Genomic DNA, 57,671 nt, shown 5'->3' on the forward strand with positions numbered 1-57,671 from the left:
GATGGATGCTGGCAGTAGCTGCTATGGGACCTGAAATTAAACGTAAAATAAACGAGTACTATCAGCAAGGCATACACGAATATATCATCTTCGGACATAGCCAGGGTGGCGCCATCTCTTTTCTGCTGCGCTCTTATTTTGAGTACACGGATGGACTTCCAAAAGATATTGTGTTCAAAACGTACGCCAGTGCAGCGCCAAAGCCTGGCAACCTGTACTATGCATACGACTATGATTTCATTACCCGTGGAGGCTGGGGATTGCGGGTAGTCAATGCACGCGACTGGGTGCCTGAAACACCGTTCTCACTGCAAACAACCAGGGATTTCAATGCGGTAAGTCCTTTCGCAAATATTAAAGGCTCTCTGAAAGATCAGAAATGGGCCATACGCGCCGTACTCAATTACATGTATGGTCGCCTGGATCGTCCTACCAAACGCTCTTCCAGGCGTATGCAGCGGGTATTGGGCAAGTTCGCCTACAAGCGTGTCAGAAAGGTACTACCGGAGTATCAGCAACCGGATTTTGTAACCAGTCACAATTATACCCCGGCAGGCACGCCCATCATCTTATACCCGGTAAAGGGCTATGATGAACTGTTTCCGTTTGATGGAAAAAACATTTTCATCCACCATATGTTCGAACCTTACCGATGGGAACTGGAACAGATTTATAAGATAAACGCCAACTAATCATTGCTGCCTTTCTCACCGGTAAACCAGTGCTCCTTATCTCTGAACAATACATTGAAAGTAGTCAGGGAGCCGTAGATGCGGGTAATATACTGCTGCATATTTACCTTCTCTTCATCTGTGAGCACTTTATGGCTGTTGATGTTTTGTTCCAGCACACGCAACCGGTCACGCAGCATGACTATTTTATGGAAGAAGGTATCAATAGGCAGCTCCTTTGCTTTCAGGGTGGGATCACCCGGTTGCAACACCAGGTTGCCCCCCTTCCAGCGATCGCCCAGTGGCACCACTTCTGTAATGCCTCCCCACAAACGCAGGATCTTCAATATAGATGTTTCCACCTCTGAAGCGGTTTCCACTTCGGAGGTGGTATTCTCCGCCACCAGTACCTCAAAGAGTGGATCCGTCTTGTCGATCATCTTAATACCATGATCCATGAAGGTAACGCGGTATTGGGCGTATTTCACCGCTACAATTACCCCGGGGCCAAAATGTGCGTGCTGTACCCTTGAGCCAACGCCGAGTGTGAGTTCTTCCATTATTTTTTCCTCAAACATAAAAAATTCCGGCAAAGGAATAAACTAACATTTGTTAAGGTCCATCCGCTTTTAAGCATTTACTTTTGCCGCGACTAAATACTACAGCTATGACACCTTCAACCAGACTAATGTGTGGACTCATTCTCATCACCATTCCTACCATTCAATTCGGCGGATATTTCCTGTTAAAGATCCTCAGTGGAAAAATGAATCAGTTGGCACTTACGCCATTTCAACGATCCATGTTCCGGGCCGGTCATGCACATGCCGGTGTGCTGGTCATATTATCCCTGGTTTGCCAGTTGCTCACAGACGCAGTTACGTTAGATAATGCACTTACATGGGCAGTAAGAATAAGTATTCCATTTGGTACTATACTGATTAGTGGTGGATTTTTTGCGGCAGCTGCAGGCAAGGAAAGAACGCAGCCGAATCAATGGATTGGGATATTATATGCAGGTGTATTCCTGTTGGGTGCAGGCGTACTTACATTAGGGATAGGGTTGTTGTAAAAAAACGTGTGATGATCCTTTTCACAGATCATCACACGCATCAAATATTATTCTTTTACCTTGTTCAGGAAGTAGGATAATTTAAATAACAGTTCGTCCTGTAAACCAGCGCGCAGCTTGGCTTCTTCATCTGTAATTCCTAAGCGGCGCAGGCGTTGATAATATACATAGGAACCACCAATCAGTTCGAGGCACTCTTGTATTTTACGTTTCACTTCTGCTTCTTTGGTGCGTTTTTCAAATTCTTTTTTAGTAAGAATTTTATCAACGAAGTAGAAGTTGTCTTTATCTTCTACCCACTTATTCCCTTCTCTGTGCTGGGGTTTGTATACTTCCAGGTAACAGTTATCCAGTTTCAATACATCGCCGAATTCTGCGCGTATATCTATCACCGTTGGTTTCTCTGCTGCCGGATTGGCCAGGCGTTTTTTAATATGATTGCTGATTTCAACACCCAGTTCATCGCTGCTCATCAGGATCTGGTTCAGTTCTGAAAATTCCAGGCTGATGGTGATGCGGGCATATCCTCTTCCACTTTTTATTTTACCAAATAAGCTGGGGGTAGTTTGTTCATCAAAGATGATGTCTTCTACCTGCACTTTGGTAATCGTTTTATAGTTGGGTGTATAACCATCTTCCAGTGGAGTAGCGCGCTTGTTTACCAGGCGGGAAGGCTCCTGCCGGCGGGTAAACTGTATGAACTCATCGATGAAGCGCAGCTCCTGCTTTTTCAGCTTGGCGTAAACTTCATGTGTAGTATGGTTATGTATTTTACTTAACAGCATCAGATCACTCCAGCTGTCGAAATGCTGCATTTTTTTCAGTTCATCCAAAATATCTCCTGCAGCCATGTTACGGCGATAGAAGATTTCTCCTACAAGAAATAATGCGTACTCCTGGGCCGGGTATCCCAGTTCAGGCAGTACATCATAAGGGCTGCGTTTCTGTTCGCGGCCACTTTCCAAAAGATCAATATCTGACATAACTGGCGCCAAAAGGTACTTACGTGCGGCAGCACGCAGTTTCTTGCTCACATAATCCACCAATTGGTCACTTACGTGCCCATGATGCACAAAATCATGCAGTATCTGCACAAAACGCCGGGATGTAGGCAATCCAAATTGTGAAAGAATATCATTTTCCATGTCCAGCACGTCCTCAAAACCAGGCTCCTCCTTTCCAGGCTTCACCCGTTGATCCATTTGCTGGTAACGCTGATAGTACTCCTGCAACTTCAGTTTAAGCTGATCCATAATGTATATACAATTAAATATTAAATACTTCTATAAACAAAACAATAGTGGCACAGTAATGCTAAAAAATTTCCTGTCTGGTTAACATATCCAGGCTTGACGACATCAGGAAACCCGAAAACAGGGGCTTCAACGATGCCATAAAAACAACATTCAGTTGGTTATCAACTACTTATAAAAATGGGAATGGAATGGGAAAGTGCGCAAAGATACACCTTTTCCTGAAGTGAGCAAAAGAGAGTGGAAATTATGAAAAATAGGAAGAAAGGCTGTGCCTGCATTCACTTTAGGCCGGAATCTATAGTGCAGATATTGTTCAATTTTGTGGATACATTTTTTATCTCTGTGGAAAGGATTTCAGGTACCTGGAAAATGATTCTGCAATACATAAATTCATTCCCCTAAAAATATAAATGCTGATCTGTCAAGGGTATTTTCATCTGTCCCATCTCCTATTGCAGGCCCCTTTTATCTCTCCTGCTTTCCACTTCATTCATTTATAAATTTCTCTTCATGTGTAATTCCTTGAAATTTTTTTATTCAAAGTATTTGGAATTTAAAAATAGTTTCGCTTATCTTTGCACTCCCAACAACGAAATACGGTGGTTGTAGCTCAGTTGGTTAGAGCATCAGATTGTGGTTCTGAGGGTCGAGGGTTCGAAACCCTTCAATCACCCAACCGTTAAAAAAGGCTTCTGTAAAAAGAAGCCTTTTTTGTTTTTATACCTCTCGTAAATCAATGCTGACAGTAACCTGGGACCAGGTTGAAAACTTCGAGGATAGTGTGAATTTTAAGCATAAAACACCCATCATTATAGTCAATACTCATTATGTTGACACCGTCGAGCACATGCTTCACACCCGCTATGTACATATAGAAGCAGTGCAGCAGAGGTGGACTTGAGGTGGACTTGATGCGGAGATGATGAAGATAGGCCGGAGGTCGGAACCGGCCATAGCAGCGGCGCTAAAGACAATTCGGGGGGATTTGAGAATGGCAAACAAAAAATGATACTTCTTCCGAAGGAAAAATATTATCTGAAAAAATATGGAGAAAAATTTCTTTAGTAGAAAAAGATTCTCTTATATTKGCACTCCGAAAAACGGGGTAACCGTTAGGAAATGGTGGTTGTAGCTCAGTTGGTTAGAGCATCAGATTGTGGTTCTGAGGGTCGAGGGTTCGAAACCCTTCAATCACCCAAAAAAATGAAAAGGCTTCTGTAAAAGGAAGCCTTTTTTGTTTTAAATTCTTTAGACGTATTATTCCCAATTGTTCTTCCTAAAAAACCAACCACTTCATGAGACCCCTAACAGAAATAGAAAAAGAGCCCAGATGGCTGTTATAAGACTTCGGGCTGAAAGCCTACAGCAAGGCAAGACATTCATGATGTATGATAAAAATCTTCCAGCAGGAAAATACTACATGGAGTATCCCGATGGCAAAATGAAGATCGTTACTGCTTCACATAAACTCAAAGAATTTATCGTTGAAAAGGAATTGCGCCAGAGTGAGGCTGACTTAATCAGAGATAAGCTTAATGCTCAATATGTATAGTTAATTCTACCCTTAACTATACATATTGATTATTCAAATGGAGCAAAAAAACAATCAGCAGGAAGAAACTTTTATCCCCCCATAAAATCCGTCCCTAATAATTCGCCAATGAAATAAAAGCTGGCAAACAAAACCATCTTATTATCGCCATTTACTTCAATCGGTTTACGGGTATAGATAATAATTACATTAAAAATAATTAATTCATCAGCACCCACTTTGTTTTTTAATTATTTGTTTTGCCTATTGATTTTCTACATTTGTGCAAACCTGAAAATTAATAACACATAATGATATTTTTCCTTCCCCTCATCGCTGCTGTCATTGGTTGGTTACTCAACAGTCTCGCTGTAACCCTCCTTTTCCGTCCATATAAACCCGTTAAACTAGGCTTCCTCACCCTGCAAGGCTTATTCCCTAAAAGACAAGCCCAACTGGCTAATAGTCTCGGTGCGCTGGTAGGTAAACAATTATTTTCTTTTGACGATATCAAAACCAAACTCACCGATCCGGAGAAGATCAGAAATATTATTCCGTTAGTAGAAGCACACCTCGATACTTTTCTACGGGAAAAACTACCTAAAGCCATGCCGGTACTTTCCATGTTCATTGGCGACAGTATCGTGAACCAGATTAAAACCCATCTCGTTGCAGAACTCGACACCCTGTTTCCATTATTGATCAGCCAATACCTCGATAATGTACAACAGGACCTGGACCTGGAAAAAATAGTATCACAAAAAATTGCAGGTATCTCCACAGATAAACTGGAAGCCATCACCCATGGTCTACTGCAAAAAGAACTGCAAAGCTTCAAAATGCTGGGTGCTATCAGCGGTTTAATTACCGGATTAATTTGCCTGGGCATCTCCCTGTTATAACCTTTATATACCCGGGTTACAAACGATAAAAGACAACTCTGTTAACTACTGTTAAGACCTCTTAGCGGTCATTTTTGTGATTTCCTGCGGACAATCATTCCGCTCATCACAATCTCAAACCATTCATACCTGTACCCCGATACATTTGTCCTTATCTGAGAAGAAAGTCCGGATAAAAACCGATAAGGATGAAAAAATGCTATGCAGTAATTGCTGGTATACTCTTGTGGCAGGTAAACGCCTTTGCACAGGCGCCTAAAGCAACAGCCCCCCAGCAGGGACAAGGACAACAGGGAAGACCCAACATGCCGCAGATTGGTCACTTGTACGGTAAACTGGTCGATGCCAAAACCGGGAAACCAATCGAATACGGCTCCGTTACCATATTAAAGCAACGGGACTCCTCCCTCGTAACCGGGATGCTCACTAAATCAAATGGCGACTTCAGCCTGGAAAACCTCCCCTTTGGCCCAATGATCCTGCGCGTTAATTTCATGGGTTATACCAGCCTGCAGAAGAAGGTGATGATCACCGCTCAAACACTGGAACAGGACCTGGGTAACATAAAAATGGCGCAGAATGTAAAAACACTGCAAAGCGTGGAAGTTACCGGGCAAAAGAGCGCCTTTGCCATGGGCATAGATAAAAAAGTATTTAACGTAGACCGCAACCTTACCAGTGTTGGTGGTACCGCACAGGATGTACTAAAAAATGTACCCTCCGTAAATGTTGACCTGGACGGTAATGTAACCGTACGTAATGCATCTCCCAATATTTTTGTAGATGGTAAACCTTCTACCCTCACCCTGGATCAGATTCCGGCAGATGCCATCGAAAGTATTGAACTCGTCACCAATCCATCTGCTAAATATGACGCAGAAGGAATGTCAGGAATACTAAATATTGTGCTGAAGAAAAACCGCAAAGCCGGTTTCAATGGCGCAGTAAACATTGGCGCAGGTACGGGCAACAAATACAACGGCGGTGGTAATATCAATATACGCCAGGGAAAATTCAACGTATTTGCCAACTACAATATCAACTCCAATCACAACTGGGCCGATGGTACTACCAACCGCAGCAACTACCGCAGCGGTGCAGTAACAGATACCAACTACCTCTTCCAGAACAGCAACAGCACCAGTAAACCACTATTTCAGTTCGGACGTTTTGGATTGGATTATATGCTCGATAACCGCAACACCATTTCGGTGGCACAAAATATCGTTGCAGGAGATTTCAAAAATAACGAAGACCTCTCCAGCACCTTCTCCGATAAAAATCATGTGGTTACCGGTATCAGTGATCGTTTAAACAATAACAACTTCAACTTCCGGAACTACAYGACTACACTGAGTTTTAAACATACTTTTGCGCAACCCAATAAAGAATGGACAGCAGACATCAACTATAACAAGAGTTCCAACAGCCGTAGCGGCGACTATCTCACACAGGCAAAAAATGCCATGGGAGATCCACTGGGACAAGCACTGCTGCAAAACAACACTACTTCCGGTAAAACAACTTTCATGACTTTCCAAACGGATTACACCAATCCCATCGGAAAAAATGGTAAGCTGGAACTGGGAGCCAAAGCCACTTTGCGTGACTACACCAGTTTGTACGATGTATTTGATAAAGATACTATCACCGGTAAATTTATCAACAACCCACTGCTATCCAACAACTATAAATACAACGAAGAAATATATGCAGGCTACGCCAATTTTGCCAGTACCATCGGCAACTTCGGCTACCAGGCAGGTTTACGCGTAGAGCAATATGTATATGCAGGAGAAAATGAAGGCACGAAATACAAACCTACCAAAGCCGTACCTGGATTCTATCCCAGCTTATTCCTGTCGGAAAAATTAAAACACGATCAGGAACTGCAACTGAACTATTCACGCCGCGTAAACAGACCTAACTTCTTTCAGCTGATTCCTTACCGCGATTACAGCGATCCGCAAAATCAACGCGAAGGGAATCCTAACCTGAAACCGGAATATACCAATAGCTTTGAATTTTCTTACGTAAAAAACTGGGCCAACAGTAACTTCCTTGGCAGCATCTATTTCAGGAATACCAATAATATGATTTCTACCATCAGCACGCCTATTGGTGCAGATACGCTGCTAACACAGTACATCAACGCCAACAGAAGTAACTCTTACGGTGCCGAGCTGACCTTAAAAAATCAGATCTTAAAAGGATGGGATCTTACCAGCAACGTGAACCTGTATCAAACAGATATGAAGGTGAATGCCAATGGTCAGAATTTTGATAACAATGGATTTAGCTGGTTTGCTAAAATAAATTCAGAAACAAAGTTACCTGCTAACTTTACCGTACAGGTAAATGCCACTTATCAGGCACCTACTATTGCGCTTCCTTCATCCGGAGGCGGTGGTGGTGGCGGAGGTCGCGGCGGCGGAGGCGGTGGTGGTGGATTTAACCAGATTCCATCTTCCGCACAAGGTACTATCAAAGGCTTTAGTACCGTTGACGTTGCAGTGAAAAAAGACTTCCTGAAAAATAAAGCGGCCTCATTGACACTCAGCTTATCCGACATCTTCAATACCCGTCAGTATGAGCTAAACCAGGTGTCTCCGGGCTTCGCACAGGATTATATCCGCAAACGCGAATCACGTGTACTCAAACTGAACTTCAGCTACCGCTTCGGTAAGTTTGATGCATCCTTATTCAAAAAGAAAAAGAAAGATCAGGGAAGTGACCAGCAGATGGGGGATCCCATGCAGAGCTTCTAGAACATATTAAAGAAGGTGAATGCAAACCACAGGCCGGTTAGTAGTGCAACTGCATTGCTGCCGGCCATGTTTTTTTAGCTACCACTCATCATATTTCGTTAACGTTTAAGCTTATGCCTATTACTTTTACGGTGTTGTTGTATCACTTATAAAGTTGCTAAATCCACGCATGCGAAATTTTCTATCACTCATGTTCGTGCTGTTTGTTATATCGTATAACGTCAACGCACAAACGACAATTCCGGCTGCATTGAAAGTTACCGGCAAAGTAGCAGATATTGTTACCGGGAAACCCATTGAATACGCATCTGTAGTATTGCTCAAACAGGCAGATTCTACGATGGTGACTGGTGCATATACCACGCCCACCGGCAATTTCACACTCAATAATATTGTTCCTGGTATATATGTTTTACGTATCACCTTCATGGGTTACGAAAAAATGGAGAAAGCCATCCGTGTAGTGGAAGGAAAAAATACACTCGCCGGAACCCTGCGCCTGCAATCTGCCGGCAAAGTATTGAATGCCGTGGAAATCAAAGCAGAAAAACCAGCTTTCTCCATGCAGATAGACCGGCAGGTATTTGATGCAGGCAACATGATTAATGCAGAAGGGGGCACGGGAACGGATATATTAAAAAATATCCCCAGCGTAGATGTAGACATAGATGATAACATTACCCTCAGAGGTAAAAGCGTGACCATTTATGTAGATGGCAAACCCTCTCCTTTCGGAGATGCCAAAACCGCGCTGCAAATGATCCCGGCAGAAAGTATTGATCGTGTGGAAGTCATCAATAACCCCTCTGCTAAATTCGAAGCGAACGGCAGCGGCGGTATTATCAACATCGTACTGAAAAAAGATAAAGCCTTTGGCTATAACGTCATGTTCAATGCAGGTGGCGCCACCCGCGGCGAAGCCAACGGAAGCGTAAATGCCAGTCTGCGTATGAGACGTTTTAATTTCTTCGGCAACTATAACGGTCGCTACGAACACGTAAACGGCAGCGGCCTCAGCTCACGCCAAAACCTGGTAGCTGACAGCAGTAATACTTCCTTCTTTTCCCAGGCCAGTAAAAACGTTAACAATAACAGCAACAATGGCGGACGCTTTGGCTTCGATTATTTTATGGACGATCATAATACCTTTACGATCTCCCAGGGATTAAATTTCAGCAAGAGCGATAATGAGGATAACATCTACCTCAATTACATGGATGAAAAAAGAGAAACATTGCGTTTCGGAAACCGGGATAACAACAGTGATAACCACAACAATAACAATAACACCAATCTTAACTACAAACATACTTTTGCGAAAGAAAACCAGGAGCTGACGGCTTATGTCAGCTACAGCGGCAATAAAAGCAACAATACCAGCAGCTATAACACACAATATCAGTACAAAGGAGTAGATACCCTGCCCAATGCGGATAAACAAAGCAATAACAGCAACAATGGTAACCGCTTCTGGAATATGCAGTCGGACTACACTTCTCCCATTGGGAAAAAAGGTAAGCTGGAAACCGGCGTAAAAGCCACTATGCGGCATATCGACAATAACTATATCGCCTCCCTGTACGACTGGACGGAGAAAAATTACGTAGTAAGCCCCACGTTGTCTAATCAGTATAATTATGAAGAAGACATTTACGGCGCATACATCAACTTTGCAAACGCCATTGGCAACCTGGGTTACCAGGTAGGGGTACGTGCAGAACAATCTTACCTGAAAGGCTATTCTGTAACCAGGGACACCACCGTGAATAACCGCTTCTTTAACCTGTTTCCCAGCGTATTCCTAAAGTATAATTTACCAAAGAATCAAAACCAAAGCCTGGTATTCAACTACTCTACCCGTATAGACCGGCCCAATTTTGATCAACTGCTACCGTATATCAATAACTCCGATCCGCAAAACATCCGGACGGGAAACCCGGAACTACAGCCCGCGCTGTCTCATAAATTTGAAGTCAGCTACTCGGTGTATTATCCTAAATCAAATAATTACCTGAGCACAAGTACCTACTATGCGCAAACCAATGACAACATTGACCGTATCAGTACGCTGGACACCATTTCAGGTGTAACCACCACCAAACCTATGAACCTGGCCACCCAGCAGAATATAGGCGGTAACGTGTCCTACAGCTTAAACCTGACTAAATGGTGGAAGGTATGGGCCAACCTGAACCTGGAATATAATAAGCTCACCAGCATTACCGTCAATAACGAAAACTTCAGCTACGGACTAAACGGTAATACCCAGTTTCGTATACCCGGCAGGTTTAGTATTGAATTAGGCGGCCATTTCCGTTCTCCGAGGATACAGCCGCAAGGCACCTTCAAGGCCATGAATGGTATGGATCTGGGTATCCGCAAAGAGTTCATGAAGACAAAAGCGCTGGTGGTGGCACTGAATATTTCTGACATATTGAATTCGCAGCAATTCAGCTCACATTACGAAACAGCTACTTTTATACAGGACTACGACCGCAAAAGGGCCACCCGCTTTATCCGACTGAATGTGCGGTACCGGTTTGGCAAAATGGATCCTAACCTGTTCAAGAAAAAGAAACATACATCCGAAGAAGAGGACAAAAAGGAAGAAGATAAACCGAAAGAAGGCACAGGCAGACTTTAATGAAAAAGGAGGCGTCTCATATTGAGGCGCTWTTTTTTGCAGGCATATTGATACGGCGCGCATATGTTACCACCCTATTACAATAGCCATACTTTTCTGTTTGCCCCCTTACCCGGATAACTCAACCCTTTTTTGCTTTTACTAAAATATTTTAAACTATTTTGTCGGGCAATCATATATACAGGTGGATATGGCTTCCCGTGGTAATTACGATGAAAATACAATGCTGAAGCTGTTAGCACAGGGCAGTGAGTATGCTTTTACGGAGCTTTTTAGTCGCTACCGTACAAAAGTATATTCCGTGGCATTCCGGTTCCTGCGATCGCAGGCTGCCGCCGAAGAAGTGGTACAGGATGTATTCCTCAAGTGCTGGCTGAAACGTGCAAGTCTTTCCGACATAAAGAACCTGGATGCCTATCTCAAAGTGGTAACAAGAAACCTGGTACTTAACCGGTTTCGCAAGTTGGCCAATGAAGCCGCTGCGCACGAAGAACTGGGGCGCAGGGATATAATGGTAAACGACACTGACCACCGCGTACAGGAACACCAATACCAGGAAATTATCCGGGCCGCCCTGGAACAATTGTCGCCACAGCAACGGGAAGTATACCGGCTCGCCAAAGAAGAAGGGCTAAGTCATGAGGACATCGCCAACCGCATGCAAATCTCTGCAGTTACCGTGAAATCCCATATGGCCAGGGCGTTACAGTCTATCCGCCGCTACCTGAACGGCAGCATTAGCGTCCTCCTGCTAATGTCCCTGATTAAATAACAATAAAAAATATATCCTTCTACCCTCCACCATTGGAATTTACCAGGTGTCTATTATTATGTAAGTTTTGGAAAGATACCTGTAAGTTCCTGTAAAGTTATCGTAATCGTTATGTCGAACAACCCTGGATTCAATGAATTAATGGATAAATACCTTGCCGGAAAAGCCAGCAGGGAAGAGTGGGATGAATTGAGGGGAATGATTAACAAAGGCAGCTTTGATGAAGTAATAAAAGACCGGATAGATGCGGAATGGGATAGCGGCATAATGGAACCCGATGTTTCATTTGAACGTTATCATGAAATGATCGGCAATATTATGTCTGCCGAATCACATATCGCCAGCATCATTCCGCTTAAACCGAATCGCCGCCGTGGTATGCGCAGGCTCGCGATAGCTGCTGTGATAACTGGTTTACTGGCACTGCCTTTCGCGGGCTGGTGGTGGCAAACCCGTGAGAAAAAGTCACCGGTGGCTGTTGCATTACCGGCCGCCAAAGTAGCAGCAGAAGAAGAAGTGGTAGAAGTACAATCGAAATTTGTAAGACTGCCTGATGGAAGTACCGTGTTACTGGCGGATAACAGCCGCCTGGAATATAACCGCGACTTTAAAGGTGATAAAAGAGAAGTAAGACTGTGGGGAGAAGCCTATTTTGATATTAAAGAAGTGGTAGGTAAACCCTTTATCGTGAAAACGGGTAAACTCAGTACACAGGTGTTGGGAACTGCTTTTAATGTAAAAACATCGGCTGACCAACAACGTGTAGTGGTAACAGTTACCAGGGGAAAAGTGAAAGTAGCAGATGAAAAAAACAGCTACGGCGTATTGGTGGCGGATCAACAGCTATCCGTAAATATGCTTACCAGTACTGTGACGCGGGCGCAGGTGAAAAGTATGGAAGTGGTGAAATGGAAAGATGAATTCCTCGTCCTGGATGATGTGAGTATGGAAGAAGCAGCTGTTATGATTGGAGATAAGTATCATGTGAAAATATTATTTGCCAATGAGTCATTAAAACATTGCCGCATCGCAGGATCATTTTTTCATAATCAGCCTTTGGAGAAAGTGCTGACGATTATTTGCAGTGTGGCAAATGCCGGGTACACCATTTATCCGAATGATAAGGTAGTACTGAACGGCGAAGGATGTGCCAACCAATAAATAAACGCTTATAGACGGTCATTAGTCAACAAACGGAATATAACATCGGTGAAGATCTTCACCCGGTACGGCGCGTTGTGCACCGCGCATAGTTGCCATTTTTTTTAATAGTAATTATCTAAAAATCAACCATCAGAATTATGGATCTAATCTCCGTGAGGGATCGCTATGTCCCTATGCGAATCAACCAACCATACATTAAGAAAAAGGGCAAAACAGGTTTTATTATGAAGATCATTTTCTTGTATTTTTTTCTGCTGGCATTATCCGTTCAGCTCCTGCCAGCCTCACCGCTGTCGGCACAGGAACTGGGAAAGAAAACAATTACACTTGGCCTGAGAGATGAAACACTCCACAGTGCCATTAAAAAAATTGAGCAGGCCAGCGGGTTTCTTTTTGCTTATCCGCCAACTGCTGTAGCAAAATACAAACATATTACACTGCCCACTGCCAGCCGCTCTGTAAGTGCTACCCTGAATGCCGTACTGGAAAATACCAACCTGGCTTACCGGGAGGTAGACAGCAGCGTGGTATTGTTTGTAAAACCTGCTACTAATCCGGGTATCACCGACAACGTGGAGGCGGAGCTACAACAACAAACTATTATAACCGGCCGTATCCTCGATGAAAAAAGTGGCGACCAGATAGTGGGCGCCACTATTATTGAAAAGGGAAACAAAATACTCAATGGCACCACTTCTAACGAAGTAGGTGCTTTTAGATTACCGGTGACCCTTTCCGCTGGTAAAGCCATATTACAGATCACCTACGTAGGTTACGAATCGAAAGAAGTGGAAGTGCGCAAATCTGCCAATCTCACCATTAAACTCAGCACCAGTTCCAAATCACTGAATGCGGTAGTAGTCACCGGTTTGTTTTCCAGACCAGCAGAAAACTTCACGGGTGCAGCCACTTCCTATACCAAAGAAGAACTGACCAAGGTATCCGGTAACAGTGTACTCAGTGCACTCAGTGCCCTCGACCCTTCTTTCCAGATGCCTCAAAACATCAATGCCGGCTCTAATCCCAACACATTGCCCAATGTAGTGGTAAGAGGCGGCAACAGCCTGGGAAGTCTGAATGGAACCAACCAGAGCAATGTATACGACTTCACCACCAGCCCCAATACACCACTGTTCATCATGGATGGTTTCGAGGTATCACTGCAACGGGTAAACGATTTTGATATGAATCGTATCGCCAAAGTAACTATTTTAAAAGATGCTGCCGCCACTTCCATTTACGGCTCCCGTGCAGCCAACGGCGTTATTGTGATTGAAACTATCCGGCCGCGTGAAGGCCGTTTACGTGTAACCTATACCGGTAGTGTTGTGGCAGAGTTACCTGACCTGAAAGGATATGACCTGGTTAACTCAAAAGAAAAGCTGCAACTGGAAAAAGAGGCTGGATTGTACAATGGTTACCCTAACCCGGTTTGGCAGGAAAGAAAAGATTTTCTATACAACTACCGCCTGGCGGAAGTTGCCAAAGGTATCAATACCGACTGGCTCAATGTTCCCCTGCGTAATGGTATTGGCAGCACACATAACCTCTATGTGGAAGGTGGCTCCGAATCAATATTGTATGGGCTCAACGGCACTTATAATACCACAGAAGGTGTCATGAAAGGCTCCAGCCGACAGAATATTTCCGGTAACACCTATTTATCCTATCGCTATAAAAATTTCTTATTCAGGAACGACCTCACCCTCAATTTTAACAAGTCTGTTAACTCACCCTATGGTTCATTTTATACCTATACCAAACTAAATCCTTACTGGTCGCCTTACGATGCAGACGGACGTCCAAAGTACTACCTGGAAGATATCCGGTTTTACGACGGTGCACGCCTGGCTTCACAACTGAACCCTGTTTATAACGTATCATTACACACCATTGATCAGGCGACCCAGCAAAATATTACCAATAACTTTTTTGCACAATGGCAGGCAAAAGAATGGCTGCGATTTACCGCCCGTTTTGCTTACCAGCGCACTACCACCGGCGGAGATAACTTCCTGCCGGCACAGCATACCTCATTCGACAGTATCCCCATAGAACGCTATTATGAAAAAGGATCCTATACCAAAGGCTATGGCCTGAGAAACACCATTGACGGTTCTTTTATGGCAGACCTGAATAAATCCTTCGGAGCACATATGTTCTTTGGTTCACTGGGTACTACCATCCGGCAGGATAAACTGACTTCAGAATCATATACCATCAATGGTTTCCCCAACGATAAACTGGACCAGGTATCACTCGGAAATGGTTATAAAACCGGTGCCCGCCCATTAGGCCTGGAAGGACTTACCCGCCTGTTGGGATATTTCGCCAACCTAAGCTATGCGTACGATAACCGCTACCTGCTGGATGTATCCTACCGTTTGGATGGGTCCTCACAATTCGGCGCCAACAAGCGTTTTGCTTCCTTCTGGAGCGTAGGCGGCGGCTGGAATCTTCATAACGAAAGCTTCCTGAAAAACAGTGCGGCTATTAACCGCCTGAAATTACGCTACTCATATGGCTACACCGGCTCCTCAAATTTTGCCAGCTACCTTGGACTTACTACCAGCAAGTATTACACCGACCAGGACTATTTATATCACCTCGGTACTTCCCTGCTGGGCTTTGGCAACCCCAATCTTGCCTGGCAGCAAACCGCAAAAAGTAATGTTGGTATGGATGGTACTTTCTTCAAACGACTGGATATAACCGCCAACTATTTCCAGGAGAAAACAAAAGGATCCGTAGTATCCATCACTACTGCTCCGTCTACCGGCTTCTCTATGTACATGGATAATATGGGTGATGTGGTAAGTAAAGGATACGAAGTAAACCTGCGTTATACCATTTTCTCGAATCCCCGTAACCGCGACAGTTGGTCAGTGTTTGCCAACGGTTTCCATGTGCAGAATAAGATTGAGAAAATTTCCAACACCCTGGAACAACTCAACAAAAAGAATACAGACTCACTCAGCACTGCACCGTTGGCTAGGTTTGCGGAAGGCCGCAGTACTACCGCTATATGGGCAGTACCATCACTGGGCATCGACCCTTCTTCCGGAAGGGAAATTTACCGCACCCGCAACGGCACTACCACAACAGTGTACGATCCGTTGGACCAGGTAATTGTAGGCGATACCCGCGCCACCCTGGAAGGAACCTTCGGAACCAACTTTGAAAAAAGAGGCTTCGGGGTAAACCTTTACTTCCGCTACAGGTTCGGTGGCTATACTTATAACCAAACACTGGTCGACAGAGTAGAAAGCGCAAATATGAATCTCAATGTGGATCGCCGCGTATTTGAAGAACGCTGGAAAAAGCCGGGGGATGTTACTTTTTACAAAGGCATTGTAGATAACAACGGATATACCATTACATCTACTACCTACGCCACCTCACGCTTTGTACAAAAAGATGATTGGCTGAGCCTCGAAAGTGCTTCGCTGTACTATCGTTTAAGCGACGCGCAGAACGCACGGTTACGCCTGCACGATACCAAGGTGACACTCTTTACCAATCAACTGTTCTGGTGGTCAGGTATTAAGCGGGAAAGAGGTTTGGACTATCCTTTCAGCCGCAGCTTCACTTTACAGTTACAAACTACTTTTTAATCTTAAAGGGATCTGAACATGAAACATCTACGCAATATACTTTTCCTGGTAGCTTCCTCGGCCACACTCACACTTACTTCCTGCAAGAAATGGCTGGATGTAAGGCCCAAAACAGAGATCAAGGAATCAGAACAATTTTCTACGGAACAGGGATTTAAAGATGCCTTGTACGGCAGCTATCAGAAAGCAGCCGATGGACAACTGTACGGTGCCAACCTCACCTTCAGCTTCCTGGAAGTGCTGTCGCAGGGATACGACAACACCACGAAAATAGATCACGACTTTTTCTACGCGGCTACCTATCAATATAACAATGCCGGCATAACAGCCATCATCAATAATATCTGGGGGAGTATGTATGCCACCATTGCGCAAACAAATTATATACTGAAGAACATTGATGACAAAAAATCCATCTTTGCTGCCGATAATTATAATATCATCAAAGGGGAAGCACTGGCGCTGAGAGCATTCCTTCATTTCGACCTGCTGCGCTTATATGCGCCCTCGCCAAAGTCAGATGCCAATGCTACCGCCATTCCTTACATGACCGCCTTTACCGTAACACCACAGGCACGTTTGAAAGTAAGCGAGGTGATAGCGCTTTGTGAAAAAGACCTGAAAGAAGCAGAAACATTATTGAAAGTATATCCGCAAATGACCAATCCCGGTGGCAACGATGACTTCCTCGCCTTTCGCAAAAACCGGATGAACTACTGGGCAGTAAAAGCATTATTGGCAAGGCTCTATCTCTATAACAACGATAAAGTACATGCACTTCCTTACGCGAAAGAAGTAATCGCCAGCAATAACTTTCGTTTCATCACATCTGCTGAACTGACTGCCAATGCGAAAGATCTCGACAGGACCTTTACACCGGAACACATATTTGCGATCTATGTTTCCAAACTGAAGGATCCGGTGACCAGCTATTTCATGATGGCTACCGGCGACAAGATCTACAAGAAATTTACCGTTACAGAAGAACGCAGAAAAGCAGTGTTCGAAACCTCGTCAGGCGGAAGCACCGACATCCGCTTTGTGAGCAACAGCCTGTGGAGTGTAAGCAATGGAATTATTTTCCCCGGTAAGCTCTGGCAGATAGATGAAAACAGGGAAGAACTGAAGAAAAGAATCCCTGTAATATCGCTCTCTGAGATGTATTACATCGCAGCCGAAAGTGAACCTGCTCCTGCAGAAGGACTCAAATGGCTGAATAAGATCAGGTCTGCCCGTAACATTGCAGAACTGCCGGCTGGCCTGGATGCAACTACTTTGCAGAATGAAATATTTAAAGAGTATCGTAAGGATTTTATCTGCCTGGGACAACTCTTCTTCTATTACAAACGGTTAAACCTGGCTAAAATTGAAGGCTCCCTGAATGGTACCATCAATAACACGCAGTATGTACTGCCATTGCCTAACCAGGAAATAGAGTTTGGAAAGTAATCATATCTGCATCTTCATAAATCATCAAACATGAAAAATATTTCCAGGCTGATAGCAACAGCCATATTATATCTGCTGGTAAGTGCATGTGGTAAAGAAGAGCGGCTGATGTATAAAGAAGCCCCTGCTATCTATTTCTCAAGGGATTTTGTAATGCCCGATAGCATCAATTATACTTTCGTGGTTAAGCCTGATACTGTATTGAAAGATACGGTGTACCTCAATATCCGGATCAGCGGACTGGCTACAAACGCAGACAGAAAATTTAATCTCGTGATCGCAGACAGCTCCACTGCTGTAAAAGGAAAACATTTTGATATAGGCCCCACCGTTATAAAGGCTGGTCAATATGCGATTAAGTTTCCGGTATACCTGTTCCGCACCGCAGACATGAAAGACAAGGTGTTCTCTATTTATTTTCGTATAGCCTCCTCCGATGATTTTGCTGCAGGATTCGGCAACAGTCTGAATTACCAGGTAAGGATAACGGATAAGTTGCTGAAGCCGGCCGACTGGAGCGACTTCTTTTACGGCGCCTATTCATTGACCAAACACCAGTTTATGGTATCAAGACTGGGCACTACTGCCATCACGATGGGCACCGGCGCACAGTTCTCTGAGATCATGTCTATTCTGCAGAAAATGCGGGTGGAACTGGTGAAGTATGAAAATGAGAATGGTCCGCTGATAGACGAAAATGGCAACCGGGTAACCTTTCCAGCCATTTAACCTGTTACTTTTTTTCTTTATCCTAAAAGTTGCAATATGAAATTGTCGATATATAACTGGTCAGGTGTTTTACTGCTGCTGATGCTCACGCTGTCCGGCTGCCTGAAAGACAACAGCAATAAAGACGTTAAACCCATCAATGAAATTACGATCTCCGATACTACGGCGGTAGCTGCTGTACTGCAGTTTGATACCTTAACAGTGAAACCGGATATCAAGGAATCTATTCCTGTGGGTGACAAAGGACTGGTGTATGAATGGAGTATCCATCAGAACGATTCTGAAGATGCGTACCCGGTGTACATCCTGGACAGCACCCGTTATCTGCATCAGTCGATCCGCGTAAAGCCCGGCATCTACCGGCTTATTTACAAAGTAACGGTAAAGGCTTCCGGCGTGTCWTATTTTAAATTTTTCAACCTCAAGGTGATCAACCGTTTCAGCGAAGGATGGCTGGTGATGGAAGACCTGTCCGGTAAAACGGATATGACGATTATCCTGGGAACAGATACTTCTTTCCATCATATTTTCACGGAGCTGAATAAAGACTATACACTGAACAATCCGTTGCAGGTAGCTACTACCAACCATTACGGCGACAAATCCGTGTGGATGTTTGGCGCGGATAACGCCATAGAACTGGAGTATACCCAAATGACAAAGCTCACGGATTATACCAGGTGGTTCTGGGAAACACCGGCTGTATTTCATCCGCAAAAGTTCAGGCAAATTAACACTGGTGTATATATCCTGATTAACAACGGGCTTTTGCATGCACGTTTTGCCGGAGGTTTTCCGGGAGATGTAAAATACCTGAATACACTTCCTTTCCCGGGCGGCAAAGGCGATGATTATTATTTCTCTTCCTATACCGGTGTTGGTCCGCAGCCTTATACGGATGAAAAAACGCCGTATACGGCTTTCTTCTATGATACAAAAAGTAAAGGCTTTGTGTATCTCTCAGGTGCCTCCCTGATCCCTTCATTGGTGGCTTTCAGCGCTCCGCAGGCGGGTAGTTATTTCGACATGCGCAATATTGGGCTGGATCTGTTGGCCATGGATCAGGGCAATGCTTCTTATCTGAATAATGCCATTTTTAAAGATAACGGCAATATTTATTTATACCAGATAGATGCCAACCGCTCAGATCCCGCTATTGCTAAAAAACTGATCACGGGTGATGCCCCTGAACTGGCAACTTTCTCCAAAATGACCAGTTCCAGGAAATTACAGCAGATCTATTTCCTGGTGAATAATAATATCCATCTGTATGATATTCCTTCCGGTAAAGCCCGCGTAATCAAAGCGGTTCCGGCCGGAGAGCAGGTAACGTACCTGCAGTGTACCGGCAACGATGTAATGGTAGGCACCTGGAATGGTACAGAGGGAAAACTGTACCGCTATAAGATTAGCCCGTTGGGTGATTTCCAGGACGTAAAAGTATTTACCGGATTCGGCAAAATTGTAAGCATGACCTATAAAGCAGCATAACATCAAAACCCACTATTAATATGAAAAAATCAATCGCCCTGCTGGCTGCCGTTACTGGTATGCTTTCTGTACAGGCACAAAACGGAAAGGGCTATACGATTAATGGCGTGATCCATGGCCAGGATACCGGCAAGATATATCTGAATACGTTTATGCTCCCCGATCATAAGCCGGATTCCACCATGCTGAAAGATGGTAAGTTTACTTTTAAAGGTAAAGTGAGTTCCCCGCAGCTATATGCCATATGGCTGGAGCACCAGCATGGTGGCGGATCTTTGTTCCTGGAAAACAGCAACATTACGTTTATTGCCGGGAAGGATTCCATGTCGGCCGCAAAAATTACCGGCTCTTCAGCAGATCCACTCTATAGAGTATGGGATGCCCAATGGGAAGCCATCCGCCAGAAGGCCGGTAAATTATATGGTCGTGCCGACGCAGCAGAGAAAAATAAAGATAGCGTGGAGCGTAAAGCTGTCACTGCAGCATTCGCTGATTTAGATAAGGAACTGGATAGCACCGTTACTGCTTTTATAAAAAAGTCTCCCGCCTCCCCTGCATCGGCAGCTGTTGTGCTGGAAAGGTATATCATGTATTCCTACCCTGAAAAGGCCGCAGCGGCCTGGCAACTGCTCGCTGAGCCGGCAAAAAAAACAGACTATGGGCTGGCTATCAAAGCGGCGCTCGATAAGCACGCCAAAATGAGTGTAGGCGCCCGTCCTGTCATGTCTCTTCCGGATACTACCGGTAAACTCGTAAAGCTATCTGACTATAAAGGCAAAGTAGTACTGGTAGATTTCTGGGCCAGCTGGTGTGGTCCCTGCCGTGCTGAAAATCCCAATGTAGTAAAAGCGTATCAGCGTTTCCACGACAAAGGCTTCGATATCCTGGGCGTATCACTGGACACTGATAAAAAAGCCTGGCTGAAGGCGGTGGGTAAAGACGGCCTGACCTGGACACATGTTTCTGATCTGAAAGGATGGAAAAGCAATCCGATATTGGAGTTTGGCATTTCCGGCATCCCTACCAACTTTATCATGGATGGTACCGGGAAAATAATTGCGCAAAACCTGCGTGGAGAGGACCTGGAAAAGAAACTGGAAGAAGTATTTAAAAAATAATGGCTTAAAAAGGAAGAGGCGGTATAAAAGTGGTTTTAAACTTTTTATACCGCCTCTTCTATTATCGTTCTATATCATTTACTTCTTTCCGGCCAGCATGGGCACAAACGAGAAATTGTCGAACAGCTCCTGCTCGTTCTCGGTGTCACTGACCTTGGTAATCCGCAACATACGCTGTACATCCTGTCCGCCCACCGGAATCACCATCTTACCTCCCACTYTCATCTGCTGCAGTAGCTTTTCGGGAATATGCGGCGCCGCGGCAGTTACCAGCACCTTGTCAAAAGGGGCATAGGTAGACAAGCCTTCGTAACCATCTCCATAAAATAAACGGAGATTGGGGTACTGGGACTTAAAGGGAAACAGTTTTACCTGGTCAAAGAGCTTACGTTGCCGTTCTATGCTAAAAACACTGGCTTTCAGCTCCGCCAGCACACAGGCCTGGTAACCACTGCCCGTGCCTATTTCCAGCACTTTCTCATAGGGCTTGATTTCCAGCAACTGGCTCTGATAGGCCACCGTATAAGGTTGTGAAATAGTTTGTCCTTCCCCGATAGGAAAGGCCCTGTCGTCGTAGGCTATACTCTCAAAAGCCGTATCAAGGAAAAAATGCCGGGGAATATTGCCAATAGCCGCCAGTACATTTTCATCTGTAATACCTTTCTGACGGATACTATCAACTAACTGTTTGCGTAATCCTTTTTGTTTATAAGTATCTTCATACCGCCTCATGGCCGCAAAATTAACCATTACGGGCGATTTTCAATGTATTTTGGAATCTGTAATTTCCAACATTCGTTTTTTTATTTTTACTTTACAATCCATTTTAGCATTTACGGCTTACAAAAAAAGAACCATGGATATAAATATTGAAAACAAAGTATCGCAATGGCTCAACGGGAATTATGACGCGGAAACCGTTGCCACACTGAAGAAAATGCAGGAAGGCAACCCCGATGAACTCAACGACGCCTTTTACCGCAACCTCGAATTTGGCACCGGTGGCCTCCGGGGGATCATGGGTGTAGGTACCAACCGCATGAATAAATATACCCTTGGCATGGCTACGCAGGGTTTTGCCAATTACCTTAAAAAAACCTTTACCGGCGAAATTAAGGTGGCCATAGCACATGATAGCCGCAATAATGCCCGCTTCTTTGCGGAAACCGTTGCCAACGTTTTTGCTGCCAACGAAATCAAAGTGTTTCTTTTTGAAAGCCTGCGTCCTACGCCGGAACTATCTTTCACCATCCGTCACCTGCAATGTCATGGCGGTGTGGTACTCACAGCGTCTCATAACCCGAAGGAATATAATGGTTACAAAGCCTACTGGAACGATGGCGCCCAACTGGTGCCTCCCCACGATGGTAATGTGATCCGTGAAGTAGAAAATATCGCCTCCCCTGATGAAGTGAAGTGGACTGGCGGTGAAGCCAATATCACCCTCATCGGCAAAGAAGTGGATGAAGCCTACCAGAAAGAACTGGTCAGTCTCTCTATCAACCCGGACATCATCCGCCAGCAACATGATCTTAAAATAGTATATACCCCCATTCATGGTACTGGTATTACCCAGGTGCCTGCGGTACTGCAACAGTATGGTTTTACCAACATAAACATCGTACAGGAGCAAGCTACCCCGGATGGCAACTTCCCGACCGTAGTATATCCTAACCCTGAAGAGTCCGAAGCCATGAGCCTGGGCCTCAAAAAGGCGAAGGAACTGGATGCCGATATCCTCCTGGGTACCGATCCGGATGCGGATCGTGTAGGCATTGCCGTGAAAGACCTGAAAGGCGAATGGATCCTGTTAAACGGTAACCAAACCGGTGTACTGTTATTTAACTACATCGTGGAAGCCCGCAAACGCAAAGGCCTCGCTAAACCAAACGATTACATCGCCAAAACCGTAGTTACTTCCGATCTGATCGATGTATTTGCTGCCAAAAACAATATCACCTGCTACAATGTACTGACCGGCTTCAAATGGATCGCCGACCTGATCCGCCGCAAAGAACCACAGGAAAACTTCATCTGTGGCGGGGAAGAATCATATGGTTATATGATCGGCAACAATATCCGGGATAAAGATGCCATCTCCTCTGTAGCCATGATTTGCGAAATGGCAGCCTATGCACGCAGCCACGGCAAAACATTGTTCGAAGAACTGATCGACATCTACGTACGCTACGGCTATTACAAAGAAAGCCTGATCTCTATTACCAAAAAGGGAATGAGAGGGGCTGAGGAAATCGCCGAAATGATGCGCGGATACCGCGAAAATCCACCAGTGACCATCAATGGTTCTCCGGTAGTAACGCTCTACGATTACCAGCTGCAACAGATCAGGGACATCAAAACCGGTGATATTAAGGCACTGGACCTCCCTAAATCCAACGTACTACAGTTTTTACTGGCAGACGGCAGCAAAATTTCTGCCCGCCCTTCCGGTACAGAACCTAAGATTAAATTCTATTTCAGCGTAAATGCGCCACTAAACAGTGCAGCAGACTATGATAAAGTAACCGCGGAACTGGATCAGAAAATAAATGGCATTATTCAGGACATGGACCTGAAATAATAGAATTACGAATTGGGAATTACGAATTACGGATTTGTAAGTAGATAAATGCAGAAGATCTTCACGTATATCTACCCACAAATCCGTAATTCGTAATTCCCAATTCGTAATTCCCACTAACCCGCATGAAAAGACCACTGCTTATCCTGATCCTGATGCTGCCCTTCCTGTGCAGCAAGGCACAAAAAAAAGTGCCTTTTTTTTCTATTCCGGATACCACTGTTAACTCCCATGTATGGCTGCTGAGCGGCACTACCATGGCATTATATGGTGCAAGTCTTGCTGCCCTCAATACGGCCTGGTACAAAGGTTATCCCAGGTCAGGGTTTCATTATTTCAATGATATGGGGGAATGGAACCAGATGGACAAGGCTGGACATATTTTCAGTGCTTATTTCATTGGAAAATATAGCCGTGAAATGTGGCGCTGGTCGGGACTTCCCCGTAAAAAACAAATCTGGATAGGTGGCCTTAGCGGTTTCGCTTATCAATCCGTTATTGAAGTACTGGATGGCTATTCTTCCGAATGGGGATTTTCCTGGGGAGATATGGGGGCTAATGCGATAGGCTCCGCCCTGTTGATCAGCCAGGAACTGGCGTGGGATGAACAACGCATTCAATTAAAGTTTTCTGCACATCCGCAGCATTATGACGACCCGGTGCTGCAGGAGAAAGCCGATCAGCTTTTCGGCACCACCTATTGGGAAAGAACACTGAAAAATTATAACGGTCAAACCTATTGGCTGTCTGTAAACCTTTACGCCTTTCATAAAGACAGCTGGATTCCAAAATGGCTGAATATTGCAGTGGGCTATGGCGCGCAGGGCATGATCGGCGGCAGGGATAACACCTGGACAGATTCCCATGGCATCCACCAGGACTACAGTGAACTACAGCGTATACGGCAGTTTTATTTGTCTCCGGATGTAGACTTTACCAAAATCCCTACCCGGAAAAAGGGCATCAAAGTCCTGTTCCAGGTATTAAATATGATCAAATTTCCAGCTCCCACTTTAGAAATCAATTCGCAGGGGCATATGAAAGTACATGCTATCTATTTTTAAGATGGCTTATTCGAAATAGGCGGAAATAATCTCCTCACCGTTCATCTCCACCAACACCATATCCTGTAAAGTAGTTGCCAGTGAATAACCTACAAAGTCAACGGACAGTGGGAAGGATTTATGCTTGCGGTCTACCAGCACAGCGGTCTGGATTTTTTTTGGGAGAAATTTCAGCAGTGGTTTCAGGGCATACAACATAGTGCGGCCGGAGTTGGCCACATCATCCACCACTACGATTACTTTATTGTTGAAGTCAATTTCTTCAGACACCACTACTTCACCCGGATTTTGTTTATCCAGGTGCAGTTCTATAATATGGGTTTTCAGGGGAGATATCTGTTCCAGTATAGCCGCGATCTTATGGGCGATGATCACACCACGATCCCAGATGCCTGCTAAAATGATATCCGTACCATCGCTGTTCAGTTCATAAATTTCGTAAGCGATACGTTCAATTTTCTTTTGAATGATATCCTGCGTTAGAATGATATTCCTGTTTTCCATGGTTGCAAAAATAAGCAATTCGTCATTAGCAGTTAGCCATTGATAAAAAAATCAAATACACTAAATGCTAACAGCTAATGGCTGACAGCTAAAAAAGACATAAATTAGGGAGTCAAATCTGAGATAATGCGAATTGTACAAGAATTATTATTTGTTATCCTCTTTGGGGCAGCGGTATATCTTTTTGCCCGTAAGGCAGGACAGATAAGGAAAAACATACTGCTGGGAAGAGATGAAGACCTGAGTGACCATCCTGACCTTAGATGGAAAAATCTCCTGTTGCTGGCATTTGGGCAAAAAAAGATGTTCCGTAATCCGCTGGTGGCGGTACTTCACTTTTTTGTGTACGCCGGCTTTCTGATCATCAACCTGGAAATCCTGGAGATCATCCTCGACGGTATTCTGGGCACACATCGTTTATTCGTTCCCGTATTAGGCAGTTTATATCCTGTATTAATCAGCTTATTTGAAGTGCTGGCAGTACTGGTACTCAGCGGCTGTGCCATCTTTTTAATACGCAGGAATATTTTAAAGCTGAAACGCTTTATCAGTAAAGACCTGGATGGATGGCCGCGTTCAGATGCCAACTATATCCTGATCACAGAAATTGTGCTGATGTTCCTGTTTCTGACCATGGATACGGCAGACCAGGCGCTACAGGCCAGAGGCGTTGCACATTATATGCCTACCGGACAATTCTGGATTTCAGGGATGTTTACACCGCTGTTCAACGGGCTTTCTGACGGCTCACTGGAAGCCATAGAACGTGGTTGCTGGTGGCTGCATATCGCCGGGGTGCTGGCCTTCCTGAACTATCTCCCTTACTCCAAACACCTGCATATTATACTGGCGTTTCCGAATGCTTACTTTGCCAGCCTGGAACCCAAAGGTGAAATGGAAAATATGCCGGCAGTACAACATGAGGTACAGCTGATGTTACAGCCGGAGCTGGCTGCCAACGCGCCTGCATCCGACACCATGCCTAAGTTCGGCGCCAAAGATGTAATGGATCTTACCTGGAAAAATTTACTGGATGCCTATAGTTGTACAGAATGCGGCCGTTGCAGTGCTGCCTGTCCGGCAAATATCACCGGTAAACTGTTGTCGCCCAGGAAAATTATGATGGATACCCGCGACCGCCTGGAAGAAGTAGGCCGCAACATTAAAGCAAATGGCACCTTTACAGATGATAAGAAAGCATTGTTACGCGATTATATTTCTGAAGAAGAATTGCGTGCCTGCACCACCTGTAACGCTTGTGTACAGGAATGTCCGGTAAGCATTAACCCACTGGATATCATCCTTCAGCTGCGCCGCCACCTCGTAATGGAAGAATCCAGCGCGCCGGCAGAATGGACCGGGATGTTCAGCAACATTGAAAATAATATGGCCCCCTGGAAATTCAGTATGGACGACCGGGACAAATGGGCCACCGAATAACGCCGGCCTTATTTAATCAATCGCCATCATTTTCGGTATTACTTTAAAAAAATCAGAATGCATATTAAAACAATGGCAGAATATGCCGCAAACGGAGAAACCCCTGAAGTCCTTTTCTGGGTGGGTTGTGCAGGTAGTTTTGATCAGCGTGCCCAAAAAATCACCAAAGCATTTACCACCATCCTTGATAAGGTGGGGATTCAGTTTGCTATTTTAGGAAAAGAAGAAAGCTGTACAGGAGATCCTGCAAGAAGAGCAGGTAATGAATTCATTTTCCAGATGATGGCGCAGAATAATATACAGCTGCTGAATATGTACGGCGTAAAAAAAATAGTAACCGCCTGCCCCCATTGTTTTAATACACTGAAAAACGAATACCCTGCACTGGGAGGTAATTACGAAGTTATTCACCATACCACTTTCCTTCAGTCACTGATTGATGAAGGAAAAATAAAGATGCAGGAAGGCGGTACTTTCAAAGGAAAAAAAATTACTTACCACGACTCCTGCTACCTCGGACGCGCCAATAATATATATGAAGCACCCCGCAAAGTACTGGAAACACTGGATGCAGAACTGGTAGAAATGAAGCGCTGCCGCAGTAAAGGCTTATGCTGTGGTGCCGGTGGAGCACAAATGTTTAAGGAAGAAGAAAAAGGTACTACCCGTATCAATTTTGAACGCGGACACGAAGCGGTGGCTACCGGCGCCTCCGTGATTGCTTCCAATTGTCCGTTTTGTATGACCATGCTAACGGACGGAGTAAAAGAAGTAGGTAAAGAAGACGAAGTAAAAGTGCTGGACATCGCGGAATTAATCGCTCAAAGCATGAAATGAAATCAATTGCCTAAATTTGTGACATGAATACTAACAACATCTTCCCTTCAGGCTTCTCTCCGGCCTCCAGGGTGTGGATATACCAGAGCAACAGACCGTTCAATGAACAGGAGATACTTGAAATCAATGAGCAGCTACAACAGTTTACAGCGCAGTGGAACGCACATGGAGCGCCTGTAAAAGGCTGGGGACAGGTAGTACTGAACCAACTGATCGTGCTGATTGCAGATGAATCACAGACAACCGTAAGTGGTTGCAGCACAGATAGTTCAGTTCGAATCATTAAAAGTATAGAAAAACAGTACGAGGTAAATATGTTTGATCGTCTCCTGCTCGGCTTCATCGTGAAAGATAAAGTACAGCTGTTGCCTATGGCCCAGGTGGCTTATGCCCTGGAAAAAGGCTATATAGACGAAAATACCATCTACCTGAATAATACGGTATTGACCAGGCAGGAACTGGATACCCATTGGCTGCAACCGCTGAAAGACAGCTGGATTGCCAAAAAGCTGGGTGTAAAGGCATAAACCGGGTAACGTCATTATCAGCCCTGTAACAGTAATGCTGTTACAGGGCTTTTATTTTAAACTATTTCCAATTGAGTCAGCTCTCTTCCCAATTCTCTTACGCCTCCCAATATCTTATGTACCTGTTTTTCGCTTGGCTTTTTTGAACCCGCAATATATTGGGATAACAACGTATAATTCATGCCAATGCGTTGCGCAAAAGCTTTTGCATTGATTTCACTATAATACTCAAAAAACTGATGCAGGTCCAGGTGAATGACTACATCCTTTTCCCCTACTGGCTTCATTCGCTTGTAGGCTCGATACTCGTTCAGCGCATTAAAAACATTTTGTTTCAATTCCTTCATGTGCTTCCCGGTAGTACCTACCGGCGTTGCCTCAAAATTTGAAGCGTACGCAGAATAACCGGTAGCCGTTTTTTCAACTACAAATAAGTATTTCTTCATATCTCGTCGTGATTTATAAAAATAAGTGCAATTATTTTAGCCCTGCCTGTTTTAAAATTCTTTCTTCAAGTCCTTTACCCATTTCTGCACTGCCGTGATCTGGAAAAACAATCTCTATTCCTGGTTTATCTTCATGTATCATAATCAGGTGACTACCCTTGCCTTGCCCCAATACACGCCACCCTGCCCTCATTAATTTTCGCTTTAATTCAGAACATTTCATGACCAATCCGGTCAGCTACAAAAGTAAATTATAATATACTTATTAACCAAATAAAAGTATATTAAAATACACCTCTCTTTTTCTCCTGCTGCCATTCTGTCATTTTGTTGTTTTTATTACCTATTTTTGCCTTCCAAAATTTTTGTCAGGATGCTTGATCTGGATACCAAAGTGCATGATGAAAGTCGCCAGGGAGAAGCCTTTTCTCCGGCAACGACTGGCACCCAAACATATACTAAAAAATTCTACATTGAAAGCTATGGTTGTGCAATGAATTTCAACGATAGCGAAATTGTTGCTTCCATACTTGGAGCAGAAGGATATGGCCCTACCCGCAACGCGGAAGAAGCCAGCCTGATCCTGCTGAATACCTGTTCTATCCGCGAAAAAGCAGAACAAACCGTACGTAAACGTTTAACCGAATTCAAAAAAATAAAACAGCAAACACCAGGTATGCTGGTAGGCGTTTTAGGTTGCATGGCCGAACGTATTAAAGGCAAATTGCTGGAAGAAGAAAAACTGGTGGACCTGGTAGTAGGCCCCGATGCCTATCGCAGTCTCCCTGCCCTGATCGCAGAAGCAGAATCAGGTCAGAAATCAGTGAATGTTTTATTAAGCCGGGAAGAAACGTATGGTGATATCAGTCCGGTAAGACTGGATAACAACGGCGTCACCTCTTTTGTATCCATCATGCGGGGTTGCAATAATATGTGTACTTTCTGCGTGGTGCCTTTTACGCGCGGCCGGGAGCGCAGCCGTGACGCTTATTCCATCGTAAAGGAAGCAACAGAACTGTTTGAAAACGGCTACCGCGAAGTAACCCTGCTGGGCCAAAACGTAGACTCCTACTACTGGAACAGCGATGATGGCTCCGAAACGGTGACCTTCGCCATGTTGCTGGAAAGAGTAGCACTGATCAATCCTTTACTGAGAGTGCGTTTCAGCACCTCACATCCTAAAGACATCACAGATGAAGTACTTTTCACCATGCTGAAGTACGATAACATCTGTAACTATATTCACCTGCCGGTGCAAAGCGGCAGCTCACGTATCCTGCAACTCATGAACCGCACGTATACCCGTGAATGGTACATGAAAAAAGTAACGCGTATACGTGAACTGATTCCTGACTGTGGCCTTTCTACCGATATTATTACCGGTTTCTGTACAGAAACCGAAGAAGATCACCAGGATACCCTTAGTCTCATGAAGTTTGCACACTATGACCTGGCCTATATGTACTTCTATTCTGAACGCCCCGGCACCCTCGCAGAACGCCGCTACCAGGATGATATCCCRGAAGACGTAAAGAAAAGGAGACTGGCAGAAGTAGTGGAATTATACCGTGGCCATTCGCAGGCCACCATGGAAAAAGAAGTAGGAAAAACCTTCCGTGTACTGGCAGAAGGCACTTCCAAACGTTCCGATGAACAGCTTTTTGGCCGTAATGATCAGAATAAGGTAATCGTCTTTCCAAAAGAAAACTTTAAAAAGGGTGATTATGTTATGGTGAAGGTGGAAAGCTGCACATCCGGTACTTTGATAGGAAAAGCCGTACAATAGCAGCCCGCTGATAACGGGGCTATATTTTTAACCATCAAACATATGAATAACCGCTTATGGACATTCAGGCTATAAAAAACAGGTTTGGCATTATTGGTAGTAGTCCTGCTCTCAACTACGCATTGCAGGTGGCTGTTCAGGTAGCCAATACAGATCTCACGGTATTAATTAACGGAGAGAGCGGCGTTGGTAAAGAGGTTTTTTCACAGATCATCCACGCCCTCAGCGCACGTAAACATAATCCTTTCATAGCCGTAAACTGCGGCGCCATTCCGGAAGGAACGATCGACTCTGAGCTTTTCGGCCATGAGAAAGGATCCTTTACCGGCGCAGTAGACAGCCGCAAAGGCTACTTCGAAACCGTTAACGGCGGCACCATCTTCCTGGACGAAATTGGCGAAATGCCAATGGGCACCCAGGCCCGCCTGCTGCGCGTACTGGAAACCGGCGAGTATATCCGCGTAGGTTCTTCCAAAGTTCAAAAAACAGATGTACGCGTAGTAGCCGCTACCAACAGGGATTTACTGGAACGTACCCAGCAGGGCAAGTTCCGCGAAGATCTTTACTATCGTCTCAACACCGTGCCTATCCGCGTACCCGCACTACGCGATCGTAAAGAAGATATCCCGTTGTTGTTCAGGAAATTCTCGGTAGACTTCTCAGAAAAATATAAAACCCCCTCTATACAACTGGATGAAGAAGCACGCAATATACTCGTGAACTATCCATGGAGAGGTAATATCCGTGAGCTGAAAAATATTGCGGAACAAATTTCTGTATTATCGTCCGATAAGCTGGTTACCGCCAATGACCTGAAACGCTTCCTGCCGGAGCAACCGGAAATAAACCGCTTGCCTATGCTGGCAGCACCGCAGCAAAACGCCGATTTCAACAGCGAAAGGGATATTCTGTACAAACTTTTTTTCGACATGAAAAAAGATGTGACGGAAGTAAAGAAAATGTTTTTCGATATTCTCCAGAATCCCAATATGCCACATGCCGCAGAGTACCCGGTAGATAATCATGTATTGCACAGCTACCCTTCTGCCGCAGAAATGAGCACTCCTCCCAGCAGCAGTCTTGGTAATGCACAACCTATTATCTTAGCAGATAATAAAATTGATCATCACGAAGAAGTAGAAGAAACCCTGTCTATTGCCGACAAAGAGAAAGAACTCATTGTGAAAGCGCTGAAAAAACATAAAGGCAAACGCAAGGATGCCGCTCTGGATCTGGGCATTTCTGAAAGAACGCTTTACCGCAAACTCAAAGAATATAACATTGCCGAATAAACGAATTTTAATATCCGCACAACAATGATCACCAACATTAAAGCATTTATATCAATAGCCATACTGACAGTATTAAGCGGTTGCAGTGTAAAATACTCTACTACCGGCGCCAGTATAGACCTGGAGGCAAAAACCGTGAATGTGCGCTTCATTGAGAACAGGGCTCCCATTAACAACCCTACCTTAAGCCAGAAGCTGACACAGAAACTGCGTGATAAAATCACCTCTCAAACCTCTTTGACCCAGGTGAATGACAATGAACCGAGAGCAGACTACGAGTTTAAATCTACTATCACCGGTTACTCCTTCTCCAATGCGGCTGTAACGAATGTTGACCAGGCAGCTACCTCCCGTTTGAACGTCACCGTAAATGTTACTTTCATCAAGCGGGTAGGCGATAAAAAAGGATTTACCCAATCATTTTCCCGCTCTGCAGAGTTCCCGGCCACCCAGTTGCCCAGCACCGTAGAAAATGGTTTGCTCGAAAACAATATTATTCCGGGTATCACAGATGATATCTTTAACAGGGCATTTGCCAACTGGTAATGTGTAAGTCGTTTTTTTTATTACATTAGCAACCTATGACGGCAAACAGGATTATAGCGCATGTGTTTCTACAACCCTCTCTTCATTTGGTAAATGAAGCGGCGATAGAACAATTGGTGGCGGATCACCCATATTTTTCTGCTGCCCGCCTGCTGCTGGCCAGAAAGGTATACCAAAAAACCGGCGACCTGCAAAGTTCCGCCGTTAAAAAGGCGCTGCTTTATACCAACCAGCACCACTACGCTTATCAGGTGATTTCAGAAGAACAATTATTACAGGAAGTGGAAAATCGTGTTGCATCGGTTATTCCGGAAGATACACTACCCGGCGAAACCGCGGAATCACTTTCTGCGGAGAGTCAGGGATTCGAACCCCGGGAGTTGATTGYAGCACAACCAGATATAAGCGGGTCAATAGTGGATGAAATAGCAGTGGAAGAAACATTGCCTGTACTGGAAGACCGGCTCCGGGATGCTATTCCGGAGGATCAACTGCCAGTGGAAGCAACAATTGCTACGCCACCCGTTATTGATGAGGAAGTAGCCACCATAGCAGCTGCGGCTGTACACCCCATCACAGAAAATCATTTTGCGGTTGTTTCGGAAGATGTACCTGAAGTGGAAGCTGCTTCAACTGCGGAAGTAACAACAGATCTGCCGGAAGCAGCCACCATAGCTGATACTGAGGTAACAATCCCACCAGCATTGCCTGGCAGTGTTGTTATGGAAAAAGAAATGCCTTTTGCTATAGCAGATTTTGAACCGGCCGGTATCGAACCTACCATTTCACCAGACATGCCGGCACCACCTGTCATCGCTGCTGCAGCCGAAAATAGCCCTGCAACCGCCAATGAAGAAGTGGAAGCTGCAATGGGGCCGATTAAAATATTCCCCTTGTCGGAAAGAGTGGAAGAAACAGAACTGATCTTTCAGCCCCTATATACAGATGATTACTTTGCCTATAAAAGGCTGAAAAATCCGGAAGAAGCAGATGACCTGAATGAACAGGGCGCTGCTGAAATGAAAAGCTTCACTTCCTGGCTGCGGCAAATGAAAGACAATTTTGTCGGGAAAACCAGCAAAGACTGGTATCACCAGCAATTGCACCGCATTTATGAAGAAGAAGACGAACCGGAAGTTTCTGAAACAGTAGAGAARATGGCCATGGACTCTATTGTGTTTAACAATGATATCGTATCTGAAACACTGGCGGAGATCTGGGTTCGTCAGCACCAATATACCAACGCGATTAAGATATATCAAAAATTAAGTTTGCTTAATCCCGACAAAAACGCTTATTTTGCGCAAAAGATATTAGAATTAAAGTCACTAACAGACAAAAAATAAATAGTAATTTCTATGTTGATAATTTTTGGTATCCTGATCATATTAGCCTGTGTGTTGTTGGGCTTCTTCGTGCTGATCCAGAACCCTAAAGGTGGCGGACTTTCCGGCGCTCTTGGTGGTGTTGGAAATCAGGTGATTGGGGTGCGTCAGACAACTGACGTGTTGGAAAAAGGTACCTGGATCCTGGCGATACTGATCGCTGCATTATGCCTCACTGCTCCTTTCTTCATTGGAAAAGGCGGTAAAGCAACTCAAACCCTGGCTCCTAGTGCGGTTGAAAGAGCAGGTGCTGGTGCACCGGTACAAGCTCCTCCTGCTCAGCAGTTACCAGGCACTACCCCGGCTCCTGCTCCAGCGACTCCCGGCAAATAAGCATCTTATCGGAATAATAATATTTGAAACCTCGCCGTTAAAAGCGAGGTTTTTTTTCATGGCGACTGGCGCAGTATATTGAAAAACCTGACTTTATCACCGCTTTCGCTTAATTGTAACGTCCAATACTATCTATGGCTAAAAAAAGCAAACCATCCAGCACAAAAGCTGTCTGGATAAGACGGACACTGGTAATTGCCGGCTGTTTGGTTGCCGGTGCGCTGGTATATACCTCTTACCGCGTATTTGGTCCGAATACCAAAGCTTTTGGCGACAATAAATATTTTTACATACGCACCAACAGCACTTACGACAACGTGCTCGATGGCCTGGAAGAACAAGGCATCATACGCAACCGCAGCAGTTTTAACTGGGTGGCGCAGAAGCTGGACTATCCTGCCCGCGTAAAAGCTGGTCGCTATAAGATCAGCAGAGGAATGAGCAACTTTGACATTACCCGGCTGTTGCGCTCCGGTAAACAAGCCCCCGTAGTACTGGTCATCAATAAATTACGCACCAAAGATGATTTCGTCCGGAAAGTGAGTAACAACCTGGAAGCAGATTCCGGCGTACTCCGCTCCCTGATGCACGATGCAGTGTATCTCCGTCAGTTTGGCCTGGATACTAACACCGTGATGTGTGTGGTAGTACCCAATACCTACGAATTCTATTGGAATACTGGTGCAGAAGCGGTATTCAAAAAGCTGGAAAAAGAAAGAGAAGAATTCTGGACACCGGAAAGAAAAGAAAAGGCAGATAAACTGAATTTATCAGAAAACCAGGTCACCATCCTGGCTTCTATTGTGGAGGAAGAAAGTAATAAAAATGACGAAAAGCCGCTGATTGCCAGTGTATACCTGAACCGCTTCCGTAAAGGCATGCGCCTGCAGGCAGATCCTACCGTGAAGTTTGCATTACAGGATTTCGGTCTGAAACGGATACGGGAGAATCATACCCTGTTCGATTCTCCGTATAACACTTACCGTTATGAAGGTTTCCCTCCCGGACCTATCTGTACCCCATCAGAGAAAACGTTGAACGCCGTTTTAAATACACCGGAAACAGATTATCTTTATTTCTGTGCCAGATCCGACTTCTCCGGATACCATGCTTTTGCAGCCACCTATGCAGAGCACCTGGTAAATGCCAGAAAATACCAGGCAGAACTGAATAAACGAGGATTCTAATAGATAGTTACTTAATTATTTAGTTATTTTGATGTTTGGTTTTCACTGCACATCAGAATAACTAAATAAGCATTTTAAAGCATTACATTGGCCTTCAGACCCGAAAACATCATCTTCCGTTCACGCCCTTACCGCCGTTTGGTGGACAGGACTAAAACCCTGATCCTGCCTGGATTTGAAGGGCTGCCTTTGTATGATGTACTAAAACATTTCGGACAGGAAACCAAGAACAGGGGCCTGGGAGACCGTGCCAGGGCCATTTCCTTCAACTTCCTGCTGGCCATTCCGCCTTTTTTCATCTTCCTGTTTACCCTGGTACCCTACGTGCCGGTAAAAAACATAGAACCTACCCTCTATGACCTGGCGGAAGACCTCACACCTAACTATAACACCTACATGATTGTGAGGGGAATGATCCATGACTTCCTCTATACCCATCGTAATGGATTACTCTCCATCGCCTTCCTGATGGGGTTTTTCTATTCCTCCAACGGTGTTATGGGCATATTGCGCTCCTTCAGTAAAATTCAGGGAGTAGGCTTCCGCAAAAGAAAATGGTGGCAAAACCGGCTGATTGCCCTGCAATTAACTGCGATACTGGTCATTCTGCTGCTGATTACGGTAGCACTGATCGTTGCACAGGGTGCTACCCTTTCGTGGATATTCAAGCTGATTGGCATCAAAAGCACCCTGCTGAAGAATGTGATCGACATAGGCCGCTGGGTGGTGATCATTATGCTTTTTTACTCTGTAAACGGATTCTTATATCGCATCGGCGCGGCTACCACCCGCAGATGGAAATTCATTACCGCCGGCGCCACTGTAGCCACGGTTTGTATGATACTGGTCACTGTTGGCTTCTCCTGGTTTGTCAATAACTTCGGTAATTATAATAAGATCTATGGTTCTATCGGTACCATCCTCGTACTCATGCTCTGGATCTTCCTGAACTCCCTCATCCTCCTGATTGGATTTGAACTCAATGCCAGTATCAGAACGATCAGCGATGCAAGACAAGAAGAGAAAAAACAACAATTAGCTGCTAATCAGGCATAAATAACTCCCGACGCCACCATACTTGGCAAATATTTTTATTTTATAATTTTTTATTATATTTTACTTGATTATTTGCTCGTAAAAAAGCAAAAATATACTGTCGCATTTTACTATATTTAGTCAGGACCTGAAAACCATTCACTATGATGAAGGCCACCTTTTATTTATCCTGTTTTACCATCTTACTTTCCTCATTTCAACCAAACAGGGAAACACCGCTGGAACCTGGCGCATTGCTCCCAAAATCAGATGTTAGTCTGACGGATATCTCCGGTAAAAAAATCACGCTGGCAGGCGCCAAAGGCAATAATGGACTACTGGTAATTTTTGGTAGCAACATATGCCCTTATATGCAGCGCAACGAAGCACGGCTACAGAACATTTGTCAACATGCCCGCAAAAACAATATCGGCGTAGTGATAGTCAATTCCAATGAAGCCGAACGCGGGGACAGGGAATCCTATACCGCGATGCAACAATACGGCGCCAGACAGAACTTTGCCTGGTATTATGTAGTTGATATAAATGCGGTGCTGGCCAATGCTTTCGATGCCAATCACATACCGGAATGTTTCCTGTTTGATAAAAACAGCCGGCTGGCTTATAAAGGAGGAATTGATGACAGTCCGGGAAACCCGGCAACAGTGAAAGTGCCACTGCTTCAAAATGCCATTAACGAATTGCTGGCGGGTAAATCAGTGACCGTTAATACAGCCAGTAGCCTGGGATGTACCATCAAAAGAAATCTGTAATCCATTTATATGATATTTTAAGCAGGTAGTAGGTTTCGGTGAAATGAATACCTCAACAAACTACCTGCTTAAAAAAACGTATCCCTATTGTCCTACAAGAAATACAGCGTTGCTAAACAACAGCTTCCCATTTTCCCAGAAACTTCTGAACAACGGATTATCAGCCATTAACACCACCTGACCACTACCAATATCTTTTACACCAAACAGCAATCCATCTTTTAACTGCCGCCGGGTATCTGCTCCCACAAAACCACTCAGATAGCTGTCTTTCTTTAACACTCCCACATTCCAGCCACCATTTTCTATAAATTCATATAAATGTGAATCCAGTTTCAGCGTATAATAATATTCAGAATAGCCAAAAGCCAGTGGATGTGTGGTATCCATCTGCACCTTGTAAATAGCACCGGGAATGAATTGTTTAATACTCTCCCGCTCCCTGTTGGCATAAGGCTTCAGCGCCTCATAGGTACGCGCCGCTGCTGCTTTATCTTTCGCTTCTTTATCTTTATCCTTTTCTTCTTCTTTTTTCAGCTTAATGCCCCAGTCAGCACCTGCCACCTGTGCAGCTGCACTTTCCAGTGCAATCAACTTACCACCGTTGCTGATCCAGTCTTTCAAATGATCCGCAGCAGCCTTGTCCGCAAATACTTTGTAATCCCCATCCGTTAATATCAGCACATCTGTTTGTCCCCAATCAATGTCACTAAAATTTCGTTCATTCACTACCGTTATAGGGAAATCCAGTTGCTGTTCAAAGAAATGCCATACTTCTCCCATACCCAGGGAAGATATGCCATCACCTGCCAGCAGCGTAACGTTAGGCTTTTTGATAAACCTGATTTTGTCGGAACCGAAGTCGGTTCCTTTATCCACAAACCCACTGCCCACCGCATCCAGCGTAATTTTAAAACGATTGGCCTGCGTGGTAATGTACTGATCAAACTGATCACCTTTGCTGGTATTACCTGAGCGCGTAATGATCAGCGTACCGGCAGAAAAGTCTTTGCCCCCCACGCTGAACGGCGTTTCTGTAAAACGTACTTTGATATCATTTTGCAGTAATGCAGATAAAAATTTCACGTCCCGTAAACTATTCCATTGTGCCAGGTAAGCATATGGCTTTTGCGCAGACAACGGCGTATTATTTCGCGCCGCTGCTGCTCCGGCAGCAGGCGTAAGTGGCTGCTTTACGGCATAAGAAGTTAACCCGTACGCATAAGGTAATGCCCATGCAGTAATATCGTAAGTAACAGAATCTGTTAAGTGAGATACCGGCTCAAACAATACCCGCAGCATATTTGAATGAGGCTGATAGGCACTGATGACCAGGTCTTCTTTATCAATCGTAAACGTTTCCGTTTTACCGGTGAAATAATTAAATCCACTGGCACTGCCGGTATTAGCGCCAAAGCCAAAAGCGATGTTGTTTTTACGTAATAGTTCTGCCAGCGTATTCAGCTTTTCTGTATTACCACCTGCCTTTACTACATAAGACTTATATCCACCTTGTGGTGTTTTTTGAGCGGCTACAAAATAGTTGCTGTATTCGCTGATAATTTTTGTGGCATTTTGTGACGCCACCTCTATGGTAGATAAACCGGTGGTGAAGTGATGCGCAATACGATCGGACAGCGTAAGGGTATCTCCGTCTCTTTTCAGCACGGCGACTCCTGCCCTGCCACTACCACCTTGTTCGAAGGTCATACCCAGTGAGCCATTGTACATCGGATAAGTATCTCCGTAACTGGGATAGAAAAGATCGAAACGTTCTTTTGTAAAATACAACCAGCCCTGCTGGTCAAAATATTTTGCATTATTTTTTCCGATCATGACCTGCAGTTGCCGCTGCCAGGGCGTAATGGCATCGTGAAAAGGTTCGGCTGCCGGCGCAAAATAATAGGGGGCTTCTATTTCCTGTTCATGAAAATCCACATGCAGTTGCGGCATCCACTCATTATATTTCGTTACCCGCTGTTGTGATTCCTTCTGCGTTTGCCATGCCCAGTCGCGGTTCAGATCAAAATAATAGTGATTGGATCTTCCTCCGGGCCAGGGTTCGTTATGCTCCCTGGAATAACGACTCACATTTGGTTTTACGCTGCGGGTGTTGTTATAAAAGTTCACATATCTTTCACGGCCGTCAGGGTTCAGGCAGGGATCAATGATCACTACCGTATTTTTCAGCCACTGCTGCGTTTGCGCATTACCGTTATTCACCAGTTCATACAGCGTTTTCATCGCCGCTTCTGTGGATACCGCCTCATTACCATGCACATTATAACTCAGCCACACAATCACCGGCTGGTTATTACCTGCATTATCACGGGCATTAGACATATCCAGACTATGCTGACGGATATTATCCAGTTGAGAAAAGTTTTCAGGAGAAGCCACAATAGCCATTATAAGGGGCCTGCCCTCATAGGTTACGCCGTACTGTTCCAGCTTCACATTTTTAGCCGTTGCGGCTACCTGTTTAAAATAATCCACCACTTTGTAATGTGGGGTAAACTGCGTCCCCAGGGGATAACCAAGGAACTGATCAGGAGTTGGCACCTGGGCGGAAGCAAAAAGAAAGCCCAGCATAACAAAAGCCAGTAATACATATCTGCGCATAGAAAGCCTGCAATTAGACCCTGTAAGTTAGGAATTGTTTTCCGCTTATTGCAGTACGCTGTTATCTGTTAAAATATTTCCCTTATAACTGCGTTCTAATGGGGTCCCTGAATTATTTAATTTCCTGGATTTACGTGCATGTCTTAATTTAGACCCAAACACGATACCCATGCGTTACCTGATCCTGCTAGGGATGACGGTATGTACCTTGCATACTGCCTGTGCCCAACAAAAGATAGATGATTTACATCCTTACGATTATACCATAGAGAAAGATATCAGGGTATTACATGGTGCAGTAGTATCTGCCCATCCACTCGCCAGCAGAGTGGGTGCGATCATATTGCAGCAAGGTGGTAATGCCATAGATGCGGCTATTGCTACCCAACTGGCGTTGGCAGTAGTATATCCCGGCGCTGGCAATCTTGGTGGCGGCGGTTTCCTGGTAGGACACCTGAAAAACGGTCATAATATCGCCATCGACTACCGGGAAACAGCCCCGGCAAAGGCGCATCGCGATATGTATCTCGATTCACTCGGCAACCCGATTACCCAGTTAAGCCTGGATGGGCAACTGGCAGCGGGCATCCCCGGCACCGTAGCCGGATTGTTTGCCTCTATGAAATACGCTAAACTACCATTTACCAAACTGATTGATCCCGCAATCCGCCTTGCGGAGAAAGGGTTTGTGATTACCGCTTCGGAGGCCAACGGCATGAATGCTGCAAGAGCAGATTTTGAAAGACTGAATACCACCAAAACCGCATTCGTCAGAGACCAACCCTGGAAAGCCGGCGATACACTGGTACAAAAAGAACTGGCACATACGCTCACGCTTATACGAAATAAAGGAGCCGCAGGGTTTTACCAGGGCGAAACCGCTGCTAACATCGTAGCGGAAATGAAACGGGGCAATGGTATCATTACACTGCAGGACCTGAAGAACTACAAAGCGAAAGAACGCACTGCCGTGGCTTTTAACTATAAAGGCTATACGATTGTAACCATGCCCCTGCCTTCCAGCGGCGGTATTTGTTTACAGCAGCTCATGGGAATGGTAGAAAACTATCCGCTGTCGCAGTGGGGCTTCCTGTCCCCGCAATCCGTACAACTGATGGTAGAAGCGGAAAGAAGGGCTTATGCCGACAGAGCGCAGTTCCTCGGCGACCCGGATTTCGTAAAAGTACCCTACGCGAAATTAACCGACAAGAAATACCTGGCTGCCCGCATACGGGACTTCACCCCTGGCAAGGCCGGTTCCAGCGATAAAACCAAAGCAGGCGTTTTTCCGGAAAGCGAGGAAACCACTCACCTGAGCATCATTGATGAGGAGGGCAATGCCATTGCAGTCACCACCACCCTCAATGGCCACTTCGGCAGCAGAACAGTAGTAGGCAAATCCGGCTTCATCCTCAATAACGAAATGGACGACTTCAGTGTAAAACCCGGTGTTCCAAATATGTACGGACTGTTAGGCACAGAAGCCAACTCCATTGCACCCGCCAAACGTATGCTGAGTTCTATGACACCTACGTTGGTATTGCAACAAAACCAGGTGCTGTATTCATTGGGAACACCCGGCGGCGCTACCATCATCACCTCCGTGTTCCAAACATTAATGAATACACTGGAGTTTGGCCTCTCCCCCTCAGATGCCATCAACAAACCTAAATTTCACCACCAATGGCTGCCGGATGAAATTACCGTGGAACCCAGCTTCCCGGATAGCACCATTCTGGCCCTGCAGGGAATGGGGTATAAAGTGGTGAAACGTAGCCCCATTGGCCGTACAGAAATTATTAAAAGAGCACCTGAAAGCCGCTTCCTGGAAGCTTCCGGCGACAAACGCGGCGACGACAGTGCAGCAGGATACTAGTTCATTTAAATTTATATAATGGATGAATAAATTCATCCSGGAACAACAAAATATTTATCATGTCCATCCAATCTATTTATTTACAAAGTGCGTTACAACGACTGGAAACACACCGCCAACTGGGACTTAAAACCATAGAAAGACTCACCACCGAACAACTGCACTGGCAGCCGGATGGAGCACCCAACAGCATTGCCATGATCATTAAGCACCTGCATGGCAATATGTTATCCCGCTGGACCGACTTCCTGACTACAGATGGCGAAAAGCCTAACCGTGACAGAGACCTCGAATTTGAAGAAAGCAATACTACAGCAGCAGAACTACTGGAATTGTGGAATACGGGTTGGGACTGTATGCTGAACGCCATCCGCAGCTTACAGGAAACAGACCTCGACAGAACGGTTTTCATCCGCAATGAACCACATATCGTGATAGATGCCATCAACCGTCAACTGGCACATGTGCCCTATCATGTTGGACAAATCGTTTATATTGGTAAAGCAATCCTGAAAGATCAGTGGCAAAGCTTGTCCATCCCTAAAGGAGGATCTGCCGCCTACAACAGAGAAAAAACAGGGAATAAATAATTCATGAAAATACGTATAGCCTTAGCCGTTATTGCAACCATGTTCGTGATAACTGCCTGTCAAAGTAAAAAAACCAATGACCTGCTGATGAACAAAAAGTGGCGGGTATATGATGTGCGGATTCCGCCGGAATCTCCTATCAGCAATACGCAGTACATACAGGCGCAGGATCTGAAGAAAGGCTACTACCGTGACGCCTATTACCAGTTCCTGGATAACAACGTTTTTGTGGCGACCATCGCCGGCAGATCAGACACCGGAAAATATTTTATTCTCAGCAATGGCGCTATGATTTCTGTTACCGCTAAAAACGGTGACCGTAAAGTAGAGAACCTCGTCACGGTGACTAAGCTTTCAGAAAATTACTTTGACATGCTGGTCACTTCCACGGATTTCCAGTTTATCTTATGTACTAAAAAAGAATAAACGCCATGCTGTATACAGATCTTACACCCGGGAGAACGGTAATGCTGGAAGGCAGGAGCTGCCTGTTTTTTTCGGGGTTTGCTTACCTGGGTTTGCATCAGCAACCGGCGTTTAAAAGCCTGCTGATTCAGGGGATTGAACAGTATGGTACTGTTTTCCCTTCTTCGCGGGCAGGTAACTTACGTTTATCTATATACGAAGAGATAGAGCATGCACTGTGTACACTGTTACATCAACAGGCAGCCACGGTATTTTCCTCCGGCTACCTGGCGTCACAAGCCGCCGTGCATTATGGCGCCACCTGCGGTCAGCTCTTGTACGCCCCTGGAACACATCCGGCGTTGTGGCATCAACAGCCCATGCTTCCACAGATGAACCGGGAAGAATGGATTACCCAATCGATAGAGAAAATCAACGCGCATCCGGATAATAGCTTCGTCATTGTTTCTGATACTGTCAACCCGTTGACCGGTACCATTCATTCTTTTCACTGGCTGCAGGAACTGCAGCGCAAAGTACTCGTCATCGCAGACGACTCACATGGTATTGGCGTGCTGGGGCCAACAGGAGAAGGATGTATACATTTTTTACCACAAGCCCCCAATATTCGCTACCTGCTCTCCGCTTCCCTGGCGAAGGCTTACAGCGTGCAGGGCGGCGTAGTAACCGGTCATGCAGCAGACATCATGGCGCTGAAAAGAATCCCGCTTTACGCCGGCAGCACGCCCATGATGCCCGCCAACGCTTACGCATGGTTACATGCAGGAGAGTTGATTCAAAAAATGCGCAGATCATTACAGCAAAACATCGCCTACCTGCTGCACCTGACGGCTGGTTCTGCCGTGCATAATCCACATGCCCTGCCCATGTTTATTTTGCCAACAGGTGATGCTATTGTTCATTATCTGCAGGATAAAGATGTGATTATTTCCAGCTTTCCTTATCCGCAACCTGATAGCCCGGTGGTAAACCGGGCGGTCATATCTAGTTTACATCTGCAGGAAGATATGACCACCTTGCATCATTTTCTATCGGCTTTCTCCTTATAGTAAAACAGCAGCGGAGAACATAGTATGTATGTTCTCCGCTGCTGTTTATTACAACTTTTCATTTATTTACTTTCTTGTCGTTTTCGGCATTCTAAGTTCTACTACATACACCCCAGCCTTCATCAGACGGAATGCAAACAGTGGATTCACACTACCAATTTTGCTCGTCAGCGTTTTATCTATTGACACAAATGCAGAAGGAATACGATAATACATCAGGTAGTTCCAGTYGGTACCGCCGTTTGAATATTTACTTAAAGGGAAAGGCGCGATTTCAAAATTACAAATCATAGCGGTATCTGTATATTGAATTGGGTGGAACCTCGCATAGTTTTCGAAAATAGGACGGTCACCACGTTTAATGATCTCCCCTTTACTAGGATTGAAAGGAACACCATTCTTATCTGTTATCTTCAGGATTACAGAAGCACCACTTTCGCTCACCCTGGTGATGGTCATAGTAGGAGCCCCCATTGGAATAGTAGCAGATCCATCGTCTGGAAACAGGTTGCAATTGGCAGTTGTTTCCGTGATCAATGGCGGATCAACGGTGGTCATTGTCGCTATATTTTTATACAGTTTGGAACCTGCTACATTGGATACTTCTATGTCGTATTCATAAGTAACTCCAAGTGGCAAACTATCGGTAGCACCGTTGAATACAAATTGCCCACTACTCAGGAACTCATATGGTTTTAACTGTTTAAGGGTGCGTTTTTTATTCACCTGCTCAATGGTAGTATCCACGGCAGGATCCAYGGCAGCAGTGTATACATATACCGGGTACTCTTTATAAAATTCATCGGCATGCTTATGCGTATCCGCCCGCCGTACATCCACCAGTTTAACGGTCATCGGCTGGGTAGTACCATCAGCCAGGATGGCGCTGGTTTTCTGGAATGGAGTTCCGCGCTGGATGGTGAGCGGTGCATCCGGCACATACAACCCATCACTTAAAAATCCTTCTGTTATTTTCTTGCAACCGCCAGTCAGGATACCCAGCAGGATTGCAGCACTCAGTAATTTTTTCAGGCTATATTTTTCAGGCATAATGTTAAGTTTATTGTGGTAAGACTACTTCCAATAGAAGGCGTGTGTATTGGCCAATACATGCAGTATGCCTGTTTTGGTGATGATACCGGTAGTTTGTAATATGTCTTCTTTGTCCCTGTCATCCTGCGGAAAATCATCTGGCAGCGGATCGGGATCAAGTCCGTTAATAACTTTTGCTACATATATATACCGCACACCGGCAGACAGGATACCACCGTACTGGTCTGTTTTCTTTAACCTGATGGAGAAGTCTTCCCCCACTTTATTCTTATATACCTGTTGTTCCAGTGAAAGATCTGAGCGTTGGATCTTACCATCGTACATATAAGCCATCAGGGAATCGCGCAGCTCAGGTGCTTTGAGACTATCAATCGTATATGTTACATTTTCATCATTCAGCTCCTCCTGTAACTCCTTGGTGCGGGCTTTCAGGAATTGTTTGATGGAATAATCAGTAGGCGCCATGAAGGTGATATTACTGTTGATCGTTTCCTTTAACCCTGCTTTATCTATCAGCAGGATCAGCGTATCAAAAAGCGGGTTGGCTTTCAGATAATCATAAGTGGTCATGTCAACATGATCATTTGTTGGACTCCCGCCTATAAAGTGGTCATCTTTTTTACAGGCAGTAAACAACAGCACGGCCAGCAACAACACCCATCCGCCTTTTGCTATTAATATGTTTGATTTTTTCATGTCAGTTCTTTTAAACGGTCATAATAATTTGCGCGCACTATTTCACTCTTCCCAACCAGAATGGGTTTTGTGTAATAACATTGTTATTCAGGAACAATACACGTCCTACCGGCCATTTCCAGCCACCCGCATCAAAACGGCTCTGCGGGAAATTACCACCTGCTATCTCAGGATTGGTCAGCAAACCGGTACGTACCAGGTCGTACCAACGCTGGCCTTCCGCATACAGCTCACGGGAGCGCTCACGCATTACTTCCCATTTAATGTCATCTATATCATCCGCTGTCAGCAAATCTGCATGTGCTCTGGCTCTTACGGTATTAATATCTGCCAGTGCAGCACCAAAATTGCCCTGATCGGCATAGGCTTCCGCACGTAACAGGAGCAGGTCTGCATAGCGCATCAGGATGATGTTGGCATCTACCGCTGCTTGTGTGAAGGTTGCGGGATTCTTATAGTAAATATTTTCCCGGTTAGGTCCTGCAAATTTGCAGATTACCGAGTTGTAAGGTTTATCCGCATCCAGTGTGGAGAAGAAGTACTGCAAACGCACATCAGGTGTATTATCTCCATAAAGGTTGCCGATCAGTTCCAGGTTAGGGGCATCAGGTTTGCCGGTCTTGGTCTGAATGAAAGGCTCTTTCAGGATAGAGTAATAAAAGCCTTTTTCCACTTGCTGTTCTCCATTTCCAACCTGCATGTTGATTTCGAAAACACCTTCATTGGATTTACCATGGAATATCTTCGGATAGCTTTCTGCAGGCAGCAACTGGTATTGACCACTGGCTGCTACGGAATCTACCGCATCAATCGCGTTGGTAAGGTCAGATGCTACACTTCCTTTATTCAGGAAGTTTTTCCACATATACACATTTGCCAGCAACCCAAAAGCAGCGCCCTTATTAGCTCTTACCGCTCTTTCTGAACCATTGGTATACACCATTGGCAACAGGCTGATCGCGTTTTTAAGATCTCTCACACAACTATCGAGAATGATTTTTTCATTCGTGCGTGGTATATTGGTTGCTTGTCCCGGATTCGCATCATAAGTCAGTACCTGTGGCACATCCCCCCAGATACGAGCCATGTAAAAATAGGTAAAGGCACGCAGGAAATAGGCCTCGCCCATCAAACGGTTGCGGGTTTTTGTTGGCTGGTCGGTGAATTTTGCATCCGGAATTAGTGGCAAATGATGCAACACCAGATTGGCCTGCGTAATTACTTTATAGTACGGCGTCCAATCATGATATCCCTCGAGATAACTACCGAGAAAGTCTGCATTGTTAAATCCATCGCCGCCTTTCACGAGAAATCCCACATCATACTGGTTATAATCCATAAATTCAAATGCCGGCAGCGAACCATAGGCAAAATGCGACATGTTCTGGTCATATTCAGTATTGGATGTTAAAGCCTTACGTAGTAACGCATAATTACCCGCTATGCCTTGCTCAGCGTCGCGCTGGTTTGTCCAGAATACGGGCCCATAGGGTGAATTGATCGGGTCCTGGTCCAATAGCTTTTTACAGGAGGTAAATGGAGATAATACCAGTCCCGCTGCTATTACCACAAAAATATGTTTAAGACAATTCATAACAACTTCTTTTTTAAATTAAAAACCAACATTTACACCCAGCGTAAATTTTCTCGGAATCGGGTAGCCACCACCGGTATAAGTACCTTTTTCATCTACTGCTTCGGCATCAGGCACACTGGCCTTCTGGAACATCTTCAGATTATCCACAACACTATAGATCTGGAGATTACGGAGTTTGATCCGATCCAGGAATTTGCGGTTGAAAGTGTAAGAGAGGTTCACGTATTTAATACGTGCATAACTGCCGTTTTCCACAAAAGCAGTGGAGAATGGCAGAAACTGATAATAATACTTTTTGCTGTAAGGTATCACCTCTGCAAATTGGGCATTGTCACCTTCTTTATGCCAGCTGTTAATAGTATTTGGATCTATGGCAGCAATCTGCGCATAATTGGTCGTTAACCCTATCAACCTGTCGGACATATATTTGTTATAGATATCACGACCCAGCAAGAACGTAACATATACTTCCAGGTTAAAGCCTTTATAAGAAAAACTATTGCTGAAACCACCGGTAGCAGCCGGATTCGGGTTGCCTCCCCGAACTTTGTCATTCCAGTCCCATACATCATAATCACCATTCTGATCCTGCCAAATGAAATCACCTGCCTGTACAGTATGGTTACCATTCCAGTAGGTCATTTTTTCACCGGTATAAGGATTAAACGGAATGTCCTTTGCAGATTTGTAAACACCATTGCTCTTAATCATATAGAACTCGTTAATAGACCGGCCTTTGGTAAGCACATAGGTCATACCGGTATTAGCGTCTGATACCATCAGGTCACGATTACCATTAGGCAGCTTGACGATCTGGTTTTTTACAAAAGACAAGAGGAAACGGGAGTTCCACTGGAATGCACTGCTGGCAGGGAGTATACGCGCCTGGATATTAAACTCTGCACCAATGTTACGTACATCTACCGCATTGGTATTTACTTTATTGTAACCGGTAGTAGAAGGCAGCAGCAGATCGAACAACATTTTAGAGGTTCCTCTGTTAAACGCATCCGCAGTCACATTGATACGTCCGTTGAAGAAGCTGGCGTCAAAACCAATGTTGGTTTGCAACGCCTGTTGCCAGGTTAATCCATCCTGCGCCACACCACCCGAGAAATTAGGCGTTACGGCGTTCACGCCATTATAAGTACCTCCTGTAGCACCGCCATAGGTTCCCTGGTTAATGCTGTAAGTATTGTAAGGCAGATAAAAACCTGTGGGCAAGCTACCGGTAACACCAAAACTACCACGGATTTTAAACATGTCCATCCATTTCTTCACCGGCTCCATAAAAGGCTCATCTGTTACGTTCCAACCGGCAGATACAGATGGGAAGTACCCCCAGCGGCTATTACGACCAAAACGGGAAGAAGCATCTGCTCTATAGGCAAATGACAACAGGTATTTTTCTTTATAATCATAGTTTACACGGGAGAAGAAAGACAACATGCCGGCAGATTCATAGTTGGAGCCAGAAATGATGTTACCATAAGGATCTGTATATGCCAGATAGTTAACATCAAATCCCTGTACCACCTTGATATTATCATTGCCCAACGACCCGCTGCCGATACCCGTATATTCATTCCTCACATTATTGATCGTGTTACCCAACAATATATTCAGATGATGATCCCTGTTTACCACGTTGGTATTAAAGTTCAGGGTATTATCCAGGTTCACATTTTCATACCGTGATTTATTGCTTTGTGCGTACGACAATCCTGCGGCGTTCAACTCACCCGGCCTGAATATATCACGGGAATTTACGCTGGATTGCAGGGAGCCCATAGAAGAAAAACGCAACTTGGGCGTAATATCGTAGTTCAGGGAAATACTGGCAGTAATATCATCATTGATATTTTTATCACGGCCTGAGGAAAGATCACCTACATAGTTTCTTTTATCAACATCAGACAAATTAAAGAGAGAGGAGAGGTACTGTCCATCCAATAATGGAATAGCATTTTCTCCGGGGAATTGTCCGCGTCCACGTGATCTATCTCCGCGACTAAGACGGAAAAGTGCATCCACACTGAGTTTAGAACTCATTTTTACACCCAGGGCGGTTGAAACGGTATAACGTTTAAATCCGGTTCCTTTGATCGTACCATCTTCATCGTAATAGTTACCACTGATCCGGTAGTTCATCATATCATTGGCGCCGGAAACAGAAAGATCGTAATTCTGTATTATTCCTTTCCTGTAAAACAGATCCTGCCAGTCGGTAGCTCCCTTAAAAGCCGGGTTCAGACTATCTGTTAACAACATAGGCGTTTCCAAAGCCATTCTGTCTGCGTCCATGTATTTAGACATATAAGCCAGTTTGAACTGTCTTTCCTCAGCGCCTCCGATAACATTTTCAAACTTAGGCTGCTGTGTTAATCCTCCATAAGTGGAGAAATTCACCTGCGGTTTGCCGGGTTTACCACGTTTTGTTTTCACAATCACTACGCCGTTAGCACCACGGGAACCGTAGATAGCGGCTGCAGAAGCATCTTTCAGGATATCGATAGATTCAATGTCATTAGGATTCAAACCGGCAATATAGTTGGTACCGGTGTTATCAAATGCCGCCGCATCATCCATGGAAATGGGAATACCATCTACCACAAATAACGGGGAACTCAGGGTACGCGCCGCATCGGCACTTCTGCTGATTGCTGTAGTACCTCTGATCACAAAAGAGCCGCGTACACCTGGCTCACCGGTAAAATTCTGTACGTTCAAACCAGCAGCACGACCTTGTAATAACTGGTCGAAACTTGGGGAGGGTAAGTTTTCAATCTCCTTACCTTTTACGCTGGAAACAGCTGCTGTTACGGTTTTACGCTTCACTTCCTGGTAACCGATCACCACTACATCTTTCAGACTTCTGGCATCAGGCTTCAACGTTATGTGAAAAGTGCTCTTACCTCCTACCGAAACGGCTTGTGTTTCAAATCCAATAAATGAAACGGATAGTTTGTTAGAGCTACCTTTTAAGGTAAATGCGAATTTTCCGTCAGGGTCGGTGGCCGCCCCATTGTTGGTGCCTACTTCTTTCACAGATACACCGGGTAATGCCCCTCCTTTTTCATCTGTAACGGTTCCTGAAATTCTCCGCTCCTGGGCCCATACCTGTAGGCATAGCAATCCCATGAGTGCTAATAATAGCAACTTTTTGTGCATAGATTCTGGTTTAATAAATTACTCTGGAATGATCAGATTGACATATCCGAATGCTGACGATAACTGCTCACTGATGAATTAATAATTGTTACTGTTGGAATTTGATTGACTGATTTCTTTTGTGCTGACTTCCGATTCGTTAAATTGAATTACTGGTTGACTAAAAAATTTTGTTCACTCACTGTTGACTCACTGAATTGTTTCTTGACTAAAAATTTGCACCGATTCGTTACTGGTCGAATAAATTACTTGTTGACTGAAATGCTCTTTACGCTCTACTTATTCACTACTTTCATTGTTCCTGTCCGAAATTTATAATTGTTAAAGTTTTCCCAATACAATAATAAAAACAACTGACAATATAATGACACACCTTTAAATACTGCAGCAAATGGCGTTCTTTCCGCGCAAACACTTGATAAATATATCTTACCGCTAAAAACAAGCTATTTTATAGTTCATTTAAATTAAAATACTATCATAAAATAGCAATTTAATATCAGTTATTTTTTACCATCAAGACAACTTAATGACAATTAGTTATTACTCATTTTCCGGCGAATGATTGTCCCGTCCAATACTGTACTCACTGTTACCTATATACGAAATTATCCATGCAGTGAGCAAATGACCTCGCCACTTACTTTACATCTGCCTGAATATTCATCATTCAGCATTACCAATTCTTAATTCTGGCCTTGATTGCCAACTATTAATTATTTTTGCCGGATAAACTTTGCAGCCTGAAAAAAGTACGGAAAATATTATCTGTCGTGTTACTATGTTTGTTAGGCCTCGTCATTCTGATCGGAATACTGGTAAACATCCCTGTGGTGCAGAACTTCCTTGTGGGTGAGGTGACCAGCCGGCTGTCGGACCGGCTGAAAACACGGGTGCAGATTGACCGCGTAAGCTTTCAGTTGTTTAACAGTATGCAAATGGAAGGCGCCCTGATAGAAGACCAACACCGCGACACACTATTATATGCAGGCAAATTACAGGTACGCATTACCGACTGGTTCTTCTTCCAGGATAAACCCATCCTCAAATTTATAGGGCTTGAAAATGCGCAGGTCAACCTGCTGCGGTCCCGCAAGGATTCTGTCTGGAACTATCATTTCATCGAAGAGGCCTTCTCTTCCACACCCGATACCAGCCAAACCCCTTCCCAGGGCATTTCACTGGACCTGAAAAAAATTGATCTTAAAAACATTCAGCTAAACCAGGTAGATGCCTGGGTAGGTGAAGATATGCGGGCATCTGCCAAACGCATCTACCTGGATGCTAAAAACCTGGACCTCCAGAAACATAATATTGATATCCAGGAGCTGACCCTCACAAATCCTAATTTCATTATCAGCAGCTATGCCTCCTCGCCACTCCGCCACAGAAGGCATTCCGCCTCCTCCGGCGGCCCCGTGCCCGATACCGGCAAACTGCAACAACTGCGATGGAATAATGCCAACTGGAAACTTATTGTAAAAGAAATTAATATAAAAAATGGCACTTTCGGTGTGGATAACCCGGACGACAGTACGGAAATAGAACCAGGATATTTTGCACCACATCATATCCGGTTCAATAACATCAACCTGTCGCTCACCAATACCAGCCTGGTGAAAGACAGTGTGATCGGCGATCTTACTATGAGCACCAAAGAGCGCAGCGGCTTCGAAGTGAAAAAACTCAGCAGCCGGTTTAAGATGTCGCCGGTGGAAATGGAATTTTCTCAACTGGACCTGGAAACAAACCGCAGCCATATCGGAGACTATTTCACCATGCAATACAGTGATATCAGCGATATGAGCGATTATATCAATGATGTGTTTATGCAGGCCAGCTTTAAAAACTGTAAACTGTCATCAGACGATATCGCTTTTTTTGCACCACCGCTCTCCTCCTGGAAAAAAGAAATCACCCTCAACGGGAAGGCCCGTGGCCCTGTCAGCAACCTGAAAGCATCTGAAATAGAACTGGAAGCAGGCAATACCACCCGCCTGAAAGGAAGTCTCGAAATGCGCGGATTGCCGGATATCTACGAAACATTCATCGACTTCCATGCCGATGAACTGGTGACCACCGGGAAAGATGTGATGCAGATCATGCCCATTGTAAAAGATGTAGTCAATACTGTCCGGATAGATCGCCTCTCTGCCATCCGCTTCCAGGGCAGTTATACCGGTTTCATTAATGACTTTGTTGCCTATGGTCAGTTCCAGACTAATCTGGGTAAACTGAACTCCGATCTGAACTTTAAAACCAGCCGGGATGTTCCTGTATACTCCGGGAGCTTAACAGCCGTTAAGTTTGATATTGGAAGTCTTTTTGATAACGCCAACCTCTCTACGATTTCCCTGGATGCTAAAGTAGATGGCGCCGGCTTCAACTTTAAAACGCTGAAAGCCAGCGTAGATGCCAATGTACAGGAGATTGCCCTTTTTGGATATAACTATCAGAACATCAAAACAAAAGGTGAAATGAGCCGTAAGTTTTTTAATGGCTCCCTCACCGCCAATGATCCCAACCTGGATATGGATTTTGCCGGCACCATTGATTTCAATGAAGCATTGCCGGTATTCAATTTCAATGCGGACGTCCGCAAAAGTGATCTGAAGGCATTACATATCACCGAAGATTCCGTTACCCTGCAGGCCAAAGTAGATCTTAATTTCGCCGGTAGCAACATTGATAACTTCGATGGTGTTGCCAGGATGTATGAAGTGTCTGCATTCAAAGATAACCGCCGCCTTGAGTTCGACTCCCTGAATGTATCGTCTCACCTGGTAGATAATCAGAAAGTACTGGAATTTGCAGGTAGTGAAATCAGCGGCTATGTAAAAGGACAATATAGCTTCCTGCAACTGCCGGACGCATTTCACTTGTTGCTGTATAAATATTATCCCAGTTATTTCAGTCCACCGCAAAATATCAGCATCAACCAGGACTTCACTTTTGCCTTTAACCTGGGAGAAGTGGATAAGCTGCTGAAAGGCTTTACCAATCAGTTTTCCGGCTTTAATGAAAGTAAAGTAAACGGTGCCCTGAATACCATGAATGGCGGCAACCTGGTATTAAACATCAACATACCCGAAGCCGGCTATCTTGGTTATCATGTACAGGATTTACAGGTAAAGGGAGAAGGTAATTTTAATAAAGTCAATATCAGCACCAGTATTGGCAAAGTGCTGTCAGGTAAAAATGTGATGCTCGAAAATCCGTTGATAATAGCCAGTTCCGGGCATGATACGTCTTTTGTAAAAGTGGATCTGGCAGCGGAAGATACCTCTTCCCTGGATGGTTTTTATGCCCGCATCATTACGGTACCGGAAGGCCTGAAGATAAATTTCCTCAACAGTGCATTCACCGTAAACGAGCGGCAATGGAATGTTACCCCCGGTAATGAAATCTACTGGAGCAAACATTTTCTGACGGTAAAAAACCTCCGTGTCACCCGCAACGATCAGAGTATTACTATAGAGACCAATGAGTATAATCCGGATGAGTCCAAGTTTATTGTTACACTCAAAAACCTTAACCTGGCCGATGTGATTCCGTCTCAGCTCATTACTACCCGTATAGAAGGTATTACAGATGGCACCATCAATATTGCGGATCCTACACAAAACCTGGATATCAACACCGCATTGAGAACACGGGAACTGCGTATTGACAACGATTCTATCGGTATCTTAAATGTAGATGGCACCTACCATCATCAAACCGGCACCGCTACTTTTAATATCCAGTCAGATAATGAAGGCAAAGCTTTCCTGGCGCAGGGTAAAGTAGGGTTATCGGCCAGCAACCACGATATAGATGCTAACATCAAGCTCAATGGTACCTCCATCAGTTTATTAAATAAATACCTCGCGGGGTATGTTTCCCAACTCACGGGGACCGTTGCCGGCAACCTGAATGTCAGTGGTACTACCAGCATCCCTTCTGTGAAAGGTACGCTCACACTGGATACCGTGGGGGTTACGGTTGATTATTTAGGCACCCATTACAGGATTCCAAAGCTGAATGTAAATGTGGATGATAACCTGATTGAATTCGGCAACTTCGTGCTCATAGATAAGTACAACACCAAAGGCACGGCCAGCGGCTATATCAGCCACGACCACTTTGATAAACTTAATTTCGATTTTGATGTAACCGGCAGAGGATTTCTGTTTCTCAACACCAGCGCTGCCGATAATGACCTGTTTTATGGAGATGTGATCGCTGATGGTAAAGTGTATTTTTCCGGCCCGCTGAATGATATGCAGATGCATATCCTGGCCCGTCCTATCAAGGGCACACACTTTTACCTGCCTATGTCCGACAGTAAGGACATAGGAAAGTACGACTATATCACCTTCAAGACATATGGTAAAGAAATAGTAGAAAAGAAAAAGAAGAAAGACAATACTAAACTAACAGTAAAACTGGACATTGCGGCCAATCCGGATGCACAGATAGATGTGATCCTCGATGCCACCACCGGTGATATTATTTCTGCCAATGGTACTGGTAACCTCCAGATTACAGTAAACACCGAAGGTGATTTTACCATGTTTGGTAACTACGAAATCAATAATGGTTCCTATAACTTTAACTTCCAGCGTTTAACCAGCTGGAAATTTGATATAGAAAAAAACAGTACCATTACCTGGAATGGAGATCCATCGGAGGCCAGGGTAAATATTATGGCCAAATACTCCCTGCCTAAGGTAAGTCTGTACAACCTTGTAGGCCAGGGTACCAGTGCCGCCAACGATAAACTGGCCACCCGCACAGAAAAAGTAGATGTACTCATTAATCTGCGGGGCGCCCTGCTGAAACCAGACATCACCTATTCCATTGAATTACCGGAAGTAGGTAGTCTGGCGTATGAAAGTGGTGTGGCGGCTCACCTGAAAGAAATTAACAACGATCAGAATAAAGCATTATTCCAGGTATGGGGTCTCCTGTTCTCTAACCAGTTCCTTCCGGATGATGCTACCTCCACGGCTGCAGCCAACGTAGGTATTACCGGGAAGAATAGTGTGGGCCAGGCCCTGTCTGCACAGGCACAGGCCATCCTTAATAATATTACCGGGGCACTGCTCAAAGGAAGTGGAATAGGCGTGAATGTAAACTACCGGGCTTATAATGTGGGCGGACCATTGGACAATTCTTCCGTTGACCGCAACCAGGTGAGTGCGGGTATTACGAGCAACCTGTTTAATAACCGTTTCCGGTTGTATGCCGGCGGCGATTACGATTGGGGGAAAACCGCTACTTCCGCCAATACCAATCGTTTTGCGGGCGACTTCCGCATTGAATATCTGTTGACGCCAGATGGTCGTTTCCGTATCAATGCATTCAGCAAAACGGACTACGATGTATATAACCTCAGCAACCGTACGAAATCCGGTGTGGGCATTTCCTATATCAGGGAATACAACCGGTTCAGCGAGTTGTTTGGTGGCAGCCGCCGGTCCCGCACACCACTCATGGATTCTTTGCGTAAAGCGGCGGCCTTGAAACAGGAACAGGAAGATGCCGCGAAAGTAAAAGCAGATACCGCTACTACAAAATAAAGACGACAACAAACAGCAAAGGAGCAAGACCTGTAAAACAAGCGTTGCTCCTCTGTGTGGTTTAATTGAGTTGCAGATATCTTTCGAACTCCTGCGAACTTACACGCGGCTCCCTAATGAACCGTCACATTTATCCTTTCAGGATTTCATGCCCTAATTTATCTCTTTTTGTTTTCAGATAAGTCTCGTTGTGTGGGTTGGGATTGATTTCAATCGCCACATTTTCCACTACTTCCAGACCATATCCACTTAAACCGGCGCGTTTACGCGGGTTGTTGGTGATCAGGCGTAATTTACTGATACCCAGCTGACGGAGGATTTGTGCGCCTACGCCGTAGTCGCGTTCGTCCATTTTAAAGCCCAGTTCCAGGTTAGCTTCCACCGTATCCATTCCTTCTTCCTGCAGTTTATAGGCTTTCAGTTTATTCATAAGGCCTATTCCTCTGCCTTCCTGGTTCATATATAATATGAGTCCTTTCCCTTCTTTCTCTACCATTTGCATGGCGGCATGTAATTGTTCACCACAATCACAGCGTAAAGAGTGAAGTATATCTCCGGTTACACAAGAGGAGTGCACACGTACCAGTACAGGCTCATCTTTTTTCCAATCACCTTTCTTCAATGCCATGTGAATTTCACCGGAATTGATCTGTTTAAAGGCGATCAGCTCAAAATTGCCGTATTTGGTAGGCATTTGTACTTTCACCCCTTCTTCAATCAGCGTTTCGGTGCTGAGCAGATAAGCGATGAGGTCTTTGATGGAGATGAGTTTGAGATCGAACCTGGTGGCTATTTCACGCAGTTGCGGTAAACGGGCCATGGAACCATCTTCATTCATTATTTCCACCAGCACGCCAGCAGGTTCAAATCCTGCCAGTCTGGCCAGGTCGATAGTGGCTTCTGTATGTCCGGAGCGGCGTAAAACGCCCCCGGTTTTCGCTTTCAGCGGAAATATATGGCCGGGTTTACCCAGGTGTTCCGGTTTGGTGGTAGGATCAATCAGCGCCTGTATTGTTTTAGCCCTGTCATGCGCGGAGATGCCTGTTGTACAGCCATGTCCCAGCAAGTCTACCGAAACAGTAAAGGGGGTTTGATGCAGAGCGGTATTGTCGCGGACCATGAGTTCCAGTCCCAGCTCTTCGCAACGTTCTTCTACCAGTGGTGCGCAGATCAGCCCACGACCATGGGTACTCATAAAGTTGATGATTTCTGGTGTTACGTTGCGTGCTGCCGTTATAAAATCACCTTCATTTTCACGGTCCTCGTCATCGACTACGATCACCAGTTTACCGTTTTTTATATCTTCTATTGCTGCTTCTATTTTATCTAACATATTTTATTCCCTCCGGGTCAGTAATGTTGAATTGCGCAAAGTTACGACATATACATGTGAAAAGATGAGGGGGAAGGTGGTTGAATTTTAGTTAAAAAAACGTTGCAGATATGTTAATTACACAGGTCGGTTTTAACATATAATAATTTTAAACACTATTGTTAGTATTTATACATTTTAAACCCCATAAAGTTCACTGTGGTTATAGGTTTGACTCATTATTAATATCACCTATTTGAAAAATTATAATTTTTAAGGAAAATCTTGAAAAATCCTACTGTTTATAGGCGTTCAGCTAGATGTCATCCAATATTTCCCTGACCCTCCAAGTTATCCACAGTCTACTTAACAATTTGTTAATTTGAAGTTAAAATTATGCCAGGAAAATTAAGCAACTTTGCGGCTGAAACAACAACATCTTTGCTTTATGGGGTTTAAAAAATTACTCTTTACACTTTCATTGTTACTCACGGTTTTTGTTACCTATGCGCAGGTTACCACCAGCAGCATCTCCGGCGTAGTAACTGACTCAAAAGGCCAGCCTCTCATTGGGGCCACTGTAAAAGCCACCCACACACCTACTGGAACAATTTATGGAACAACCACCCGTAACGGTGGTGAGTTCACCATTCCCAACATGCGTGTTGGCGGACCGTACAAAGTAGAAATTTCTTTTATCAGCTTCAGTACCGAAACCTACAACGACATCTTCCTGAAACTGGGTGAGCCGTTGAAAATCAATGTGAAGCTGTCTGAAGGTTCTACCAGCCTGAAAGA

At 44.7% G+C, this 57,671-nt stretch carries 44 protein-coding genes and 2 tRNA genes (2 of these 46 cut by a window edge); 34 read left to right on the forward strand and 12 right to left on the reverse strand.

Annotated features, from left to right (window positions below; all coding sequences use genetic code 11):
- On the forward strand, positions 1-692 hold the 3' portion of the coding sequence (locus tag AC1DP6_RS19635) for a lipase family protein (RefSeq protein ID WP_477056353.1). It extends 409 nt beyond the left edge of the window; the window shows 692 of its 1,101 coding nt (coding positions 410-1,101); its start codon lies off the left edge, out of view; it ends in the stop codon at positions 690-692.
- On the opposite strand, the gene AC1DP6_RS19640 is transcribed toward AC1DP6_RS19635, so the two are convergent.
- Positions 689-1,231: a hypothetical protein gene (locus AC1DP6_RS19640; protein ID WP_441574402.1), complete on the reverse strand. Its 543-nt coding sequence runs from the start codon at positions 1,229-1,231 to the stop codon at positions 689-691. The two genes, AC1DP6_RS19635 and AC1DP6_RS19640, sit on opposite strands and share 4 nt — an antisense overlap.
- Positions 1,232-1,338: 107 nt before the next feature.
- Here AC1DP6_RS19640 and AC1DP6_RS19645 point away from each other — a divergent pair, with 107 nt between their 5' ends.
- A complete protein-coding gene (locus AC1DP6_RS19645; protein WP_477056354.1) occupies positions 1,339-1,743 on the forward strand; it encodes a hypothetical protein in 405 nt (134 codons plus the stop codon).
- A 47-nt stretch (positions 1,744-1,790) separates the two neighbouring features.
- On the opposite strand, the gene AC1DP6_RS19650 is transcribed toward AC1DP6_RS19645, so the two are convergent.
- Entirely contained in the window at positions 1,791-2,996 is a 1,206-nt protein-coding gene (locus AC1DP6_RS19650; RefSeq protein ID WP_441574404.1) for a hypothetical protein, read from the reverse strand.
- Positions 2,997-3,598: 602 nt separating this feature from the next.
- On the opposite strand from AC1DP6_RS19650, the gene AC1DP6_RS19655 reads away from it, so the two are divergent.
- The 13 genes from AC1DP6_RS19655 to AC1DP6_RS19715 all read left to right on the forward strand — a co-directional run bounded on the left by AC1DP6_RS19655 (position 3,599) and on the right by AC1DP6_RS19715 (position 21,181).
- Positions 3,599-3,672 (forward strand) — tRNA-His (locus tag AC1DP6_RS19655).
- A gap of 449 nt (positions 3,673-4,121) precedes the next feature.
- Positions 4,122-4,195: transfer RNA gene (locus AC1DP6_RS19660), tRNA-His, on the forward strand.
- A 134-nt stretch (positions 4,196-4,329) separates the two neighbouring features.
- Entirely contained in the window at positions 4,330-4,551 is a 222-nt protein-coding gene (locus tag AC1DP6_RS19665) for a hypothetical protein (protein ID WP_477056355.1), read from the forward strand.
- 290 nt (positions 4,552-4,841) lie between these two features.
- Positions 4,842-5,432, forward strand: coding sequence for a DUF445 domain-containing protein (locus AC1DP6_RS19670; RefSeq protein ID WP_477056356.1), 591 nt, complete (start codon positions 4,842-4,844; stop codon positions 5,430-5,432).
- 188 nt (positions 5,433-5,620) lie between these two features.
- On the forward strand, positions 5,621-8,200 hold the full coding sequence (locus AC1DP6_RS19675) for a TonB-dependent receptor (RefSeq protein WP_477056357.1): 2,580 nt from the start codon (positions 5,621-5,623) through the stop codon (positions 8,198-8,200).
- A gap of 169 nt (positions 8,201-8,369) precedes the next feature.
- Positions 8,370-10,844 carry a TonB-dependent receptor gene (locus AC1DP6_RS19680; RefSeq protein WP_477056358.1) on the forward strand — a complete coding sequence of 825 codons (2,475 nt, stop codon included), beginning with the start codon at positions 8,370-8,372 and terminating at the stop codon, positions 10,842-10,844.
- Positions 10,845-11,034: 190 nt separating this feature from the next.
- Positions 11,035-11,616 (forward strand): RNA polymerase sigma factor, encoded by a 582-nt coding sequence (locus AC1DP6_RS19685; protein WP_477056359.1) that lies wholly within the window; start codon positions 11,035-11,037, stop codon positions 11,614-11,616.
- A 111-nt stretch (positions 11,617-11,727) separates the two neighbouring features.
- Positions 11,728-12,777, forward strand: a complete 1,050-nt coding sequence (locus AC1DP6_RS19690) for a FecR family protein (protein WP_477056360.1) — start codon at positions 11,728-11,730, stop codon at positions 12,775-12,777.
- Between the two features lie 227 nt (positions 12,778-13,004).
- A complete protein-coding gene (locus AC1DP6_RS19695) occupies positions 13,005-16,394 on the forward strand; it encodes a SusC/RagA family TonB-linked outer membrane protein (protein WP_477056361.1) in 3,390 nt (1,129 codons plus the stop codon).
- Positions 16,395-16,412: 18 nt separating this feature from the next.
- A complete protein-coding gene (locus tag AC1DP6_RS19700) occupies positions 16,413-17,843 on the forward strand; it encodes a RagB/SusD family nutrient uptake outer membrane protein (RefSeq protein WP_477056362.1) in 1,431 nt (476 codons plus the stop codon).
- Between the two features lie 30 nt (positions 17,844-17,873).
- Positions 17,874-18,572 carry a DUF4843 domain-containing protein gene (locus AC1DP6_RS19705; RefSeq protein ID WP_477056363.1) on the forward strand — a complete coding sequence of 233 codons (699 nt, stop codon included), beginning with the start codon at positions 17,874-17,876 and terminating at the stop codon, positions 18,570-18,572.
- A gap of 36 nt (positions 18,573-18,608) precedes the next feature.
- The gene (locus AC1DP6_RS19710) at positions 18,609-20,063 is read left to right on the forward strand and encodes a PKD-like family lipoprotein (RefSeq protein ID WP_477056364.1); all 1,455 of its coding nucleotides are present in this window, start codon (positions 18,609-18,611) and stop codon (positions 20,061-20,063) included.
- Between the two features lie 20 nt (positions 20,064-20,083).
- Positions 20,084-21,181, forward strand: coding sequence for a redoxin family protein (locus tag AC1DP6_RS19715; RefSeq protein WP_477056365.1), 1,098 nt, complete (start codon positions 20,084-20,086; stop codon positions 21,179-21,181).
- Between the two features lie 78 nt (positions 21,182-21,259).
- Here the strand turns inward: AC1DP6_RS19715 and AC1DP6_RS19720 are convergent, their stop codons facing one another.
- The gene (locus AC1DP6_RS19720; RefSeq protein ID WP_477056366.1) at positions 21,260-21,913 is read right to left on the reverse strand and encodes a protein-L-isoaspartate(D-aspartate) O-methyltransferase; all 654 of its coding nucleotides are present in this window, start codon (positions 21,911-21,913) and stop codon (positions 21,260-21,262) included.
- A gap of 124 nt (positions 21,914-22,037) precedes the next feature.
- On the opposite strand from AC1DP6_RS19720, the gene AC1DP6_RS19725 reads away from it, so the two are divergent.
- On the forward strand, positions 22,038-23,762 hold the full coding sequence (locus AC1DP6_RS19725; RefSeq protein ID WP_477056367.1) for a phospho-sugar mutase: 1,725 nt from the start codon (positions 22,038-22,040) through the stop codon (positions 23,760-23,762).
- A gap of 125 nt (positions 23,763-23,887) precedes the next feature.
- The gene (locus tag AC1DP6_RS19730; RefSeq protein WP_477056368.1) at positions 23,888-24,826 is read left to right on the forward strand and encodes a DUF2279 domain-containing protein; all 939 of its coding nucleotides are present in this window, start codon (positions 23,888-23,890) and stop codon (positions 24,824-24,826) included.
- A gap of 6 nt (positions 24,827-24,832) precedes the next feature.
- Here AC1DP6_RS19730 and AC1DP6_RS19735 read toward each other — a convergent pair whose 3' ends face one another.
- Positions 24,833-25,330, reverse strand: a complete 498-nt coding sequence (locus AC1DP6_RS19735) for a phosphoribosyltransferase family protein (protein WP_477025369.1) — start codon at positions 25,328-25,330, stop codon at positions 24,833-24,835.
- Between the two features lie 126 nt (positions 25,331-25,456).
- Here AC1DP6_RS19735 and AC1DP6_RS19740 point away from each other — a divergent pair, with 126 nt between their 5' ends.
- Genes AC1DP6_RS19740 through AC1DP6_RS19750 form a run of 3 tightly spaced genes read left to right on the forward strand, consistent with a single transcriptional unit; the run spans position 25,457 to position 28,134 of the window.
- Positions 25,457-26,770, forward strand: a complete 1,314-nt coding sequence (locus AC1DP6_RS19740; RefSeq protein WP_477056369.1) for a 4Fe-4S dicluster domain-containing protein — start codon at positions 25,457-25,459, stop codon at positions 26,768-26,770.
- A gap of 57 nt (positions 26,771-26,827) precedes the next feature.
- Entirely contained in the window at positions 26,828-27,607 is a 780-nt protein-coding gene (locus AC1DP6_RS19745) for a (Fe-S)-binding protein (RefSeq protein WP_441574421.1), read from the forward strand.
- Positions 27,608-27,630: 23 nt separating this feature from the next.
- The gene (locus tag AC1DP6_RS19750) at positions 27,631-28,134 is read left to right on the forward strand and encodes a hypothetical protein (RefSeq protein ID WP_477056370.1); all 504 of its coding nucleotides are present in this window, start codon (positions 27,631-27,633) and stop codon (positions 28,132-28,134) included.
- 56 nt (positions 28,135-28,190) lie between these two features.
- Here AC1DP6_RS19750 and AC1DP6_RS19755 read toward each other — a convergent pair whose 3' ends face one another.
- Together AC1DP6_RS19755 and AC1DP6_RS19760 are read right to left on the reverse strand one after the other, a co-directional pair.
- A complete protein-coding gene (locus tag AC1DP6_RS19755) occupies positions 28,191-28,580 on the reverse strand; it encodes a hypothetical protein (RefSeq protein WP_477056371.1) in 390 nt (129 codons plus the stop codon).
- 31 nt (positions 28,581-28,611) lie between these two features.
- Entirely contained in the window at positions 28,612-28,803 is a 192-nt protein-coding gene (locus AC1DP6_RS19760) for a type II toxin-antitoxin system HicA family toxin (protein WP_477056372.1), read from the reverse strand.
- 150 nt (positions 28,804-28,953) lie between these two features.
- On the opposite strand from AC1DP6_RS19760, the gene miaB reads away from it, so the two are divergent.
- The 8 genes from miaB (at position 28,954) to AC1DP6_RS19800 (ending at position 36,917) form a co-directional block, all read left to right on the forward strand.
- A complete protein-coding gene (gene miaB, locus AC1DP6_RS19765) occupies positions 28,954-30,366 on the forward strand; it encodes a tRNA (N6-isopentenyl adenosine(37)-C2)-methylthiotransferase MiaB (RefSeq protein ID WP_477056373.1) in 1,413 nt (470 codons plus the stop codon).
- A gap of 56 nt (positions 30,367-30,422) precedes the next feature.
- Positions 30,423-31,658, forward strand: a complete 1,236-nt coding sequence (locus AC1DP6_RS19770) for a sigma-54 interaction domain-containing protein (protein ID WP_441574424.1) — start codon at positions 30,423-30,425, stop codon at positions 31,656-31,658.
- Between the two features lie 24 nt (positions 31,659-31,682).
- A complete protein-coding gene (gene lptE / locus AC1DP6_RS19775; protein ID WP_477056374.1) occupies positions 31,683-32,204 on the forward strand; it encodes an LPS assembly lipoprotein LptE in 522 nt (173 codons plus the stop codon).
- Positions 32,205-32,239: 35 nt separating this feature from the next.
- Positions 32,240-33,550, forward strand: coding sequence for a hypothetical protein (locus tag AC1DP6_RS19780; protein ID WP_477056375.1), 1,311 nt, complete (start codon positions 32,240-32,242; stop codon positions 33,548-33,550).
- A 12-nt stretch (positions 33,551-33,562) separates the two neighbouring features.
- Positions 33,563-33,922 (forward strand): preprotein translocase subunit SecG, encoded by a 360-nt coding sequence (gene secG, locus AC1DP6_RS19785; RefSeq protein WP_477056376.1) that lies wholly within the window; start codon positions 33,563-33,565, stop codon positions 33,920-33,922.
- A gap of 134 nt (positions 33,923-34,056) precedes the next feature.
- Entirely contained in the window at positions 34,057-35,109 is a 1,053-nt protein-coding gene (gene mltG / locus AC1DP6_RS19790) for an endolytic transglycosylase MltG (protein ID WP_477056377.1), read from the forward strand.
- Positions 35,110-35,196: 87 nt separating this feature from the next.
- Positions 35,197-36,165 carry a YihY/virulence factor BrkB family protein gene (locus AC1DP6_RS19795; protein WP_441574429.1) on the forward strand — a complete coding sequence of 323 codons (969 nt, stop codon included), beginning with the start codon at positions 35,197-35,199 and terminating at the stop codon, positions 36,163-36,165.
- Positions 36,166-36,308: 143 nt separating this feature from the next.
- Positions 36,309-36,917, forward strand: coding sequence for a redoxin domain-containing protein (locus AC1DP6_RS19800; protein ID WP_477056378.1), 609 nt, complete (start codon positions 36,309-36,311; stop codon positions 36,915-36,917).
- Positions 36,918-37,001: 84 nt separating this feature from the next.
- Here AC1DP6_RS19800 and AC1DP6_RS19805 read toward each other — a convergent pair whose 3' ends face one another.
- The gene (locus AC1DP6_RS19805) at positions 37,002-39,539 is read right to left on the reverse strand and encodes a M14 family metallopeptidase (RefSeq protein ID WP_477056379.1); all 2,538 of its coding nucleotides are present in this window, start codon (positions 39,537-39,539) and stop codon (positions 37,002-37,004) included.
- Positions 39,540-39,708: 169 nt separating this feature from the next.
- Here AC1DP6_RS19805 and ggt point away from each other — a divergent pair, with 169 nt between their 5' ends.
- Genes ggt through AC1DP6_RS19825 form a run of 4 tightly spaced genes read left to right on the forward strand, consistent with a single transcriptional unit; the run spans position 39,709 to position 43,480 of the window.
- Positions 39,709-41,415 carry a gamma-glutamyltransferase gene (ggt, locus tag AC1DP6_RS19810; protein WP_477056380.1) on the forward strand — a complete coding sequence of 569 codons (1,707 nt, stop codon included), beginning with the start codon at positions 39,709-39,711 and terminating at the stop codon, positions 41,413-41,415.
- Positions 41,416-41,474: 59 nt separating this feature from the next.
- Entirely contained in the window at positions 41,475-42,005 is a 531-nt protein-coding gene (locus tag AC1DP6_RS19815) for a DUF1572 family protein (RefSeq protein ID WP_477056381.1), read from the forward strand.
- A gap of 3 nt (positions 42,006-42,008) precedes the next feature.
- Positions 42,009-42,431 (forward strand): hypothetical protein, encoded by a 423-nt coding sequence (locus AC1DP6_RS19820; RefSeq protein ID WP_477056382.1) that lies wholly within the window; start codon positions 42,009-42,011, stop codon positions 42,429-42,431.
- A gap of 5 nt (positions 42,432-42,436) precedes the next feature.
- Positions 42,437-43,480 (forward strand): hypothetical protein, encoded by a 1,044-nt coding sequence (locus AC1DP6_RS19825; RefSeq protein WP_477056383.1) that lies wholly within the window; start codon positions 42,437-42,439, stop codon positions 43,478-43,480.
- 66 nt (positions 43,481-43,546) lie between these two features.
- On the opposite strand, the gene AC1DP6_RS19830 is transcribed toward AC1DP6_RS19825, so the two are convergent.
- From AC1DP6_RS19830 to AC1DP6_RS19845, 4 genes are read right to left on the reverse strand one after another with little or no spacing between them, the layout of a single operon-like run.
- Positions 43,547-44,530, reverse strand: a complete 984-nt coding sequence (locus AC1DP6_RS19830; RefSeq protein WP_477056384.1) for a DUF5007 domain-containing protein — start codon at positions 44,528-44,530, stop codon at positions 43,547-43,549.
- Between the two features lie 24 nt (positions 44,531-44,554).
- Entirely contained in the window at positions 44,555-45,229 is a 675-nt protein-coding gene (locus tag AC1DP6_RS19835; RefSeq protein ID WP_477056385.1) for a fasciclin domain-containing protein, read from the reverse strand.
- Positions 45,230-45,266: 37 nt separating this feature from the next.
- Complete coding sequence (locus AC1DP6_RS19840) at positions 45,267-46,823, reverse strand: RagB/SusD family nutrient uptake outer membrane protein (RefSeq protein ID WP_477056386.1); 1,557 nt, start codon at positions 46,821-46,823, stop codon at positions 45,267-45,269.
- Between the two features lie 18 nt (positions 46,824-46,841).
- Complete coding sequence (locus AC1DP6_RS19845; RefSeq protein ID WP_477056387.1) at positions 46,842-49,997, reverse strand: SusC/RagA family TonB-linked outer membrane protein; 3,156 nt, start codon at positions 49,995-49,997, stop codon at positions 46,842-46,844.
- Between the two features lie 773 nt (positions 49,998-50,770).
- On the opposite strand from AC1DP6_RS19845, the gene AC1DP6_RS19850 reads away from it, so the two are divergent.
- Positions 50,771-55,561: a translocation/assembly module TamB domain-containing protein gene (locus AC1DP6_RS19850; RefSeq protein ID WP_477056388.1), complete on the forward strand. Its 4,791-nt coding sequence runs from the start codon at positions 50,771-50,773 to the stop codon at positions 55,559-55,561.
- A gap of 130 nt (positions 55,562-55,691) precedes the next feature.
- Here the strand turns inward: AC1DP6_RS19850 and AC1DP6_RS19855 are convergent, their stop codons facing one another.
- Positions 55,692-56,894 carry a bifunctional 3,4-dihydroxy-2-butanone-4-phosphate synthase/GTP cyclohydrolase II gene (locus tag AC1DP6_RS19855; protein ID WP_441574441.1) on the reverse strand — a complete coding sequence of 401 codons (1,203 nt, stop codon included), beginning with the start codon at positions 56,892-56,894 and terminating at the stop codon, positions 55,692-55,694.
- Between the two features lie 427 nt (positions 56,895-57,321).
- Here AC1DP6_RS19855 and AC1DP6_RS19860 point away from each other — a divergent pair, with 427 nt between their 5' ends.
- A protein-coding gene (locus AC1DP6_RS19860) for a TonB-dependent receptor (RefSeq protein WP_477056389.1) crosses the window boundary here: on the forward strand, positions 57,322-57,671 show its beginning. Its footprint extends 2,893 nt past the window's final position; only the first 350 of its 3,243 coding nucleotides appear in the window; the start codon lies at positions 57,322-57,324; its stop codon lies off the right edge, out of view.

The sequence above is a fragment of the Chitinophaga sp. 01L420 genome, from assembly GCF_056399985.1.

Bases quoted from the DNA above. Each gene is read 5' to 3' on its own strand.
- AC1DP6_RS19800 (WP_477056378.1), top strand. From the start codon at position 36,309: ATGATGAAGGCCACCTTTTATTTATCCTGTTTTACCATCTTACTTTCC.
- AC1DP6_RS19845 (WP_477056387.1), bottom strand. From the start codon at position 49,997: ATGCACAAAAAGTTGCTATTATTAGCACTCATGGGATTGCTATGCCTA.
- AC1DP6_RS19650 (WP_441574404.1), bottom strand. From the start codon at position 2,996: ATGGATCAGCTTAAACTGAAGTTGCAGGAGTACTATCAGCGTTACCAG.
- AC1DP6_RS19640 (WP_441574402.1), bottom strand. From the start codon at position 1,231: ATGGAAGAACTCACACTCGGCGTTGGCTCAAGGGTACAGCACGCACAT.
- AC1DP6_RS19645 (WP_477056354.1), top strand. From the start codon at position 1,339: ATGACACCTTCAACCAGACTAATGTGTGGACTCATTCTCATCACCATT.
- AC1DP6_RS19815 (WP_477056381.1), top strand. From the start codon at position 41,475: ATGTCCATCCAATCTATTTATTTACAAAGTGCGTTACAACGACTGGAA.
- AC1DP6_RS19770 (WP_441574424.1), top strand. From the start codon at position 30,423: ATGGACATTCAGGCTATAAAAAACAGGTTTGGCATTATTGGTAGTAGT.
- AC1DP6_RS19755 (WP_477056371.1), bottom strand. From the start codon at position 28,580: ATGAAGAAATACTTATTTGTAGTTGAAAAAACGGCTACCGGTTATTCT.
- AC1DP6_RS19705 (WP_477056363.1), top strand. From the start codon at position 17,874: ATGAAAAATATTTCCAGGCTGATAGCAACAGCCATATTATATCTGCTG.
- AC1DP6_RS19740 (WP_477056369.1), top strand. From the start codon at position 25,457: ATGCGAATTGTACAAGAATTATTATTTGTTATCCTCTTTGGGGCAGCG.
- AC1DP6_RS19730 (WP_477056368.1), top strand. From the start codon at position 23,888: ATGAAAAGACCACTGCTTATCCTGATCCTGATGCTGCCCTTCCTGTGC.
- AC1DP6_RS19805 (WP_477056379.1), bottom strand. From the start codon at position 39,539: ATGCGCAGATATGTATTACTGGCTTTTGTTATGCTGGGCTTTCTTTTT.
- AC1DP6_RS19750 (WP_477056370.1), top strand. From the start codon at position 27,631: ATGAATACTAACAACATCTTCCCTTCAGGCTTCTCTCCGGCCTCCAGG.
- AC1DP6_RS19735 (WP_477025369.1), bottom strand. From the start codon at position 25,330: ATGGAAAACAGGAATATCATTCTAACGCAGGATATCATTCAAAAGAAA.
- AC1DP6_RS19855 (WP_441574441.1), bottom strand. From the start codon at position 56,894: ATGTTAGATAAAATAGAAGCAGCAATAGAAGATATAAAAAACGGTAAA.
- AC1DP6_RS19715 (WP_477056365.1), top strand. From the start codon at position 20,084: ATGAAAAAATCAATCGCCCTGCTGGCTGCCGTTACTGGTATGCTTTCT.
- secG (WP_477056376.1), top strand. From the start codon at position 33,563: ATGTTGATAATTTTTGGTATCCTGATCATATTAGCCTGTGTGTTGTTG.
- AC1DP6_RS19840 (WP_477056386.1), bottom strand. From the start codon at position 46,823: ATGAATTGTCTTAAACATATTTTTGTGGTAATAGCAGCGGGACTGGTA.
- AC1DP6_RS19665 (WP_477056355.1), top strand. From the start codon at position 4,330: ATGGCTGTTATAAGACTTCGGGCTGAAAGCCTACAGCAAGGCAAGACA.
- AC1DP6_RS19690 (WP_477056360.1), top strand. From the start codon at position 11,728: ATGTCGAACAACCCTGGATTCAATGAATTAATGGATAAATACCTTGCC.
- AC1DP6_RS19680 (WP_477056358.1), top strand. From the start codon at position 8,370: ATGCGAAATTTTCTATCACTCATGTTCGTGCTGTTTGTTATATCGTAT.
- AC1DP6_RS19820 (WP_477056382.1), top strand. From the start codon at position 42,009: ATGAAAATACGTATAGCCTTAGCCGTTATTGCAACCATGTTCGTGATA.
- AC1DP6_RS19835 (WP_477056385.1), bottom strand. From the start codon at position 45,229: ATGAAAAAATCAAACATATTAATAGCAAAAGGCGGATGGGTGTTGTTG.
- AC1DP6_RS19745 (WP_441574421.1), top strand. From the start codon at position 26,828: ATGCATATTAAAACAATGGCAGAATATGCCGCAAACGGAGAAACCCCT.
- AC1DP6_RS19825 (WP_477056383.1), top strand. From the start codon at position 42,437: ATGCTGTATACAGATCTTACACCCGGGAGAACGGTAATGCTGGAAGGC.
- ggt (WP_477056380.1), top strand. From the start codon at position 39,709: ATGCGTTACCTGATCCTGCTAGGGATGACGGTATGTACCTTGCATACT.
- AC1DP6_RS19725 (WP_477056367.1), top strand. From the start codon at position 22,038: ATGGATATAAATATTGAAAACAAAGTATCGCAATGGCTCAACGGGAAT.
- AC1DP6_RS19670 (WP_477056356.1), top strand. From the start codon at position 4,842: ATGATATTTTTCCTTCCCCTCATCGCTGCTGTCATTGGTTGGTTACTC.
- mltG (WP_477056377.1), top strand. From the start codon at position 34,057: ATGGCTAAAAAAAGCAAACCATCCAGCACAAAAGCTGTCTGGATAAGA.
- AC1DP6_RS19695 (WP_477056361.1), top strand. From the start codon at position 13,005: ATGAAGATCATTTTCTTGTATTTTTTTCTGCTGGCATTATCCGTTCAG.
- AC1DP6_RS19700 (WP_477056362.1), top strand. From the start codon at position 16,413: ATGAAACATCTACGCAATATACTTTTCCTGGTAGCTTCCTCGGCCACA.
- AC1DP6_RS19760 (WP_477056372.1), bottom strand. From the start codon at position 28,803: ATGAAATGTTCTGAATTAAAGCGAAAATTAATGAGGGCAGGGTGGCGT.
- AC1DP6_RS19685 (WP_477056359.1), top strand. From the start codon at position 11,035: ATGGCTTCCCGTGGTAATTACGATGAAAATACAATGCTGAAGCTGTTA.
- lptE (WP_477056374.1), top strand. From the start codon at position 31,683: ATGATCACCAACATTAAAGCATTTATATCAATAGCCATACTGACAGTA.